Consider the following 42,861-nt stretch of genomic DNA (forward strand, 5'->3'; position numbering starts at 1 on the left):
ATCAGGTACATATGCTTGCGAACCTTATCAAAGATGATACGGTTAGCCACCTCTGTACCAATTGCCTGATCAATACGTCTTTTGTCCAGCATCAGTTTCCTGAAAAAAGGGCTGCCGAAATCAGCTGTTTCCAATGCCATCTTCAGATAGTCACCACTGAACCGCTCATAATCCATCGCCCTGTCAAAGACCTCACTCAACACAGGAGACGGATCTCTCGCATTCTCATACAGCGCCTGGGCATAAGGCAATGCAGTCGTCATATTCTTTTCCTTCTCATAAGCCGCCTTTAAACCAGCCAATGAATTATTAGGATTCATAGCTACCTTCACCTTTTCAATAAACTCCTCTGCAACCGCTTTTCCTACCACCCTGTTGATCTCTTCCCCCTTTGCATTCAGGATCAGGAATGTGGGAAATATTTTGACATCATATTTCTTTCCGATATCAATACCCTCTCCCTTCTCAATATCGAATTTCACAGAAACAAATTTCGGATTGAAAAAGTCACCCGACACTTTTTTAGGAAATTCCTGTTTGGCCATTTCAATACAAGGGCCACACCAGCTGGTATAACAATCAACGAAGATCAGTTTTGGTGATGCGGGATCGGCTGCTTTTGCCATTGCCTGTTTCAGCGTTAGCTCCTGGAATATAATACCCTGTGCAAGGGTGTTTTGTTTACACAAAACACCTATTGCCAGGAATATCGAAACAATGAATACTCTCATTTATTCTAAGCATTAAATTTTGGACTCGATTAACTCTTTTAACTTTGGATCTGAAGGCCGGATAGCATCATAGCTCACCATTTTACCATTCTTATCAAACAGGATGAAGCGTGGTACTTGAGTGATCTCGTAATCCTGGATCATACTTCCCTGGTTGTTGGAATATAAATGTAATCCTGACAGTTTCTTTGTCTCTACCATATTCTTCCATTTATCTTTTTCTGTGTCAATGGAGATACTGAGGAACACAACATCTTTTCCTTCGAAAGATTTCTCAAGTGTTTCCAATGCCGGCTGTTCTGCCAGGCAAGGCTTACACCAGGTAGCCCATACATCTACCAACACAACTTTACCGCGAAAATCTTTCAGACGATGTATTTTACCTGTCATATCAGGATATGCAAAATCAATTGCCTCACCTCCAGGTTCTTTCAGATTCGCTCTCTTCTCAAGCACCGCCATTTTTTTCTTTTGCTCCTTTGTGACCATGTACTGTTTGTTCTTGCTCACAAATTTTGCCATGTTCTGATATTCGTGTCGGTCCAATAGCGTGAGAACATAATTGGCTCTCAACATTGGATCAGTGATTTCAGGAACAATTACATCTTCAAGGAACCCACTCTCAGCATTGTAAACGAAGTGTCTTACGAATCCATGGGTCTGTATGTAGGCATAACCAAAGGGAAGTGTCCAGATCTGCGGATCTGCATATTTCTCTGTATTAAACAGGTTTACAAGGAAAGCGGGATATTTGTCACGTTGTGAATATCCCAGGGCTTCTGTAAATGGTAACATTGCATCCATCCGGAAACTATAAGTCAAAAACATCTTTGCATAACTGTCAAATTTCTGGTTACCGGTATTGATAGTACTTATAAATTTCTCACTCGGCGCAACTATGGAATCCAGTGTAGCTGGAAAGTGTTCATATGCACGCTGCCAACCTTCTTTGGTATAACCATATTTCCTCAGTGGTGTCATCATTTTATACCAGTCAGCAAACACTTTGTTCTCATTATTTACTGTGCCTGAATAAGCTACCTCACCAAATCCACCGTTGAGCGCAAGCGTATCTCCTTTGCGCATATAGATAGGGTAAACTTCATCTTCAAAGCCTATATACCTGATTACGTTCAGATCGCTGTCGCCAACCGGCACCTGGAATGAATGATCTTGTCTGGTCAAAGGGATCATGGAATAAGGTACTATTTCACCCTCCACAGTCTTGAAAAGATAGATCTGGCTTGCACTCACGTTACCACCTTTCTCCCTCTCAAATTTACCTTTGATCACCGCATTCTGCGCCCATGCTGCTGCTGAAATACCCAGCAGCAGGACAGATAAAACTGTTTTCTTCATTTGGAACTTTTAAAATATTTGAAATATGATTGTTTGATGTTTTTATTATCCTGCTATTGTACAGGTACTTTAAGATCAGCCAGTATCTGCCTGATATAACCATATTTGGTCATAATGGTAGTCTGCGTACCATATTGCTGTTTAAACTGGTCCTCTGATTTGCCGAGTGTTGCCTCTATGTACATACACACATCCATATAAGTTGACATCGGCGTGTAATAACTATTTCGCGGATCTGTACCCAGGAACCCAATGGCCTGTGGCGTAGCTGTAACGCTGGGTGGCAGGCCAGTCACATAGGTGGCAAGCTGGAATGTATATACACCATAAGCATCCCGCGAGGTCATAAACTTCCTGGAGGCATTGTAAAATTTATCCAGGATATCTTTGTATTTATCATCCTGTACCGCATTGGTAAGCAAGGCACGCAGAATAGCCCCTTTATAAGCTGCCCGGGTAGCATCATTCATAGTGGGTATCTGGGATACCGCACCTATCACCACCGTATTAAACCCCTTAAAAGCGTAGCTGCCAAATCCATAACTGCCTAGCGTATTCACAAGCAGGATACTGGGTACATGTACACCTTCAGGCAACGACGGCATAATTTCCGCTCTCAGAAATGCCAATGCCGCCGGCACATCGTCTTTCGAACAATAAGTAAATGACTGCACATATGGTGGAGCACTCGAACCCTGCGAACCACCCAGTGAATAATTCATGGACAACACTTCATAAAAAGTGTAATCATGCCCGAACACATCCTTCCGTTGCTGAGAACCGATCGTATCATTGATATAAATCGGTATCCCTGTTTCCTTGTAGAACAGATAATTCGCATGAATCGTAGCATCGTTAGGATCATCTTCTACTACGAGCCAGTTTTTATCGTAGTCAGGAAAGGTCGTTTCTTCTTCCTTTCTGCATGACGTAGCCATAGCAAACAAAGTAAAGGCGATCAGATATATTTTGTAGTTCATTTGCACTGATTAAAATGGTTGAATCTGACGAACAGGACGAACTGGATTTGTAAGGGAGCCTTGATTAAATGTGATGGCATAATCAGGGATCGGTACCTGCCAGGATGCAGCATCCTGCGCAAAGGATTTCAGCACGTAATAACCTGCGGGTGAATACGTATTGGACGACGCATCATAGTTGTACACAGGGTGTTTGATAACAAAACTGGCGGGTAAAGGATACCTGGAATTGACCCCATAACGCCTGAGATCAAACCAGCGATGCCCTTCAAAACACATTTCACGGCGACGTTCTGCACGGATAAAATCAACCAGTGCTTCGTTTGATGCAGGTAGCTGGTCCGCAGTTGCATTCCGGAAACGCTTCGCCCGGAGATGCTGTAGCTCTGTTTTAGCTTCTCCATCTGAACCCAGCATGGCCAATGCTTCTGCACGATTCAATATCACTTCCGGATAGCGGAGGTAAAATATGTCAGACACCTGGGCTACATCATTATACGTAGTCCATGATCTGTATTTTCTCGGCAGAAACGCTTTGTTCCTGGTTGATTTGTCAAAGAAAGCGTTACGTCTCAGGTCAGCCGTATCATAAGTGTCCATCAGGTCATTGGAAGCCTTGAAGGCAGAAACACGGTTATCATTGCCACCCCATGCAGAAAGCGAGTCGTTCATAAAAACAGCCGGTATAACATGAGCTCCCATCGTAAAAATAGACTCACCAGAAGTGCGGTAGCTGAAGTTGGTTCCCGGGACAAACTGATTGAGATCTGTAAGACTATATCCCATCGTCTCAAAGTCCTTCAGGGTCGCAACAACCTTGTCATATTGTTCTGTATACAGGTAGACCCTGCTTAGTAAAACTTTGACAGCCGCAATACCCACCCTGATATTGTTGTTAGGATTGTAACCGTCCAGGTAAGTCGCCGCCTGATTCAGATCTGCAATAATCTGATCGTAGACCTTTTGATTATTATCCCGGGAGAAATACTTATCATCAATTTTTTCACTCACCTTCACTGGCACACCTTCATCTGTGGCAGCGGTGCTCGTGCGATAAGGAGAACCATAAATATTCTGCAGCATGAAGTAATAATACCCTCTGAGAAAGTGCGCTTCACCACGAATATGCCGCAATTGCACATTTTGTGAAGAGCTGTCCGCAATTTTTGACGCCTGGAAAAGGATCGCATTCAAAGACCCGATACGTTTGTAAAGCTTGCGCCAGGCAGTTTCTTCCCACGCAGCATTTAGGATATTAACGGATGGCAACTGGCTCCAGTTATGAAAACCGGAAAACATATAAAGCGGAGTGGCCTGACTTGTTTCTACTACATCTGCCACAAACGTTTCACTGTCATCATCCATTACATGCAGCCACGGTGCGAAGAGACTCGATTCTGATGTCAGATCCGACATGGTAGACTGACTATAGATAGAGTATGTAACATTATTTATGAATGCTTCTCCGATCATCAGTTGCTCAAGATCATTCGTATTAGAGGCATATCTCTGATCTGTAGTATATTCTTCCAGGAATTTACGGCATGATGGCAACAGCAGTAAGCACATAAGCAGCGCAAATACATTTTTCATGGTGCTTAAATTTTAGAATGAAACGTTAATAGTACCAGTGTAAGTAGGTCTTACTGAAAGGTTGATATTAGGAGATGCGCCTGATTGTGCAGGATCCTGTCCTTTTAATAACTTGTTGGTGATTGTGAACATATTGGTGCCTGTAATACTCACATAAGCCGATGCAAATCCCAGCTTACGTACCATTTTATCATCAAAGTTATATTTGAAAGAGGCTGACTGGAGTTTCAGGTAATCAGCACTTATCACCCTCAAATCGGAGTTATCATACATATCGTATACACTACCACCAAAAGAGTAAGCACTTGCCGGATACATATTCCACCATGGCGTATTCAGATTATTGTTTGCCTGCAGACCAGGAATATTGGTATATGCTTCGTCACCCGGGCGCCGCCATCTGCGTACAAACTCCTTGCGGAGGTTCTGCTGTGGATAGGCAACCGTAGAAGCATATCCGGAAGCTATCTTCAGCATCCTGATCTTGTTGCCAAGAGAGTAAGTAATATTACAGGACAGACCAAAATTTCTCCAGCCAAAATAGTTGGAAATACCACCTTGTATAAAAGGCTCTCTACGGCCAGATTCACTCATCACAGACAGGTATACATCCTCTTTTTTCATCTGGGAATATTTCTTATTGTATTCATCTGCGAGTTCAGCCTCTGCGCCATAAAAGATCGGAGAACCATCCTCGTGACTCAGACCTTTAAATTTGTAGGAGTAAAAGGTATTGATCGGCTTACCGGCCAACTGTACAGAACCATCCAGGAAGTTGCTATAGGTAATATTATCTATCAGCACGTTATTCCTGTTATTGATAGCCCTGTTCAACACCTTGTTCAATACCTGTCCCAACTGCGGATCTATACGCCACACAAATCCCCTGCGGGAACTGTTTACATTCACATTATCAATAGCTTTTATTGACAGTGCTACCTCTACGCCCTTGTTTTCCAGCGTACCACTGTTGATGACGTATGTTTGTACACCGTTGATCTCTGATACCGTTTTGTTCAGGAATGCATCCTTGGTCCTTTTATAGAAATAGGCTACTGAACCCGCTAGTTTACCCTTCAGGAGGGAAAAATCAAAACCCGCGTTGAAAGAGGATGTCCGTTCCCATTTCAGGTCCGGATTAGGATAGTTTACAATATTGGCAGAGGTTTCATTATAGTAGGGATTAGTAGCTAAATTCTGACGGATCACCATATTGGCAGACTGTCCCGGCAGCATATTTCCCTGCCAGCCCCATGATCCCTTAAAGGCCAGGTCATTGATCCATCCTACATGAGGCACTACGTCATTTTTCATGTTCCAGCGACCTGACAATGCCCAGATGGGAAGGAAGCGATTATTGGTTCTGGAACCAAAAAGATTGGATTGTTCCCCCCTGATATGGACATTAAACATATACCGGCTATCATAAGAATAACCTGCTGTACCAAACCATGCAAAATCGTTTGTAAGCTGGCGGTTAAAATAACCCAAAGCATCTTTTGTCATCATCCATTGATTGTAATACCCGCTATAGGTAGTAGGTACGATATCAAAATAACCGCCCATTTCAGTGAAGTAACCTCTGCGGGTAATGTTAAACCCATTGTATGCATTGGATTTAACCTCCACACCACCTGTTGCTGTTAAGGCGTGTTTACCGGCATTCCCCAATGTAGTCATGTAGTTTGCCTGTAAACGGCCAGTATAATTCCTATTGTTTGTTGTGGACTTCTGCATTTCACCACCTACAGGTGCCTGGTCCCACCTGGTTGATTGATCACCGCGTAACTTAAATATGTAATAAGTGTTTTTGGTATAATACACCTCCCGATCATTGTTGCTAATACCAACGGCAAAAGTACCTTCGAGATCCAACCCTCTGATTACATGCCACCTTAACAACGCTCTGACATTGGCAGAAATAAGGTTCGTATGATCATTACTATTATCACGCTCATTCAGGATATTGTAATTATAAATAAGCGAACCATTTGTTTGTGGATAATAAAAGAGACTTCCATCCGGATTATACGCAGGTATAGTACGGCTGGTATTATAAGCATAGTTCAGGATACCCAGGTCCGATGGCGTGTAATTCTTTACCTGGTAACTACCATTGAATGCAATCTGTGCCGTGAACTTTTTGTAGTCGGCAGTAATATTCAGCATCGAGGAGTAACGTTTGTTACTTTCTTCTTTGATTACGCCATTCTCGTTCAGGTAACCAATAGACGAGTAATACTTGATATCTTTAGATCCACCGGAGAGGTTTAATGTATGGTTTTGAGTAAATGCATCGTGCGTGATCAATCCCATCCAATCAGTATTCACATTGGCATAGTAATCACTTAAACGTTTGAACTCATCATAATCAATTTTACCCCCATAGTAATCCTGTAAAGCCCTTTCATATCCTGACCATTGAGTCACGTTATTATACTGCATTCCGCGCTCTACCATTTCTTTTGAAACATCCATGCGCTCCCTGGAGGTCATCATGTACATACTCCTGTCAGAATATCTTGGCCGGCGTGAATAGCCGGATGACATGGAATAGGATAGCATTGGCTTTCCAGGTTTCCCTTTCCTGGTGGTGATCACAATCACGCCATTGCCGGCTTTGGCGCCATACAGCGCAGTAGCAGAAGCATCTTTCAGCACGTCGATCTGCTCAATATCTTCAGGATTCAGACCTGAAATCGCATTTCCCAACAGGTTCACGAAATCGAGGTCATTGATCTGTTGCGGATCCACGTTAACTGGGTCTGTCAGTACAATACCATCCAGCACCCAGAGGGGCTCACGATTACCAAGAATAGTAGACGTACCACGGATCCTCAGTTTAGGAGCAGCCCCCACCTGTCCGGAGTTCTGCATGAACATCATACCCGGTACCCTGCCTTCCAGCAATTTGTCAATTGAATTCACCCCCGGAGTAATAATATCATCCATCTTGATTGTGGTAACAGCACTGGTGAGGTGGCGACTGTCTATCTTCAGGTAACCTGTGTTGACCACTACATTCACTTCATTCAAATCAGAAGCGGCCATTGCAAGTGTAACCACCCGGGCTCTCTGTGCCCCTATTTCCATATCTGCATAACCAAGCATATGGATCTGAAGCGTATTATTTGCATACTTTCCAGGAATGATAAATTCACCGCTTTTATTAGTCCTGGTACCGAAATTGGTATTTTTCACTTTGATAGCAACCCCCTCCAGTGGAATGCCGGCTTCGTTGGCAACATGTCCATACACATCAGGTTCGGATTGCGGTGCCTGATCAGTAAGCGTTGCACTCTTTTCAGTAATAATGATCAGGCCATCTTTGATCTCATAGCTCAACGGCTGTTCTGACAAAAACTTTTGCATGGCACTGGAAATCGGCTCCTTTACCAGTTTCAATGTAACTGGCTTTGTCTTTTTCAGAATGCGGTCATTGTACGAAAAATCGAATTTCGTCTGCCTGCTGATCTCTTCCGCCACCTTCACAAATGGGGCATTTTTTACATCCAGCGTTACCGTCTGCGCCTTTACAGACGCAAACAGTTGCAGGATAAGAACAGGAATAAAAACGGACAGAAATTTGGTCGTAATAGATAATGTGCTACAATTGTTCATTCCCGAACGCTCACAGTACAGCACATACCTTTTGTCCCTGACAAAAAGGAAATTGCCCATAATTTGAAACGGTTGGTTTTTGGTTGATTATTATAAGTATAAGGATTCCACCAGCCGATGCGCGGATCCACACGCCAGCCTACAGACGGAAAACCGATAAAAAGATTTTGGTACTACTAATGAATTATGCTAATATTCTTTCCCTTTACTTCAAATTTTATATCCCCTATTCTTTCGAGTGCATGAAGTACAGTTGACAATTTTTTATCCCTCCTGATAGATGCATGAACTTTGATGTCTGCTGGAATGCTGGCGTAATCTACATCCAGGTCATACCATCGTCCTATCTGACGCATGACTTCTGTTAACGGTGTGGCTTTAAATCGGAAGTCTCCATCTTTCCACGCGGTGTATAATGAAACGTCGACGGCTGCTACGTTAAATGTTGTGTTATCCAGTAGTACCGCCTGCTCCCCTGGATGTAATTCCGTCGTATGAGCCGCATCTCTGCTGTCAAGGCGAACGCTGCCGGTTGCCAGGGTGGTCACCGTCCCGTTTTCATCGTTATAACAGTTGACATTGAAACTGGTGCCCAGCACCTTTACATCCTCATCTGGTGTATGCACGATAAATGGCTGGTTAGCGTTGTGCGCTACCTCGAAATACGCTTCGCCTTTCAGTGTTACACTCCGTTCCTTTCCTGTGAACGCAGTCGGATATGAGAGAGAAGACGCTGCATTCAGCCACACCCTCGTGCCATCACTTAATGTAACCCGGTATTGCCCCCCTCTTGGAATATTTAATGTCACATGCTGGATGGATTCTTTTACAGGTAGCATATCACCATCTTTGTAATGAATACTCCCTTTGTCTACCACAATCTCCTCCTTCGCACCATTCAATTGATAGACTGCTCCATTTGATGCGACAAGGGTCGCACGGTTAGTACCAGGCAGAATATCAAGATTTGCAAACTGCGAGGTGGATGGGCGGGAAAATTCTTTGTAAAAATAGAACCCGGATGATAATACCAGCAGTATTCCTGCCGCTGCTGCAACCCGTTTCCACCAGTATATGCGCTTATATTTTGGTGTATGCGTAATACCCAGTTTTTCCTGGATACTGTGCCATGCAGCATCTTTAATGATCTCAGATCTTTTATCCAGTGACGACGATACGCTGGAATCCGTTGAAAAAAAGTTCATGAGTAAGGCATCCTGTTCATCCTGGAGCTCTTTACGCTGGAAAAAATCATACAGACGAGACAACTCCTGTTCGGTAATTGTCTCTTCGATATATTTTTTGAATAGCTCTTCTATATTATTGTTTTCCATCTTCGCAAACAGTCCTGTTTATGCCTAATTACTGATATATACACACGAGAAATAAAAAGTAGCACCCCCAATCCAATTATTTTTCAAAAAAAAATCTGGCCAGGATTGCAAAGAGATAAATGTAATTTGACTTTAATATATTTCTTAGTTGCTTATTAGCCTCTTGTATGTGATGATTGATGGCAGAAGTACTTATATTTAATTGGCTGCTTATTTCGTGGTAGCTGAGGCCATCTATCTTGTGCATGATATATACCTCCCGCTGCCTGGGTGTAAGTTTGTTTAAGGCGGCCTGCAGTAACTCCTTCGCTTCTGATTGGTTCAGGGATTCTTCTATGGGATTATGACCATCATCCGGGTTTATTGAGTTGCGCATCAACTGGTCATATAAATTTCGTCTATATACGTTTTTAGAAAGATTAGCGGCTATTTTATATAACAAAGCACCAAAATTAAGTGCTGGATTGATGGTATGCCGTACCTCCCAGATCTTGATAAACAGATCCTGCAGAATATCTTTTGCTAACTCTTCTGATTTCAGTAATTGAAATAATTTTGCTGCAAGGCGAGGGGCATAGATTTCGTAGAGGGATTTGAAAGCAAACTCATCCCCATCCCGCAACCTGCGTAACAGCTCCTTCTCCTCGGTAGTTTGTATGATGTTCACCTCCTTAAATGATATTTCTAATGAAATTATAAAAATTAAGGGTAAATTTTCCGGTAAAGATTCTAATAAAACATTAAATATTTTGAATATTAATATAGCAGCCGTCCTGGCTTTCATTATTGTGTCTTACCAATAATCTTTTGTCTATGGTTTTGCCCCCATGCATATAGTTCCAAAATTACATTCTCGAGTGTGTTTACATATTCTGTAGCAGTATATTCGACCAAAACGGGAGTGCCATCATAGGCAGTCCGCTTAATCAATTTGTGATCTTCCAGGTCTTTTAATTCTTTCGCCAGGACTTTGGAAGAAATCTTTGGAATACTTCTTTCAATTTCCCTAAAGCGCTTGTTTCCATTGACGAGGGAAATTATAATCAATAATTTCCACTTGCCATTGATTACATCAAGTGCATCACGCACAGAAAGCATGAGAGATAGACAGTCTTCTTTGCTATTTCTTGATAACTCCTTCATTTCAAAAACAGTTTATTGGCTACCTAAAGGTAAGCACTTACTTATAAGTAACCGCTTACCTTTGGTTAGCAAAACCTTGTAATTTTGTTTTGTACCAAAAATAAATATGATGACAGCGTTAGAGACGCCCAATTTGAAAAAGGATAAAAGAATGTATCGGGTAACAACAATTATTGTCACTATAATGACTGCAGGGCCTGCGTTGTTTTATTTCAACAATAAATACCTGATTGACTCAATACATAGATTAGGATTTCCTGATTATTTCAGGATTGAATTGGCCATCGGTAAAATAATAGGTGCACTTATTATGTTTATTCCCGCAGTTCCTAACCTATTTAAGGAATGGGTTTATGCAGCATTCGGCATCACCTTGCTGTCAGGTGCGCTTGCACATGGATTAGTAGATGGACCGGCTAAAGGATTTGCACCACTTGTTCCTTTCGCTATACTTTGTGTTTCATATTACTATTTCAGAAAGGTAAATTATGCAAAATAAAAAGGTGGTACCAATAATGGTGACCCTGTTTGTTCTGCTGACTGCATATTTATATGGACGAAGCATCAATAAAACGGATAAAAAAATGAAAATAGAAATCTGGAGCGATATCATGTGTCCTTTTTGCTATATAGGAAAAAGGAACTTTGAAAATGCATTGGCAAAATTTCCACATAAGGATCAAATTGAAGTTGAATGGAAGAGTTTTCAGTTAGACCCTTCTATTCCGGAAATTCCAAAGAATCAAAATGATGTATACCAATTCGTGGCTGAAAGGAAAGGCTTAAGCTATGACGAATCAAAGCGCATGCACCAAAGCGTGACACAGATGGCCAAAAGTGCAGGTCTGGAATATAATTTCGACAAGGTTATTGTCACAAATTCATTGAAGGGACATAAACTTATCCAATTTGCCAAAACCAAAGGGTTGGGAGAAAAAGCAGAAGAACGATTGTTCCTCGCCTTTTTTACCGAAGGAAAAAATCTGAATGATGAGGCTGTACTTTTTGAACTGGGCAAAGAGGTTGGTCTGACTGATATTGAAATCAGGGAGGCATTAACTAATCCGGTATATACGGGCAGAATTGAGAATGATTCAAAAGAAGCGCAACGATTGGGTGCCAATGGCGTACCGTTCTTTGTTTTCGACAGAAAGTATGCTATAGCTGGGGCACAGCGGCCCGATGTCATGATCCAGACGATCGAAAAAGCTTTTTCTGAATGGCAAAAAAATAATCCTGATTCACTGAAAATAGTGGAAGGAGCTGTATGTAAACCAGACGGTGAATGTAATGGGATAACGGTTGTCTAAGTTAAGCGGGCGAAAATGAACTTAAATCAATGATTATCAATAATTTATTTGTTTTCCTCAAACAAAAAAGCCCTCGGATCGCAAAATCCGGGGCTTTTTTATCTGAGATTAGTTGCTTAGTCTTTGGGTTCCCATAATTGAACTTTGTTCCCTTCTGCATCAAGAATATGTATGAATTTTCCGTAATCATAAGATTCTATGGTATCCACGATGGTTACGCCATTCTTTTTTAACTCCTCAACAAGGGCTTCCAGGTTTTCGACCCTATAATTTATCATAAAGTCTTTTGTTGAAGGTTCAAAGTATTTTGTCGATTCGGGAAAGGGAGTCCATTGGGTTTGTCCTTTCTTTGTGCTGTCTGCACCTTCGTACCATTCGAAAGTTGCCCCATATGGGTTGGTGTTTAAGCCTAAATTTTTCTGATACCATTCGGTCATTTTTTTAGGGTCTTTGCATTTAAAGAAAATGCCACCAATGCCTGTTACTTTTTTCATGTTTGCCGGAGTTTTATTTTGTCTTTCAGAGATTGTATTAAAGGCGACACCTAAGCAAAATGATGTCGCAACTATCAGGGTTGTTAAAATTGCTTTTTTCATGATTGCTGTAAGTTAATATTTCTCCGTGGAATATTTTCTTCGCAGAAGTCCGGTATTGCATCACAGTAGTGCCTGCCTTAGATTTCCTGTTACTTTTCTTGCACAAAACGAGCAATTCTTTGCGCTCGCTATGAACCTTGCACCCCCTGTTTCATTTGTTTTAAAAGTCCTGTTATACGGGAACAGGTTTTGTACTATTTATATATAAGGCATGGCAGACTAGTCAGAAAAAGGAACCTAAATTAATATAGATTTTATGACAGGTACTTATCCATTATATACCAGCAATGACCTTGATCCGCTGCTGGATCGCGTGGGGAATGCGCATTGCGTGATGCTGGGAGAAGCATCGCATGGTACCCATGAATATTATACATGGCGAACAGCCATCTCCAAGCGACTGATCATGGAAAAAGGCTTCCGGTTCCTGGCTGTAGAAGGCGACTGGCCCGACTGTTATCTATTGAATCGCTACATAAAAGGATACGAAAACCAGGAGAAAGAACTTTATGACCTTCTTCACACATTCCGCCGTTGGCCTATGTGGATGTGGGCCAACTGGGAAATCGAGGCATTGCTGGGTTGGCTAAAAACTTATAATTCCCAAAAGGCGGCGAACCAGCGGATCGGCTTTTATGGCCTTGATGTGTATAGTCTTTGGGAATCCCTGGAGGCAATGAACCGTTACCTGAAAGTGCATGATCCGCACGCAGCAGCCATTGCTGCTAAAACGCTGAACTGTTTTCAGCCTTATGGCGAAGATGCCCGTGAATATGCCCGCAGCCAGGTAGATATGGAATCGTCCTGCAGAGAGGAAGTTATTTCATTGCTGACGGCTGTACGCCGGAGTGCTCCAGTATATGACCATGATCCTGAAGCCGCTTTGAACATGGAGCAGAATGCAAACATAGCCGTTAATGCAGAAGCCTATTATACGAATATGGTTTCGTTCAACAATAACACCTGGAATATACGTGACCAGCACATGCAGGAAACCCTTAACCGCCTGATGGAATTTCATGGCGACGAAGCCAAGGCCATTGTGTGGGAACACAATACCCATATAGGAGATGCAAGCTATACCAATATGAAGGATGAGGGACTGTTCAATATTGGTCAGCTGGCAAGAGAGGAATTTGGCAGGCACGATGTAGTGCTGGTAGGTTTTGGATCTTACTCTGGCGAGGTAATTGCGGGAACTTACTGGGATGCTCCCATGCAGGTCATGAATGTACCCGAAGCTAAGGTCGGTAGTATTGAGCAGATCATGCATCAACAATCGACACAAGACCGTATGATAATATTTGAGGACAGTACAGATGAGTTATATAAACGAACAGTTCCACACAGGGCAATTGGCGTAGTGTACCATCCAGATCGTGAAAAATACGGTAATTATGTACCCACGATAGCTGGATCACGCTATGATGCCTTCATCTACCTGGATGAAACATCAGCGCTACATCCAATACACCTTCACCCTGATCTAAAAAAGATACCGGAAACGTATCCTTTCACTTTTTGAATGCTATTTCTTCACTATTAAAAGATAAGCTATGGCTATTGTAAAAGTAATTGAGGTAATCGCTTCGTCAGAAAATAGTTTCGAGGACGCAGTACACAATGCGGTAACAGAAGTTTCAAAGTCTATTCAGAACATTGATTCGGTTTTCGTAAAAGATTTTAAGGTGCATGTGAATGAAGGTAAAATTACTTCTTACGGAGCTATCTGTAAAGTTTCCTTCCGGGTGGATAGTAATTTAAAACACTAAGCACAATATTCAACCTGTTATGTATTTTAACGATCGGCTTCAGGCAGCCATGCAACTGGCTGCCAGGCTGGAAAAATTCAAAGGGGAAAAAGGAATTATACTGGCAGTGCCAAGAGGAGGAGTACCTATTGGTTATTACCTGGCCAGACACCTGAATTTTGAACTGGATCTGTTGATGACCAAGAAAATAGGCCATCCCTTGCATGAAGAATATGCCATAGGTGCTGTAGGGCTGGAAGACGTTTTACTAGAAGAAACGGATGACATACCTAAATCGTACCTGGAAGAAAAGATTCCCCTTATCCGCCAACAGCTGAAAGAACGCTATAAAAAATTCATGAACAGGGAAAGACCTGCCAATGTAAAGGGGAAGACAGTGATCATAATCGATGATGGGATTGCAACGGGCAGAACTATTCTCGCTACGCTGAAAATGCTGCGCAACAAGCACCCCCGTAAGCTGGTGGTAGCAGTACCTGTTGCCTCCCGACAGGCGGCAGCGCGGATTAAAAAGGAGGTAGATGGGTTTATTTGTTTGTATACACCTTTCACCTTTGTGGGTGTTGGCGGGTTTTACAGGGACTTTAGCGAGGTTGACGATGAAGAAGTTATGACCTTATTAAAGGAATTAAATGCAAAGGATATACAGCGAAAATAGGCCAAATTGTATCACAATTTTAAAAATTATTTTATGCCGGAAAAGAAAACTGTCATGCGGGCAAAGCAGGCGAAACGCGAGGGAAAATCGCCCAGTACACAAGCGGGTGAGTTTGTACATGAGGAAATAAAAAAAATCCGTAAGGGAGAACATGGAGCAAGATCAGCAAAGCAAGCTATTGCTATTGGCTTATCAGAAGCCCGGCGTGCAGGTGTAAATTTGAAACCACCGAAAGCAGGTACTGTACCGGAGAAAACCCGCAAAAGCGCAGAACGGGCATATGAAAAGGGGCAGCAACATGAGCCTGTATCAGCAACCCGTTCACGTGCAAGAGTGAAGGCGTTAAAGAAGGAAAGCACCACTGCCGCTTCTCATTCTGCACTCTCTCGTCAGACGCATGAAGCAGCTACAAAGCGAAGTAAGTCTGACCGGTCAGCTGCTGCTAAAAAAGCCGCACGTACAAAAGGACCGGAGGAACGTTCTGCTGCTGCTAAAAAAGCAGCACGCACAAGAGCGAGGAATGCCCACAGCTGATTCTATTGGTTACTGGCTGGAATGATTTTGACTGTAACAGGTTCACTCCTGCTCCGGCAAAGAGGCTTTTTTTCTTAAACGAACTACCACGATAGCCAAATTATAACATTTATAAAGCATTAAAACGATTATATTGACGTCCAAAAGTCAATAACCCTTCATGTTACGATTCAGGTCCACGTTTATCCTTTTGCTACTTTTCACGGTTGCTGCACGGTCAGCACCAGGCCCACAGGAAATAAGGAACCTCTGTGCATTTGCACGGTTATATGGTTATATACGGTATTTTCATCCGGCTGATGAGGCACAGCTGGTAGACTGGGATCACTTTGCCATCTATGGCAGCAGTGTGGTTCGGAAAGCCGGAAATGACGATGCTTTGCTGGCTACTCTCCGGCAACTGTTCCTGCCGCTGGCTCCTTCCATTAAGATATTTAAGCGTACCGATAAAATAGTTTTTGATGTAAAGGATATTACACCTGCTTCGCTGGCAGGGTATCATGACATCTCCTGGCAATACTCTGGTTTGAGTATGCGGCTGGTAAATGAATTCGCACGACAGGGTACCCCCACTGTACGGTTAAACAGAAATACCCCTGATAAAAAAGCAGACTCCCTGTTCAGCGGTACACAGGCACAGTTTATCCCCGCATCTCACGCAGGCAGTGAATTCAGGCTCAGTGCCAGCGTCAGGTTAATGACTGACAATGGTGCCACCGCCGGTATCGGCCTTACCAACATCACTGCTTCGGGTCAGGGTGGCAGCTTTACGACACCGATATATAGTGATAGTAGCTGGAAACAATATATTGTTTCCGGTAAAATTGATCAATCTTCTCAACAACTATTGATAGGGATATCACTGAAGGGTAAAGGCGTGCTGCTGGTGAAAGACCTGCAATTTATAGCGGTAGAAGATGGAAGGGAATATCCCATTCCATTGCCCAACCAGGATTTTACGATTGCAGATGACGGCGGCCGACCAATGGCCTGGATCAACCCTGCTGCGGACAATGGCCATTACCAGTTTGCAGTAGCACCTGAACCAACATCTGCCTCCGGTGCTGCTATGAAGATCGCCTTTACTGCCGATAAAAAAGCAGATGCCCCTCTCTATGCCTACCAGGCAAAGATTGGTGATGTGATCAATAAGGAACTGGTACCAGGCATTCAATGCATCGTTCCCGTGGCACTTTATGGTACGGTGGATGCCACCTATCCTTCAGGGAATAAAGAAGCTCTCGCTGAATTGATCAATGCCATAGCAACTTTACCTGCTGCATTGATAGCCGATTCGCTGCAGGTAAGACTGGGCGATATTGTGATTGCCTGGAACATTTACCGGCATTTCTTTCCCTTCTGGCAGGATGTGCCGACCAAACCTGAACAGTTGCTACTACATGCGTTCACTAAAGCATACGAAGATAAAACGCCTGATGACTTTAAGCATACATTGCAACTAATGACGGCCCCTCTGAAAGATGGACACTTATGGGTAGTCATGAAAACTGATTCGGCTTACAATGCCATGGCACCTGTTACCTTCAGCACCGCCAATGAGCAGGTGGTAGTAAAAGATGTGCTGGACCCGGACCTGCAGGCGATTATCAAACCCGGAGATATAGCTGATTCTATTAACGGCAAAACGGCCTGGCAACAAGTGGAAGAAATTAGCCGGTACCATGCAGGATCCACTCAGCGCAACCTGCACCAGGGATTATGGAAACTGAGTTTTGGTTACCCCGGCAGCAACATGCAGATGACCCTTAGCAGGAACAACAAACGTTACCGGGTGCTGGTGAACAGATCAACTACCGGCTTTGATGAAAAAGTATCTCTGGTACAAAAACTGCCCACCAGTGGCACTGCCATAGCCAGCAATATTTACTATATCAACCTGCTGGAGCCAGCGAATAAGGTAGATTCACTGATCCGTATCACCGCCAATGCCAAAGCTATTCTATTCGATATGCGGGGTTATCCCGGCTATGATTTGTTTGATATTGTATTGTCGCACCTGGTAACAGAAAAAGTTGGTAGCCCGGGTATATTGTATGATCCACAGATCATCTACCCGGATTTTGAAAAGGTGAAGTATACCCCGTCTGTGCTGGATGTGAGCCCTCGCGTACCACACCTGAAGGCGAGATGTTATTTTCTTACAGATGCCAGTATAGGTAGTCACCCCGAATACTTTCTGGCATTTATAAAATACCATCAACTGGCCACGATAGTAGGGCAATCTACTGCGGGTATTGACGGCACCATTAATGGCTTTTATCTGCCCGGGGGATATGAACTGACCTTTACCGGTATCAGGGTAGATGGACTGCCTGGCCATCACCACCTGGATGGTGTGACACCTGATGTAATTGTAAACCCGTCTATGCCTGGTATTAAAGCTGGCAAAGACGAAATCTACGAGGCGGCTTTAAAATTAGCCGTTCATGATAACCGCTGATGGCGGAGGTGCTATTGATTGCTATGCTGAGCATAAAATAAAATCGTAAATTCGTCAACATAAGACCGGCACAATTACCCCCCGTAAGGAAAAGCCCCTACCCGCATCATTTCTTAATATACCCACCCCCCACAATCATGAAACCATTATTACTCAGTTTATTGCTGTGCAGTGCCATATCCGTATCTGCCGCCGACTATCATGTTGAAATCACAGATCATAAAAATACCAACGAAAGCCTTGCAGGTGGCAGTTATACAATTACTGTAACCGGCACTGCTGCCGGCACAGACACGATCACCGTCAACTTTACTACCAGTGGCTCCGCCGTGGTAGGCGTGCATTACCAGGCATTTCCGCTCACCATCAAAATCCCTGTCTCTGCAGGCAATGGCAGTGTCACCTTCCCTGTCGTTCCTGTAGAAAACAGGATAGTAGAACCCTATGCAGATGTTGTACTTGCTATTCAAAGTGCAACAGCTATCACCGCATCTACAGTCGATTTTGAGCCTGCACCAACTACGCTCAGGATCTACGATGATGATCAGTACAGCGTCAACATTTCTTTCACCGCATCGACAAATGGAAAGGAAGGCGGGCCAAATGCCACCATTACCGCAAGTTTATCCAGCGATTATATAGCCGGAGAAACCATTTGGATCACTGCTCCCCACGCCGCCAATACGACAATAGGTTATGGCGATATTGACGACCCCACATTGAGAATTGATTCCGGACAGCATAGCATTGTTGCGGAGATCAATGTACTTGATGATAAAATTAAGGAAGACACCGAAGCATTGTACTTAGAAATAGCGCAGGTTACCAGCAATGACTTTGAATATTCTTACACCGGCCTCCCTTATGGCCCGATTTATATTTATGATAATGACGATACTATTGCTCCTGTCAGAGGGGCAGACGTTTCCATTTATTATGTTGGGAGCCCCAGGGAGCGAAATCCCCAGGTGGATGGTTACATTTACCTGCAATCCCGTCCCACCGGGGAAGCCTTCGTGAAAGAACCGATTACTGTCAAAATCAGGATGGACGGAACTGCGACCGAGGGGGTAGACTATCTGCCATTGGATACTGTAGTGATTCCGCCATCAGACTTAGGCCCCAGCACTGTAATCGTTCCCGTTCATCCTATTGATGATAACATTATAGAAGGAAACGAATATATCCAACCCATTCTCTTAAGTGCCAGCACTCCATCGGGCGATTCCATCACTGTATACAATGATTATGCGCCCACCCTGGTTCCTTTGTATGATGATGATATCGACAACAGGCATATTACGATCTCAGGAAAGACAAACGGAAAAGAAGGAGGAACGCCGGCAGGTTTTACATTGTCCTTCCCGGATAGCCTGGTATCAGCAGAAGATGTACTTGTGAATTATCATGTCATTCCCTTTGGTACCACTGCGATAAAAGGGGTTGATTATACCATCCCGCCTGTGGTAATTCCCGCTGGTGAGCACAGTGCAACAATCCCCATCAACATTGTTGATGATAACAAGGCTGAGTTCACAGAATTTTTATCACTGCAAATAGACGAAGGATTGGGTGATAGCCTGCATTATCCTGTTGGGCCGGATAGTGTGATGATTGTTTCAATTGCTGATAATGATGGCCCTTGTTCAGCAGATAGTAACAGGCTATATATTCCCAACGTGTTCACACCGAATGGCGATGGAAGGAATGACCTGTTTGTGATTCGCGGACTGGAAAATTATCCCAACTCAAGGCTTTCAGTCTTCAACCTGCTTCGGGGCGGTGTATTGGTGTACAGGTCTGAAAACTATGATAATACCTGGGATGGACGTGGTGCCAGTCCTGGGTTATATAGTTATGTACTTGAAGTAAAAGAACAATACAGGACGAAGGTCTATAAAGGTAAACTCGTCATTATAAAATAGGGAGAATAAAAGAGCCTGCAATCTCAGGCTCTTTTATTTATTGTTTTACAAACTTTATCACCTTATATACTCCCTTCGATTTCAGATGCACAAAATACACCCCTGCACTCAATTGCCCAACCGCTATAGACCTTCCTACTCCTGCTACCTGCAATTGCCCTGAACTATTATACACCTTAATACCGGCCACCTCCGTCAACCCACTTATATAAAGCGTGGTCACCGCCGGATTGGGATATACTGAAATGCCTTCTTTCTCAATAACGCCGGCACTTCTGGCTGCTGATGCGGGGCGCACCAATTTCCACTGACCACTCAGTTGATTCACATCCGTCCATTGTTGCACATTTCCACCATTCACCGTGCTAAAATCGGCCACCTCCACCAGCTTATTACTATGCTTTGCGATTACTTTATAATAATCATTATCCACAGGCACCATCAAAAACTGTTGATTGGCACCACTTACATAACCCCATTGCTGTACATTAGCGCCATCGGCCGTGCTCACTGCAGATACATCCACTGATTTTCCTGATTTGACACAAATAATTTTATAGACCTCGTTGCCTAAATGGGTAAATGTAAATTGCTGATTCGTGCCACCCACAAAACTCCATTGCTGTATATTACCTCCATCCTGCGTAACCTGGTTATCATCTACATCCATGTACAACCCGCTGAAACGGTTCTGAAGATAATAGGTGCCTGCGATAATATTCACCTCCTTTAGCTTATTGGTGCTCTGTGCCAGGTTCACGATAGGATCTGCACTCAATACATTTCCACCATCCAGGGGAGAATAAATTTCAAGACTGGATTTGAGCAGATTACCGTCTACCATGGTGTTGATTTCCTCGGGTGTCATACCTGAGCGATAGAAGAGTAACGTGCGGTAATTGGCAGATGGAGCAGTTGAGCCATTCAGGTCAAAGGCAGTGGTCACCAATTTTTCTGCTATCGAACCTTGTAATACCTTATCGACATACAACAAAGTTTTCCCCATTGCATAGTAGTGGGTGAGCGTAACCTTGTGCCATTGATTGTCCGTCAGTACAGTCACTCCCGGAATACCTGGTGAATAGTCCAGTTTTCCGGAAGTGTTGATCACTAATGTATTTAAGCCGGTAGTCGTACTCAGTTCTGCTACCTGCCCTGCTGATGATGTTTGTATATCAAATGAGTAAGTAAAGGAGTGAAGGGTTTCCTCGGGTTTGACCTGCAACTTGTAGCCGCTGGCGGGACTTAGGTTCAGCGATGTACCATTTACCTGGTAGGGTTGGGACTTTCCTGCCTTCAGGGCGTCGAACAGGGAAGGTACAATAGCGTATTCAAATTCAAGATGGCCCGCATCATTGGGATGCAGATCATCATATTTATAACCTGTTGCCCATTTACCAGCTCCATTGTCAAGCGCGCCCAATAAGTTGATGCTGGCTACATTCCAGGAATGAATCAGTAGATTCATCTGTTTGATATAGTTGTATTCTGTAGCAGTGTAATCTTCACGACTGTAACAATTGGTGATAATAGGTTCAATGCCTTGTTGCCTCGCTTTATTAATCAACAATTTCATATTGTCTCTGAACTGGTTAAATATGGCTTGTCCGCCGGTGGTAATGCCTTCATTGCCCAGGGAGAGTGCGTAAATAACATACCTGCTGCAGAGTGGCAGTAAGTCTTTATCCCAGCGGTTGATTACGCTGATAGTATTGTTGCCGGGGATTGATATGTTCGATACGTTCCAGGTCTGGCCTGTTCCGTTGTTGGCCCTGGTAGCCAGTAACTGGGCATATAGCTGGGCATATCCCTGGTTATTGGTCGCCCCGGTTCCTGATGGAACGGAAGAGCCCATTACCGCGATGCGGCTGGCATCCTTTGTGGTGCAATAAGGTTCAAATGTGACAGGGTTCACCTGGTAGATCTTCATAATTCCCAGGTAGCCAAATGTGCCTTCAGACCTGGTCATTGTAAGGTTTATGTGACCATTATCATCAGGCATTATTATATCTGAGGTCAGAATGGTTTTTGTATTGCCGTTGTAACCCGTGCCGCCTAAATTGGTTCCGGATGTTTGCAGCAGGCCGTCGTAGAAGGTAGCACCTGTTAGTGAATAGCCGGTCACCCGTTTTTCAGGATCATTCCGGGTGCCGAAAAAATTAAAAACGTAGCCTTTGGTTTTATCCAGTCCTCTAATTGAAAGGCTGGAAGAGTTGGAAGTGTGAAAGTAGTCCTGTGTGGCAGTGGGAATGGCCAGATCGCCTAATAAACTGGCATCTGGTGATAGCAAACCACCATTCAGGATACCGTTGGAAGAAAAACCGGAGGTGATTTTAATATAGGTGCCGGTCGATAAATTTGCTTTATCTACCAGGTTTACCTGGGGGGCGGTGGTACTGGTATTGGTTACATTGTTCCAGTAATTGCCATTGATGTCGGGACTGATAGTGATATTGCCGTTGGTGACATCATTGGGACCGAAGTCAGTATACACTGTTTTTAATGCGGTGACGGGCAACCTGACTTCCTCTATTTTCAGTGCACCGATGTAGGCGAAAGTGCCGGCTTCCCGTTTTACAGTGATGGCGATCTGGCCTTTGGAATCAGGGGTAATAGTACTCGTGACCAGAATGGTACTGTTATTACCATTGTAACCCGTTCCGCCTAAATTCGTACCGGAGGTTTGCAATGTGGCGCTATAGGTTGTACTGCCTGCAAGGGTGTAATTTGACTTACGTATCTCGGGGTCATTTCGGGTAGCAAAGAAATAGCACACATATCCCTTACTGACGTCCAGTCCTTTGATGATAAAGCTTGCGATATTATCTGTATAAAAATAATCCTGGGTAGCCGTGTTGATAGCGAGGTCATTTAAGAGGGCTGCGCTGGGAGATAACAGGCCACCGTTGTTAATACCGTTGGCACTAAACCCGGAAGTAATGTTGATGAGAGCACCGGATAAGGCGTTTTTGTTTGTGACCAGGTATACCGAAGCGGCTGTTGTACTGGTATTGGTGATATTGTTCCAGTAATTGCCATTTACGTCGGGACTGGTGGTGATGTTGCCATTGGTTATATCATTAGGACCGAAGTCTATATAATATGTTCTTTGTGCGTAGGTATCAATAGTGATACAACAAAGGATTGAGAGGAAATACAGTAGTCTTTTCATAGGTTGTATTTTGAGGGTAAGAAAGAAGCGCCTTTCCTGGTCAGGAAAGGCGCTTCTTTATGTTTACAATATCATAAAATCTGTAGTCGGGCACCAGGGTGGGCAAGTGATAGAATTGTCGCCAATCGGATCATCGATAAAGGCTGCACCTATCTGGCATTTCCTGATGGCATTGTATTTTGCATCCAGCGGTATCAGCACGGTTTTATGATCGCCTTCATCATCTATACCATTACATACGCGCAGGGTTGTACATCCTTCGATAGATAATAATGCAGCAAACAATTCTCTGCCGTATAAGCTGGATTTGATAGAGCCGGGTACCAGTGCCTGGTATGCTTCAATCATTTCACTACCGGCCATCTTGCTGATTACGGTACCATGCCATTTGTCTACACCTGTTACAGGCAGTTCCTGCATGATCTGTAATGGAGCATAGGATAATGCCGTACCGTGACCAACGATAGGAGCATTGTCAGAGATGTTGCGGTTCAGACTGTCTACCGCAACAAATACCAATGTATGCACATCGTCATGGATGGCATTGATGACACGAATACCTTCGCAGCCGTGTACGCTCAGCAGCTGCTGAAATAATGTAGCGTCATATAGGAAGGAACCTACACCACCTGGTTGCTGGTTGTGGTAACGTTCAATCATTTCATCTGCCTGGGTTGTAGAGATGAATGCGCCGATCTTGTTGATCCGGGACAAGAGGAGTTTTCTCTTTTGTGAAATCATAAACAAGGGGTTGAATACGGGTTAAATTGTTAATACGCCCAAGATAGAATAAAAAACTGATACGTATTTACTCAATTTTACTTACTCAGTGGCCGACAATGTTATGATTGATTATCAATTTATACCGGATATATTTTGCAATTTCAGCGATCACTGCTCTCCCGTCATCGATTACCCCGCCCATCTGGAAAAAACCATGTATCATTTTGGGATACAGTTTTTCTGTAACCTGCACATGTGCCTGCCTTAACTTTTCGCCATAGGCAATTGCTTCATCGCGCAGGGGATCGTATTCTGCTGTGATGATAAATGCATCTGGCATGCGGGACAGGTCATTGTTGAAGATGGGAGCTGCTTTAACTTTGTCTGTAGCATAGTATTCCCAGGCTTCAATCGCACCTGCCAGGGTTAAGTTAGGGCCTTCTGCAAATTCTTTCCAGGAGGAACTAGTCAGGGATGAATCGGTGACGGGGTAAATCAATACCTGGCATTTTAATTCAGGGAACCTGCCTGCAACGGCTGTTGCCAATGCACCACCGGCACTGTCTCCAGCTACTGCTATGCGGAGTGGATCTATGCCCATTTCTGCTGCATGCTGAAGAATCCATGCTGTAGTATCGATACAATCATTCAGGCCATGAGGAAAAGGGTATTCAGGAGCGAGCCTGTAATCGACTGATATAACGATAACTCCTGCCTGGTTAGCTAACTGGCGTAAGGGGCGATCATGTGTATCCAGGCTACCGGCATTGAACCAGCCACCGTGAAAATAAATGAGGGCTGGCAGTATTCCGGCTGCAGGTCTGTAGATCCTGGTGTGTCTTTTATTTTCGACTGTAAATAAGGTTTCCTCCTCTCCTGCCAGTGGAATGAACTTTTCATAGAATGCTCTTCCGGCCTGCCATTTGTCTTCAATATGCGATACGTCAATTGACTGAATGTAATTCAATACTTCCTGTACCTGTGGTAATATCTCCATCTTTTTTTATGCAAATTTCCACTGCGGAGGCATATAAATGAAATAATGTAAATTATAGGCAATCATAAATTTATTTATACCTTTAAATTATGGTAAATCTGGAATGGTACAGAACTTTTAAGGCGGTATATCAAACGGGCTCACTTACTGCTGCATCGAAGGCGTTGTTTATTTCACAGCCCAATGTGAGTCAGCATCTTTCTTCCCTCGAGGCGCATGTAGGCCGTACATTGTTTGAGCGGAAGCCAAGAATTGTGCCTACGGAGTATGGCAAGTTGTTTTATACACAGGTGGTAGAGCCATTGGAAAAGCTGGAAAAAGTAGAAGCAAATTTCAATGCGGCCTGTTTAAAAAAGCAGGTACCGATTATCAGGCTGGGCACCGTGCAGGAGTATTTTCAGGCAGTGTTATCTGAAAACATTATGGATATTGATGCTAACCTGATGCTTTCTTTTGGACGTACACATGATCTGTTAGGGAAATTGCATAAAGGTACGCTGGATTTTGTAGTGGCGACAAAACTGACCGATTATAAGAACATTGCTTTTGAACCTATCCGGCAGGAGCGTTTTATCATTGCAGGCAGTGAAAGTATTGACACGACTGAATTTGATCAGTATATCAGTGAAGAAGACTGGGGCAATGCAGAAGCGTGGTTGCTATCGCAAACATGGTTTGCATATAGCGCTGACCTGGCTATTATACGCAGGTTCTGGCAGAAGAATTTTGCAAAGCGTCCGGCTATTAAGCCGTATTGTGTGATTCCGGATATGAATATTATTTTAAAGTCATTGAAGCATTGTCCGGCTTTGACGATCGCAGCTGATTACCTGGTGGATGACGATCTGAAGATCATATGGAGCGGGAATGTACCGGCAGAAAATACTTTGTACCTGGCTTATGATAAGACGAAGGTGACTTCTGACCTGGTGAATTTAATGAAGCAGTTTGTTGGTTCGTAAATCGCTCTTTCAGGGTATTCTTTTTTGAATATACATGCACCCGGCAAGGAATACTATTGTTGCCAATACACACACCACAATATACAGCGGCATGCCTAACAATCCTAAATAATCCTGTTGCTCCTTAGGCAGGAACAGGAACAATACAAATGTGGTATTACTTACCGCGTGTACAATAATGCCGGGTATCACAGATCTTGTTTTATAATACACCCATCCTAAGAATAATCCGGCAAAGAAAGCAGGTAACGACTGCCATGGGTTAAGATGTATCAATGCAAAAAACAGTGCTGAATATAAGATTGCATTTCGGGGAGAGTAGTTTTGTAATAAACCTTTTAACACAATACCACGACACAGCGTTTCTTCCAGCACAGGCGCTGCTATGGAGATCATGATTATAGAGAAGACATCTTTCTTAAACAGTTCTTCAAAAAATTCAGCCATACTATCAGGCATGGGTATCAGCGTGGAGGCACGTTCCAGGCCCACGGTCAGTGCCACAGTGCTGATGACTAATACAGGGATCAGCCAAACCTGTATTTTATTAAAACCTAACTCAAATGATTCAGGCTGTTGTTTCTTACTCTTCCCTGCAGCATACCAGATGGTGGCTATCATAGCCGCTGTATAAGCAATAAGGTTCAGGAGAGATTTTATTAACGGGTCTACCGGTGTTTTACTAAAACCTACATAGAAGCCAGCTACAGATCCTATTGTGACCATGAAAAATAGCAGCATCAAAAACAGCTTCAAAAGGGATTTTACTTCAGGGTATGCTTGATGATCCATGCTACTAATATAGGGAAATTTTGAACCCCATGTTCGCCGTGGGGTTCAAAGTCCATTTAGTTGATCATAGTCAGCACATCAACGGTGATTTCAGCTTTACCTGCAATACTTTCCACCAGTTCTTTGAAGTGAGCAGTGGAATTATGAAAGTCGATAGCTGCCTGCGATTTCCATTCTTCAAGGATGACCAGTATGTCAGGATCTGATACGTGCTCAGTAACGTCGTAGAATATATTTCCTTCTTCTGTTTTCGAAAGCGCAGCACATTTCAACATACTGGCTAATACTGTTTCTCTTGTGGCAGGAGTAACCTTAAACCTGGCAACGATTTTTAACGTTTTCATGCTGCTAATGTTTCTTTGTATAAATTATTCCTTTAAAGTTATTTTATATTTTGCTGTTTAGGAAGTTTGGGGGTAAGTTGTAAATTTAAGTATGAAACTGAGATTGCTCCTACTCGTCTGTGCGCTCTTTATAGCTTTAGGTACGCAGGCACAAAATAAGATCACGGTGGCCGTCGCAGCCAATATGCAATATGCCATTGAGGCTTTGAAGACAGCCTTTAATAAGCAGCATAAGATAGAAATAGAGGTGGTATTAGGCGCTTCGGGAAAGTTGACCCAGCAGATCATTGCGGGGGCTCCTTTTGATATTTTCATCTCTGCGGATACTGCTTTTCCGGCAAAGGTACAGGCTGCTGGGCTGGCAGTGGCGCCGCCAAGGGTTTATGCGCAGGGGATACTGGTGCTGTGGACGACCCTACCTGGTATAGTGCCGGATATGCGGTTGCTAAGCACTGCCAGGGTCCACCATATTGCCATTGCCAATCCGGCAACGGCGCCTTATGGCGCGGCGGCGATGGTGCTACTCAGGAAGTATAATTTGTATAATTCGGTAGCGGACAAACTGGTAACGGGTGAAAGTATTACACAGGCCAGTCAGTTTATTGCTTCAGGAAATGCGGAAGTGGGCTTTACGGCAAAGTCTATTGTAATTTCTGATGCGATGAAGGGGAAGGGTCGATGGATGGAGGTTAGCAGGCAGGACTATCCACCTATTAAACAGGCGGCGGTGTTATTGAAAAATAATGCAGGGGCGAATCAGTTTTATAACTTTCTTTTTTCTGCACAGGCAAAGAAAATATTTGAGCAATTCGGATATATTGTACAATGATGGAGGCAGCACCCATATTTTTAACCTTACAGCTGGCACTGTTTACAACGGTTATTTTATTCTTTATTGCTATTCCAGTAGCCTGGTGGTTGGCGCAAAAGCCTTCGATCTTTAAAACGGTGATGGAGGTGATGGTGAGTATGCCGTTGGTATTGCCACCTTCGGTGATTGGGTTTTATTTGTTGATGGCTTTCAGACCGGAGGCGTTTTTGGCGAAGTATATGCATATACGGCTAGCGTTTTCATTTGAAGGGTTATTGATAGGGTCTTTGTTGTATAGCCTGCCTTTTATGGTGCATCCTATACAGTCGGGGCTGGCTTCATTGCCGGCGAGTTTGCGGGGAGCAGCGTACTCATTGGGGAAGTCAAAGTGGGAGGCGCTGAGGAAGGTGTTGTTGCCGAATATCAAGCCTTCTTTGCTGACGGGGGTGATTTTAACTTTTGCACATACGGTGGGAGAGTTTGGTATTGTGCTGATGGTGGGGGGAAATATTCCGGGGAGAACGCGTACGGCGGCGATTGCTATTTATGATCTGAATGATACTTTTCATTACCGGGAGGCGAATGTGTATGCGATGGTGTTGATAGGGATTTCTTTTGTCGTGTTGTTTTCAATGTATTTTGTTAACAGGCGGATACAGCGGAGTAATTATTTTTAGTTGTTGCAGAAGCGGTTATATATGGTGAAGTTATCGTTGCAAAAGCAATTACATACGGCAGATGGAGAGCTACTTCTTCATCTTGACCTGGCATTGGCGAAAGGTAAGTTTGTGAGTTTGTATGGGGCCTCGGGTGCTGGCAAGACGAGCATTTTACGTATGCTCGCAGGGTTTATGCAGCCTGATAGTGGAAGCATCAGTGTAGAAGGTACGATATGGTTTGATAGTAGCAGGAAAATAAACATACGTCCGCAGCGGAGGAATGTAGGCATGGTATTCCAGGATTATGCATTGTTTCCAAATATGACTGTACGGGAGAATATTGCATTTGCTTTGAAGAAGCATGAGTCCATGAAAATCGTGGATGAGTTACTGGAGGTGACTGGTTTGACAAAGCTGGCTTTGAGAAAGCCACAGGGGCTTTCCGGCGGGCAAAAGCAAAGGGTGGCACTGGCAAGGGCGATTGCACAACGGCCGGCGTTGTTATTGCTGGATGAGCCTTTGTCTGCGATTGACAGGGAGCTGCGGCGGTCGTTGCAGGAGACTTTGCAGGAGGTGCACCGGAGGTATCACCTGACCACGATTATGGTGAGTCATGATGTAGAAGAGATTGTTAAGTTATCTGATAAGGTGATACATATTGCAAACGGCGGTGGAGTTGAGTATGATTCACCTGCAGTGTTTTTTGATTTGCAACGTGGGAATGTGGTGGATGTGCGGCAGGAAGGAAGTCAGACATTTGTGACAGTGCTGGTGGAGAATAATGGGCTGAATGTGGGGGATAAGGTGAAATTTGAGCGGGAATGAAAAGGAATGCAAACGGAGGTGGCAACGAATAAGAATTAATAAATGTTACTGCTTACACTTTTGAGTAAGCAGTTTTTTTTTGCTATTAATTATTGAAAGATTAATTTTTGATGTTTATAATTTCTCCTATCTTAGCGCCATAAAATTAACCCATGTAAGACACACATTCCATCACCACTTCGGAACCTATGTTTTTTTAAACCCTAATCATATATCATGAAAAAGACCCTAACCTGGAAACTGGTGCTTATCAGTTTTTGCAGCATGTTAACCATTCAATTCTCCTATGCCCAAGGCTGGGTAGGTACTCCCGGACAGCGCCTGATCGCTGTCAACGATTCTTTAAAAACTACTGGTTTATTTGTAGGTATTGGTACGGCTACACCTACGTCTCAATTGCACACTACCGGTTCTGTACGATTTGCAGGCTTATCGCAGTTCAATGCTGCGCCTCGTTTTCTTGTTCAGGATAGCAGCGGAAGCGTATTCTGGAAAGATGCTTCTACCATTGGCAGCAGCAATGCATGGCTGCTGACTGGGAATGCAGGTACCAACCCTAATTCTAATTTTGTGGGTACTACTGACACCGCCAGATTGGTATTCAGAACTAACAATGTAGAGAAGGCGACTATTCTCTCAGGTGGCAATACCGGCTTTGGTATAAGTACGCCAGTTAGACTGTTCCACATTCACAATGCCAACACCAGCTCTGAAGATAATAATCTGCTGGTATCAGGCAGATCTCCTTCTATCTGGTTTTCACAGAATCCATCTGTTCCATCCGGACAAGTTGCTACTCCATTCGCAAGATTTGGTCTTGCTTCAAGAGCAGGTGCTTTCGTAGCTACTGCTGCTACTGGTGATTTCGTGCTACAGGCATTGACTACAAATAGCAGCCTGATATTGGGCACAGGTGTCGATTCTTTGGGTATAAATGGTTTGGAAAGAGCCAGAATAAATGGTGCTGGTAATTTTGGTATTAATACCACAGCTCCTACGGCTAAGTTGCATGTAAATGGTACTGTACGTTTTCAAAATCTGAGTTCCGGTACTGGTAGTGTACTTGTTGTAGATGCAAATGGTAATGTGTTTAAAAGCGCTACTCAGACAGCCCGTGTAGCAGATTCAGATAATACCCTGCAACAGCAGGTAGATGAATTAAAACAAGCGCTCGCGGATGTGCAGGCACAACTAGCTGCTTTGAAAAGTGGTAGTCTGCAGGTAACGGGCAGCGCGGCTGAATCTTATTCATTGTCAAGTGCACCTAATCCTACTTCAGGTAGTACGACTATCAGGTATACTTATCCGGGTACTGTTGGTCATGCTTATCTGACAGTGACTGATCTGACAGGAAAACAAGTGAAGAGAGTAGATTTGAAAACGAATGGAGGGAACAGCGTAAACCTGTCACTGGATGGGGCTACAGCGGGTACATATGTGTATAGTCTGGAGTTGGATGGTCGTGTGGTGGAGAGTAAGAAATTGATGCTGGCGAGATAATTTTGAAATAGCTACAAGTTGGAGATTGTTTCTGCAACTGGCTACATAACATCCAAATAGCGGGTTTTAAAAGCCCGCTATTTTTGTTCTTATCAATCTTTAACCTTTGGAGGTATAGCAGCGACAGAAACGTGGACCTGAGGTGGAGGAGGAATATGGAGAGGAATTTTTAAATTAGAATAGTTGGGGGAATGCGTGAGGAACAGGGCTTGCCTGCAGATATAATGTATGTTTTTTTGTTGGGTTCACTTTATATATTTTTTTGGCGGTGTCAGGGTTATTCTCTTTGGGTAAAGGGGATAGTTATTGAAGGCATTGTTACCTGTGCAATGTACCGGGAGGTGTGTATAGCGGGTATTTCTTCTTCGGCTATGCCGATTATTTCTGCAGCCCCATTTTCAGTTTGTAATACCATAATCAGTGTACCATTTCCCGGGATGCAAATTTTTTCATTAGTTGTGACGATCCCTGTGCCGGTTACTTTTCTGGCAATGAAATCAATCCGTACTGCAATGATCTTTCCTTCTCCGGTTATTCTTTTATCATTTTTGAACCGGTAGCCATTGATGGCTTGAATGTCCTGACCTCCTGAGGGAATGAGCCGCTTTGTCAGCCTGTTTACATGGCCGCCATCGCAGGTGATATCCAGGAGGGGAACAAGGGTTTTCCTGATGAGGGCAGCTGTTGAACTGGCCATGCCAAAGCGTTGTGCAGCGCGCCGCGTACGGGAAGATTGGCGGACCTTTTTGGGGATGCACCGCAGGAAATGGCCTTTTTTACGTTTTACCCCGATCATGTTATCGAACCGGCCGCTGAAGGTGATGATGGAAGTTTGTTTTGCCATAGCAATATAATAAGTGAGGGCTAAAGGTAAGGATCCCTATGAAAGTGTTTTTTAGGTGGAATTAGCGGGTTTCTAATGGTTGTTTACATGCTATTATGAGATTTTTAATTGGCGGAGAAAGAGGCAGGAAGCATGATTAATTGTTGTCGAAGGCAGGTTGAATGTTTTCTAATTTAAGTTAGTGAGCGTCATTTGAAGATCCTGGATCGTATTTCCTGTGATGGGGGTTGGATATCTATTTGTATCTTCCTATTATGGAAAAACTAACAACGTTTGCTAACCGGGTAGTAGCACTATTGTCCACGGACGATCTTGTGGTGGGGTTGGCGGCTGGCGGTTCATGGATTGGCGGTCAGCTGGATGAATATTCTGATATTGATTTTGTATTGGTGACAAGGGAGGTAATTGGAGGAAATAAGGAGCGGATGATGGGGTATGCGCAGCGATTTGGGCACTTGCTCAATGCGTTTACAGGGGAGCATGTGGGTGAGCCACGTTTGCTGATTTGTTTGTATGATGAGCCGTTGTTGCATGTGGATATTAAGTTTGTTACGCTGGAGGAGTTTGAGCATAGGGTAGAGAACCCTGTGCTTTTATTAGATAAAGGCAGGCAGTTGCAGGGGGTACTTGATAAGACGACGGCGCATTTTCCGCATCCTGAATACCAGTGGATTGAGGACAGGTTTTGGGTATGGGTACATTATACGTTGCTGAAGACGGGGCGGGGAGAGTATTTTGAGGCGTTGGAATCGTTAGGATATATGCGGAATGTGGTGTTAGGGCCTTTGTTACATATCAGGAACGGGAATGAGCCGAGGCGGTTGAGGAGGGTGGAAATGTGGTGCCGGGCGGAGGAGGTGGCGGGGTTGAAGGCAACGCTGGCGGGGTATGATAGAGAGGGGATTTTTGCGGCGCTCAGGCAGGTTGTGAGTTTGTACAGGCAGTTGAGGGAGGAGGTGTATTCCGGGGAGGTGGAATTGCGCAGGGAGAGTGAGGAAAGGGTGATGGCGTATTTTGATGCGGTTTCTTAATAGATCTGCGGTGATTATTAAGCATTTATAGATATTTTAAGGTACTTCAGTCTATTGGGCTGAAGTTTTTTTTGTGCATTTTTTTACTGCGTAGAAAGACTGCGCAGCCCGGTAGTAACTTTGTTTTATCAACGGGAGAGGAAATGAAAATAGTATCTCCCCAGGGATTTAACCCTGAAGCTTAAGTTATCTTTTTTTGTTTGTTACCTCATTTTTGAAGGTTGTAGCAATGCATCTGTAGCAAAAGGCGCAGATGGTTATGACTGGATAATGTTAGCCCTAAAAGCATCCATTGTATTGTTAATTACCCCAGGGAGGTACCTGAAGTATCTCTCAACGGACTGGTAGTTCAGTTGGTTAGAATTGTGGATTGTCGATCCATCGGTCACGGGTTCGAGTCCCGTCCGGTCCGCTAAAAAGCAAGACCCGCTCTATGAGCGGGTCTTGCTTTTTAAATCTATTTTGATGAATTTCCAGGATGTTTGTTTTCAACTTTATAAGCGTTCGAAATTAAATGTGTTATATAATCCTGCGCTGTACTCTCTCCAATATTTACTTCTTTAAGATATAAAGGAATGCCCCCATCGCCATATAAAACTGCCATAACTGATATTGATCCAGCGTTATGGAGCCCACCGCGGTTATTAATTACTTTCTGTATCATCCATGAAGCAGCAGATCCACAGATTACCACAACGAGGTATTTTTGCCGGGAAGCCCACATGTTCCAGAAATTTTCGAATGCCAGCATAAAACCCGATCCTGGCGTTTGTATCCAGGAAATTCATCATTGCACTACTCAATTTAAAATAAACCGATTTCATTTTCATTACGCAGTTAAAAAGGAAAGAGGGTATGAGGAGTGACGGTATAGTTAATTTTATTAATTTCATCAAAACGAAACTTGTTTCGTATGTAAAAGTTAACTATCGCACAAACAATGACCGGCTGCTGGTAGCATTAACCCTTGTTTGTTGATTAAATTAACCACTTTCTATCTTTCAAATCAAAATTGTCGAATACATATTAATCAAAACAATTCTGCCACCTGACAACGTTAACGATCAAATATTAATTATTTATCATGACAAAACGATATAATATCCTCGGAATTATGCAAATTGGATGGCCGACACTATTGTTGCTGTGTTGTATTTCTGTATCAGCTTATCCTCCTGTTAGCCAACATCACACAGAAGACAAAACGAAATGGGTAGGTACCTGGGGAACGGCACTTTTGGCAACAGATCCTAAGGACATGCCCCCCAAACCAGGAATTGCTAACCATGTCTTAAGACAGATTGTCTGCGTCTCAATCGGTGCTGATAAACTAAGACTGAAGTTCTCCAATAAATTTGGGAATAGTCCGCTCGAGATCAGATCGGTACAGATTGCGGTTGCGAAAGACAGCAGCGCGATTGATATGTCAACCATTGCTTTGTTAACCTTCAATGGGAAACAGGAAGTTATTTTGCAACCAGGTACAGAAATTTATTCCGACCCCAAATCGTTTGGGCTAAAGCCGAGGGCCCGCATCGCTATCACTATTTCTTTTGGAGAAGTCCCTTCCATTCTTACTGGGCATGGAGGCTCCCGAACTACCTCTTATCTGTTTGCCAGCAATGCTACCAAACCCGGCGAGACATACAGGGATATGATCAGGATTGATCATTGGTACATTATTGCAGGAATTGAAGTAGCAGCCAAAAAGAATACGGGATCGGTTGTCGTTTTTGGTGATTCAATCGCTGATGGACGCGGTTCTGGGACCAATAAACAGAATCGCTGGCCCGATATATTATCAGAGAATTTGCTAAAAAATCCAGCTACGAGCAAGGTAGGTGTAATCAATATGGGAATCGGTGGTAATGCCATTCTTAAAGGGGGATTAGGACCTACCGGATTGCTACGTTTCGAACATGATGTACTTGATCAGCAAGGGGTCAGATGGCTTATTCTGGCGGAAGGAATTAACGACCTTGGCGGTGCACGGGACAGTTTGGCCGCTGATGACATAGCACAAAATCTCATTGCCGCTTATCAACAATTCATAGATCTGGCGCACGCCAAAGGAATAAAGGTGTACGGTGCCACCATCATGCCTTTCAAAAAAAGCTTCTATTATGAGAGTTACAAAAATTCCGCTCGCAACAAGGTCAACGAATGGATCCGGAGCTCGAACCATTTCGATGCAGTCATCGACTTTGATCAGTTGATGAGAGATCCCAATGACAAGGACATTTTACAATATGAGGTACAAGCCGGAGCGAATGATTTTCTTCATCCTAACGAACTGGGTTACCGTTTAATGGGCGATGGAATAAACCTGTCTTTGTTCAGGTAATGTCAGTGTAATTCCTCTTTTTCCGCAGAATTAGTGCGTGGTCATGCCTTGGATGGTTTCGGCTGTCAAATACCCGGCGGGGCGAATTTTTATTTCTCCGCAGAAAATTTAAACGAGGTGGTCAAAAATAAAATTTCCTGGATTTAATTCGGTACCTGATAGAGAGAATTTTTGTTTATGAGTCGCAAAGCATTAGAAAATCTTGTGCATGCGGTTGATAAAGCACTTATCAAGCCTTTAATTAACCCCCGTTACTTAATAGCTGATCTCTCTTCTGCCCTTGAACATATTGTTAAAGGCGCATTCGGTAAGATTGTGATCGAAATAAATTGAGGTTTGGATCATCGCTCTTTGTGGAGGCAGTGGAGTATCAGTGCAAAGCCACCGTTAGCTATGCATAAAACCCGATAGCAATCCAGCTTCCCTGATTTTAAGTTGTATTTCACCAATAAAGGTTTGGATTTTAGATAAATCCTCCGTGAACCCGTTCGAAATTTGTCTCGCGTAGCCCGCTAAGAGGGACTGATTATCAAAAAGATGATCAGTCCCTTTTTTGTTTTCAGGGGGGAATACATCATCTCTTTTAAAAGCGCTCATCTACTAATAAAACACCTTCAACATAGATCGCCTGTTCTTCCTATGTTCCTCCTCATCACACGGCACACCATCTGCACATGGATTCACAAGCTCTTTTTCTCCAAGGTTTTCATAGTAAAGATTCTTAGGCGAAACTCCTTTTTTGATCAGGTAATCAATGACTGCATAACAGCGTAACGCTGATAAATCAATATTATACCTGTCAGAACCACGGCTGTCTGTATAGGAACGGACCATCAATTTCCATTCAGGGTAATCTTTAAGCACCACTGCTACCCTATCCAGCATTTCCCTGGAAGTTGTCAACAGAACAGCACTATTGTAATCGTAATAAAAGCAGAGGTGTTCCAGCTTATCGATGACAGCACTGTCTTCTGCCGTACGTGTTTTTTTGTTATCGTGGGGAGGTGGTGGAACGGATGTAACCACAGGGGTAGTTGGCTTATGCTCTACCTTTTCTGTGAAATGCGTTTCCAAAAAATGATAGACGTCATCTCCCCCACTCCCACCATTTCTATTGGAGGCAAAATAGCCTTCATAGAAATTGTCTTTCATAATGAAACCAAGATCATCAGCTCCCGAGTTGAATGGCGTTTTTAGATTGACAGGTGTGCTCCACTGACTACCACTGCCTACAGCGCGGAAGATGTCGAAGCCACCTATGCCGATGTGTCCCTTACTTGAGAAATAAAGAACACCGGATTCGTTAATAGTTGGGAAAGTTTCTTCCCATGGTGTGTTAATAACATTTCCACAGTTCTTTGGCGTACCCCAGGAGCCATCAGATTGTCGCTCGCTGTACCAGAGATCTGTTTTCCCTATGCCTCCAGGTCTGTCAGAAACGAGGTAAAGTATCCGGCCACTGATTACAACATTGCCGGTGTAACTACCGGGCGCGTTCAATGTCGTGATGGGAACCAATGGGGACCATTCATCCCCTTTTTTAAAAGACCAGTATAAAGACATCAGGCGCTGCCCGTTGATGGGGCCTTTCTTCTTTTTGTTAAAAACATCAGCGTTCAGAGTAATGTAGGCCGTGTCTTCCCGGGCATTGAAGCAAACAGGACCTACATGGTAAGGAAGTTTGCCCAGCAGTTTAGGCAGCACTTCTTCCAGGTAAGTGTTGGCATTGCTACCTTTCTGATATTGTTTAAAGATATATGGTTTAAAATAAGGCTGATCAACACGAGGGTCTATATCAGGATTACGCTCTGAGCCTGTAGTCAAAGACATTTTACGATAGCCATTAGAGACCAATAGCAAGCCATCTCTTACTACGCCACTTATCCAATCAGCGCCTGGTGTACTTAGTTCTTTTATATTTTCGAGAGCCATTGTCTGCGGCTCCTTCTTCCAGCGCAATGCACTGTCACAACCTGATAGCAGCCTGTTTTTCCATTGGGTGCTATCTGAACTGGCAGCATTGTAAAGGGCAATATATTTTCTGGCAGTGTCATATCGTTCGATATTCATTTGCGTTTCTCCATATAATATATTAATTATAGAAGGGCAGCCGGGACGCTGCAGCATTTTAAAATACCACTTACCTGCCTCTTCAAACCTTGTCATTTCAATATAACATCGCGCTGTTTTTTCAAGTATGGATAAAGGTGCCTTTCTCTTCTCCGCCAGTTCCCCGTACAATTTTTCGGCTTCGGCATACTCCTGTCTTGCAAATGCTTCATCCCCCAGCTCCGTCAGACTTTTATCTTCCTGTCCGTAAAGGAATAATGGAATAAACAATGGACATATAAATAATATTAGTTTACGCAACATCTTTACTTGTTTTAAAAATACCTTGGACTTGATACGCTATACTTTTTAGATCGGAATAATATACCTATTGAGATTTCGTGAGAGCCGCTTTGTGCATTGGCCAGTTCGTTGATGTTAAAGTCATATGCATAGCCAATTCTGTAAGTATCGTTGATGTAATATTCAACAATTGCACTGGCAGCATTTTTTGCACTGAGACTGGATGGTAGTGATTTACGCCATACCGGCAAAGCTGTGCGGTAAGAGCCACCTATCCAAAAAACACGTTCGATCAGCAGCATGGCATTGATATCTATATTTGTAGGACCTTTGAGATCATCTTTGATCATAATTGAAGGTTTCAGTTTCACCTGATCTGAAAGAGATGCCATAAACCCTGTGGATAGGTACAAGTGCATGGTCTTTCGGATATTCTCATAATTATATCCTTTCCACTTATAATCGGAGGTGAGATAATTGCTGAATAGGTCCAGTGCTGATACACTCAGATAGAATGAAGGGGCATGATAATAAATACCAAAGCGTGCATCCGGCGAAATGGTATTGACGCCTCCACCCGGGAAAACTGCATCTTCTGCATCAAAGTATTGCAGATTATTTCCATCCAGGTGATACTGCACTGCGCCTACACCTAAGCCGAAGGATAGATGCTTTGTACGGTTTTCATTCAATGGAATGCTGAAAGCATAAGATGCATAGAGAGAATATGATTGCTGCGGTCCCAACCTGTCTGCCATTACCTGTACACCCAGTCCCATTCCCGCTTTGTCTTTATCATTGCGCAGCGGACCGTCAATCGATACACCGCCAGTGCGGGGAGCTCCGGGTAAGCCTGTCCATTGTTGTCTGGCAATGGTGTTGAGGTACCAGGTTCCTTTATATCCTGCATAAGCAGGGTTTACACTCAGGCCATTGAAGATATATTGACTGAACTGCACATCCTGCTGTGCAGTTGCATGTAATGCCGCTATCAGGAACAAGCATAGTATGAGTGAGCGCATGATCATTTGATTTTTAAGATTACCCATCCTGTATATTGTTTTATTCCTTCGCCTTCGTCTATTTCGAGTTTGTAGTAGTATACGCCTTCGCTTAATCCTGCTCCGTTCCATTCATTATGATATGCTTTTGACTGGAACACCATATCGCCCCAGCGATTGAATACAAATAAGCTGGCAGGAGGATATTTTTCAAGTCCCTTGATGACAAAGAAATCATTCTTGCCATCTCCATTTGGACTCATCGCATTGGCGAATGAGAGTAATGATTTACCCGGTGTGGTTTCGGTGTATGTACCGGGGTCGCCACTACAACCCGCTACTGCAGGGTCACAACCAGATGTAGGTTTTGTGTTTGTACCATCTGTAACAGAAGCGGTATTGGCAATGACAGGAATGCTGTCGAGGTTGTCGATAGTTTTTACGATCATAGAGACTTCAGTAGTATTGCCTACGGCGATCTTATCGATGTGCCATACAACATTGCCGTTACTTTCAGTGCCGTTTTCACCTGCACTTACGAATGTGGTGTATTGAGGAACGGGATCTGTGATTGTGATATTTTCAACTGCCGTGTTGCCGGTATTCCTGACGAAGATCTGGTAAGTAAGTTCTTCGCCGGGTTTTACTTTTTCGTTTTTACTGGCAGGAGTCGCTACTTTCCAGGTAAGCCAGTTTACAAGTTTGTCTACAGCTATGTTAGTAGCAGGGCCAGGCGGAGGATTGGGGTCGGGATTATTTGGATCATTGGGATCAGAAGAGGTAGTTGGCTGATTACCTTTTCCGTTGCCATTGTCTACACCGGCAGTATTGGTGATAAAGGTAGCGCCGGTAAGGTCAGTGGTTACCTTTACTTTGAATGAGCGGGTGATGTCAGGAGCACCTACTGCTATTTCGGGAATAGTCCAGACCAGTTGATCGTCGTTGGGAGTGATATTCTCATCTGCGCTAACGAAATCAGTGTAGGCAGGGATGGTATCAGTGATCTTTACATTGTCCAGCTTAATACTTCCTGTGTTGCGAATATGAATGGTATAGGTAATCTCGTCTCCTGTGGTTACACCACCGTTTGGTCCGCTGGGCGTGTAGGCTGCACTCTTCCAGATTGCGGAGACCTTACCATTGTCCACAGGTATTTCTGTAGATGGGTTGTTAGGGTCAGGGTTGGATAGCGGTTCATTGGGATTGTTAGGATCGGGAGGTGTGGTAGGATGACCATCAACGTAGGCAGTGTTTGTGATGAAGCCAGCGTTGGTGAGGTCCTTTGCTACTTTTACTTTAAAGCTGCGGGTAATATCGGCAGCACCGACAGGGATGTTAGTGATTGTCCATGTGAGTTTGCCGTTTATAGGTGCAATGCTTTCATCTGCACTTACAAATTCTGTATATGCAGGTACGGTGTCAGTGATGACTATGTTGCTCAATGCTACATTTCCAGTATTCCTGATATGGATAGTGTAGGTGATTTCATCATCTGTCTTTACCATCCCTCCTGCCCCTGTGCCGGTATATGACGCGCTTTTCCAGTTGAGAGATGTGGGTGCATTGTTTACGGGAATATCCGTAGAGGGATCGTTGGGATCAGGGTTAGGATGTGGATTATTATGGTCTGTAGGATCGGGAGGAGTGGTGGGATGATCTCCGGTGCCATCTCCATTGTCTACAGCAGCAGTATTTGTAATGCTTGTGGCACCTGTGAGGTCATTCACTACACGCACTCGGAAAGTTCTGATTACATCAGGAGCACCTACGGGAATAGTTGCAATTGTCCATGTCAGTTTGCCGCTTATGGGTGAGATACCTTCATCTGCATCTACGAATTCAGTATATGCGGGAATCATGTCGGTGACGATCACATTGGTGAGGGTGACGTGTCCTGTATTGCGGACATGGATATTATAAGTAATCACATCGCCCGGTTTTGCGGTATCAGCGAATTCCGTGCTTTTCCAGCTGATAGATTTTTTACCTCCATCATCTACGGGTACGTTGGTGGACGGGTCGTTTGGATCCGGGTTGGAATGTGGTTCATTGGGGTTGTTGGGATCGGGTGGAGTGGTGGGATGATCACCAGTACCGTCTCCGATATCTACATTACCAGTGTTGGTGATGTTGGTGACGCCGGTGAGATCGTTTGCTACAGTGACGGTAAAGTTTTTTGTGATGGTAGTACCAACGGCGATGGTTGGGATGGTCCATGTCAGTTTGCCTGTTGCATCAGGCGTGATGCCGTCATCGGCAGTCTTGAAGATAGTATTAGCAGGGATAATGTCAGAGATCTTCGCATTGCTTATCGCTACGTTTCCTGTGTTGCGCAGGTGAATGGTGTAGGCAATAGTTTGACCTGCGGTGACGGTGGTACCTGTATAGCTGGCAGATTTCCATTGTTTGGATGCCATGATATCATCATCGGCGATGGTAACGGTGCCAACGCTGGTGCCTGTGGTAAGGGTAGGTACGCCAGTACCTACTGAGAAACCTGTGATGGTGAGGATGACTGTTTCGGGCCCTTCTATCAGGTTATCGTCTTTTACGGTTATAGGAATCTGAACGGTGCTGGTGCCTGCGGGGATGTTTTTCGTTAAGGCAACGGTTGTGTAATCTGTACCGTTAGTAGCCGTACCGGTGATGGTATACCTTACGAGTACGAAGCCGGTGGCGTAAGTGTTGGCAGGCCATCCGATGGTGAAACTGCCGTCATTGCCGGTGCCGCCGGGTTCTTTGCCGTCGGTGGTGGATTGAATGCCGATGGGGATGTTTACATCGTCGTCTTCGATGTTTACAATTGCTGAAATATTTGCGGGGTTGGGAGAAAATGTCATGGCTCCGGATGAGGAGTGGCTGACGGTTTGCAGGGTTAACTGAACGGTTTCGGTGGGTTCTATGATGTGATCGTCATTTACGTTCACAGGTAGCAGTACACTGTTGGTATTTGCAGGGAGGATGATTTCTCCTGTCATGTTGGAGTTGTTGTAATCGAAGGTGGAGCCTGCGCCTCCGGTGGCGGAGCTGGCGCCGTCGACTGTATATTTTACGAGGATGTCTTCATTGTAAGTCAATGTACCGGGGAGGCTGATTTGAAACTGGCCCGGGCTGGCGTTGCCATTGCCGAGTTCTTTGCCGTCGGTGGTTTTGGTAATTTTTAGTCGGTTATCGTTGTCGATCAGTTTGGCGGTGAGGGTTCGCTGGGTACCGAGATAAGTGGTGCCGCTGGCGTCGGTGGCGGTGAGCAGGCCAATTTCGATACTTTCATCGCCTTCGATGAGCAGGTCGTCGATGACGTCTATGGTGAGTTGGACGTCGGAATTGCCTGCTTTTAAGATGATAGTGCCGGATAGTGTTGTGTAGTCTACGCCGTTATCTGCCGGGTCAGTGACAGTGGCATTGACGGAGTAGGTGATGGTGATATCGCTGGGGGCTACGGTTCCATTCAGGAGGTGGAAGGAGATAATGCCATTGGGGCCACCTTCTTCAGCTCTTGTTAATTCGTCCATGGCGATCACGTCTGCTCTTTGAGCAGGTCTGCCACTGAAGAAGCAGAGGAATATCAATAGGAGGATGCTACGTTTCATCGTATAGGATTTAGGTGGAATGAAGCACCCTGCATTGCTGCAGGGTGCGGGGGGCTTTTATCTGACCAGTATCAGTTTTTTAGTGTATACTTTTCCATTGGTACGGATTACGCAGTAGTGCAGGCCAGCAGGCAGGCTGGCAGATCTGAATACTACTTTGTAAGTCTGTCCGGCTTTGGCGTTTTCATTGAATAAAATGCTTTCTCTGTTACCGAGCAGGTTTCCATAGATTTCTACGGATACGTTTCCGTTTATTGGTGATTTGAAGGTGACGGAGAGCTGATCGGTAAATGGATTTGGATAGGCATTAAATTCCAGCGATGCTGTTTTTTGTAATGTGAGCGATGCTGTGTTTAAAGTATAGGTGGCGGTATTTTGACAGCCGTTGGATTTGTCGGTTACCAGCAGGGTGAAAATGCCACTGATGTTGACGTTTCCTGATTGATAGAGGACGGTGGCGGTTTTGTCTCCGTCGATGATAGACCAGCTGTTGTCAGCGGAGGCGAGGGACCACTGGTAGTTAGCGTTGGTGACGCTTTGAGCGCTGAGGAGGTCTACTGATAATGGATCAGGAGCGGTGGCTGGTGGCAGGATAACGGCTGCTGGTAAAGTTGTGTTTTGAACGACTGGTGTGTTTGTGGTGGCTACGCATCCGTTGTTTGGATTGGTGACAGACAAGGTATAGGTACCAGGTGCAGTAACGATTGCGGATGCGGTGGCGGCCGTGAAATTGTTTGGACCTGTCCATTTGAAGGTAGATCCGTTTGTGGAGGATGTACCGGTGATGATGACGTCGGATTTAAGACAGGTTAGTGGGCCGTCGTTGGAAGCCTGGATGTTTGCAGGTGGGGTGATGTTTTGAGTGACGGGTGTAGCGGTGGTGGCGGTACAGCCGTT

The 42,861-nt window shown here is 44.1% G+C and carries 36 protein-coding genes and 1 tRNA gene; 17 read left to right on the forward strand and 20 right to left on the reverse strand.

Annotation, left to right across the window (positions count from 1 at the left end; all coding sequences use genetic code 11):
- The 8 genes from ABDW16_RS23490 to ABDW16_RS23525 form a co-directional block, all read right to left on the reverse strand.
- On the reverse strand, positions 1-731 hold a 731-nt coding region (locus ABDW16_RS23490), incomplete at its 3' end, for a thioredoxin family protein (RefSeq protein WP_343673163.1).
- A 12-nt stretch (positions 732-743) separates the two neighbouring features.
- Entirely contained in the window at positions 744-2,090 is a 1,347-nt protein-coding gene (locus ABDW16_RS23495; RefSeq protein WP_343673164.1) for a TlpA disulfide reductase family protein, read from the reverse strand.
- Between the two features lie 53 nt (positions 2,091-2,143).
- Positions 2,144-3,070, reverse strand: coding sequence for a hypothetical protein (locus ABDW16_RS23500; RefSeq protein ID WP_343673165.1), 927 nt, complete (start codon positions 3,068-3,070; stop codon positions 2,144-2,146).
- A 9-nt stretch (positions 3,071-3,079) separates the two neighbouring features.
- On the reverse strand, positions 3,080-4,663 hold the full coding sequence (locus tag ABDW16_RS23505; RefSeq protein WP_343673166.1) for a RagB/SusD family nutrient uptake outer membrane protein: 1,584 nt from the start codon (positions 4,661-4,663) through the stop codon (positions 3,080-3,082).
- A gap of 12 nt (positions 4,664-4,675) precedes the next feature.
- Positions 4,676-8,344, reverse strand: coding sequence for a SusC/RagA family TonB-linked outer membrane protein (locus ABDW16_RS23510; RefSeq protein ID WP_343673167.1), 3,669 nt, complete (start codon positions 8,342-8,344; stop codon positions 4,676-4,678).
- A gap of 116 nt (positions 8,345-8,460) precedes the next feature.
- Entirely contained in the window at positions 8,461-9,618 is a 1,158-nt protein-coding gene (locus ABDW16_RS23515; protein WP_343673168.1) for a FecR domain-containing protein, read from the reverse strand.
- 76 nt (positions 9,619-9,694) lie between these two features.
- Entirely contained in the window at positions 9,695-10,285 is a 591-nt protein-coding gene (locus tag ABDW16_RS23520) for a sigma-70 family RNA polymerase sigma factor (protein ID WP_343673170.1), read from the reverse strand.
- A gap of 116 nt (positions 10,286-10,401) precedes the next feature.
- Positions 10,402-10,761, reverse strand: a complete 360-nt coding sequence (locus tag ABDW16_RS23525) for a helix-turn-helix domain-containing protein (protein WP_343673171.1) — start codon at positions 10,759-10,761, stop codon at positions 10,402-10,404.
- Between the two features lie 106 nt (positions 10,762-10,867).
- On the opposite strand from ABDW16_RS23525, the gene ABDW16_RS23530 reads away from it, so the two are divergent.
- Together ABDW16_RS23530 and ABDW16_RS23535 are read left to right on the forward strand one after the other, a co-directional pair.
- Positions 10,868-11,260 (forward strand): DoxX family protein, encoded by a 393-nt coding sequence (locus ABDW16_RS23530; RefSeq protein WP_343673172.1) that lies wholly within the window; start codon positions 10,868-10,870, stop codon positions 11,258-11,260.
- Positions 11,250-12,071: a DsbA family oxidoreductase gene (locus ABDW16_RS23535; protein WP_343673174.1), complete on the forward strand. Its 822-nt coding sequence runs from the start codon at positions 11,250-11,252 to the stop codon at positions 12,069-12,071. Before ABDW16_RS23530 ends, ABDW16_RS23535 begins: the two co-directional genes overlap by 11 nt.
- 116 nt (positions 12,072-12,187) lie before the next feature.
- Here the strand turns inward: ABDW16_RS23535 and ABDW16_RS23540 are convergent, their stop codons facing one another.
- Positions 12,188-12,667 carry a VOC family protein gene (locus ABDW16_RS23540; protein ID WP_343673175.1) on the reverse strand — a complete coding sequence of 160 codons (480 nt, stop codon included), beginning with the start codon at positions 12,665-12,667 and terminating at the stop codon, positions 12,188-12,190.
- Positions 12,668-12,923: 256 nt separating this feature from the next.
- Here ABDW16_RS23540 and ABDW16_RS23545 point away from each other — a divergent pair, with 256 nt between their 5' ends.
- The 6 genes from ABDW16_RS23545 to ABDW16_RS23570 all read left to right on the forward strand — a co-directional run bounded on the left by ABDW16_RS23545 (position 12,924) and on the right by ABDW16_RS23570 (position 20,017).
- Complete coding sequence (locus tag ABDW16_RS23545) at positions 12,924-14,192, forward strand: erythromycin esterase family protein (protein ID WP_343673176.1); 1,269 nt, start codon at positions 12,924-12,926, stop codon at positions 14,190-14,192.
- A 31-nt stretch (positions 14,193-14,223) separates the two neighbouring features.
- Positions 14,224-14,439 (forward strand): dodecin family protein, encoded by a 216-nt coding sequence (locus tag ABDW16_RS23550; RefSeq protein WP_343673178.1) that lies wholly within the window; start codon positions 14,224-14,226, stop codon positions 14,437-14,439.
- Between the two features lie 19 nt (positions 14,440-14,458).
- Positions 14,459-15,097 carry a phosphoribosyltransferase family protein gene (locus ABDW16_RS23555; protein ID WP_343673179.1) on the forward strand — a complete coding sequence of 213 codons (639 nt, stop codon included), beginning with the start codon at positions 14,459-14,461 and terminating at the stop codon, positions 15,095-15,097.
- A gap of 33 nt (positions 15,098-15,130) precedes the next feature.
- Positions 15,131-15,631, forward strand: a complete 501-nt coding sequence (locus ABDW16_RS23560; protein WP_343673181.1) for a DUF6496 domain-containing protein — start codon at positions 15,131-15,133, stop codon at positions 15,629-15,631.
- A gap of 160 nt (positions 15,632-15,791) precedes the next feature.
- The gene (locus tag ABDW16_RS23565) at positions 15,792-18,092 is read left to right on the forward strand and encodes a hypothetical protein (RefSeq protein WP_343673182.1); all 2,301 of its coding nucleotides are present in this window, start codon (positions 15,792-15,794) and stop codon (positions 18,090-18,092) included.
- A 137-nt stretch (positions 18,093-18,229) separates the two neighbouring features.
- Positions 18,230-20,017, forward strand: coding sequence for a gliding motility-associated C-terminal domain-containing protein (locus ABDW16_RS23570; RefSeq protein WP_343673183.1), 1,788 nt, complete (start codon positions 18,230-18,232; stop codon positions 20,015-20,017).
- A 37-nt stretch (positions 20,018-20,054) separates the two neighbouring features.
- On the opposite strand, the gene ABDW16_RS23575 is transcribed toward ABDW16_RS23570, so the two are convergent.
- The 3 genes from ABDW16_RS23575 to ABDW16_RS23585 form a co-directional block, all read right to left on the reverse strand.
- Positions 20,055-23,189 carry an RICIN domain-containing protein gene (locus ABDW16_RS23575; RefSeq protein ID WP_343673184.1) on the reverse strand — a complete coding sequence of 1,045 codons (3,135 nt, stop codon included), beginning with the start codon at positions 23,187-23,189 and terminating at the stop codon, positions 20,055-20,057.
- A gap of 63 nt (positions 23,190-23,252) precedes the next feature.
- A complete protein-coding gene (locus tag ABDW16_RS23580) occupies positions 23,253-23,930 on the reverse strand; it encodes a hypothetical protein (RefSeq protein ID WP_343673185.1) in 678 nt (225 codons plus the stop codon).
- 85 nt (positions 23,931-24,015) lie between these two features.
- Positions 24,016-24,909 (reverse strand): alpha/beta hydrolase, encoded by an 894-nt coding sequence (locus ABDW16_RS23585; protein WP_343673186.1) that lies wholly within the window; start codon positions 24,907-24,909, stop codon positions 24,016-24,018.
- 89 nt (positions 24,910-24,998) lie between these two features.
- Between ABDW16_RS23585 and ABDW16_RS23590 the strand changes: the two genes are divergently transcribed.
- On the forward strand, positions 24,999-25,871 hold the full coding sequence (locus ABDW16_RS23590) for a LysR family transcriptional regulator (RefSeq protein ID WP_343673187.1): 873 nt from the start codon (positions 24,999-25,001) through the stop codon (positions 25,869-25,871).
- A 9-nt stretch (positions 25,872-25,880) separates the two neighbouring features.
- Here the strand turns inward: ABDW16_RS23590 and ABDW16_RS23595 are convergent, their stop codons facing one another.
- Entirely contained in the window at positions 25,881-26,663 is a 783-nt protein-coding gene (locus ABDW16_RS23595; protein ID WP_343673188.1) for a type II CAAX endopeptidase family protein, read from the reverse strand.
- A gap of 56 nt (positions 26,664-26,719) precedes the next feature.
- Positions 26,720-27,007: a putative quinol monooxygenase gene (locus tag ABDW16_RS23600; protein ID WP_343673189.1), complete on the reverse strand. Its 288-nt coding sequence runs from the start codon at positions 27,005-27,007 to the stop codon at positions 26,720-26,722.
- A 91-nt stretch (positions 27,008-27,098) separates the two neighbouring features.
- On the opposite strand from ABDW16_RS23600, the gene modA reads away from it, so the two are divergent.
- From modA to ABDW16_RS23620, 4 genes are all read left to right on the forward strand, one after another.
- Positions 27,099-27,836 carry a molybdate ABC transporter substrate-binding protein gene (gene modA, locus ABDW16_RS23605; RefSeq protein ID WP_343673190.1) on the forward strand — a complete coding sequence of 246 codons (738 nt, stop codon included), beginning with the start codon at positions 27,099-27,101 and terminating at the stop codon, positions 27,834-27,836.
- Positions 27,833-28,495, forward strand: coding sequence for a molybdate ABC transporter permease subunit (modB, locus tag ABDW16_RS23610; RefSeq protein ID WP_343673191.1), 663 nt, complete (start codon positions 27,833-27,835; stop codon positions 28,493-28,495). The genes modA and modB overlap by 4 nt, the downstream gene beginning before the upstream one ends.
- Before the next feature lie 21 nt (positions 28,496-28,516).
- Positions 28,517-29,302 (forward strand): ABC transporter ATP-binding protein, encoded by a 786-nt coding sequence (locus ABDW16_RS23615; RefSeq protein WP_343673192.1) that lies wholly within the window; start codon positions 28,517-28,519, stop codon positions 29,300-29,302.
- A gap of 216 nt (positions 29,303-29,518) precedes the next feature.
- Positions 29,519-30,802 carry a T9SS type A sorting domain-containing protein gene (locus ABDW16_RS23620; RefSeq protein ID WP_343673193.1) on the forward strand — a complete coding sequence of 428 codons (1,284 nt, stop codon included), beginning with the start codon at positions 29,519-29,521 and terminating at the stop codon, positions 30,800-30,802.
- 277 nt (positions 30,803-31,079) lie between these two features.
- Here ABDW16_RS23620 and ABDW16_RS23625 read toward each other — a convergent pair whose 3' ends face one another.
- The gene (locus ABDW16_RS23625; protein ID WP_343673194.1) at positions 31,080-31,646 is read right to left on the reverse strand and encodes a hypothetical protein; all 567 of its coding nucleotides are present in this window, start codon (positions 31,644-31,646) and stop codon (positions 31,080-31,082) included.
- Between the two features lie 254 nt (positions 31,647-31,900).
- On the opposite strand from ABDW16_RS23625, the gene ABDW16_RS23630 reads away from it, so the two are divergent.
- A complete protein-coding gene (locus tag ABDW16_RS23630; protein ID WP_343673195.1) occupies positions 31,901-32,677 on the forward strand; it encodes a nucleotidyltransferase domain-containing protein in 777 nt (258 codons plus the stop codon).
- A 338-nt stretch (positions 32,678-33,015) separates the two neighbouring features.
- Positions 33,016-33,089: transfer RNA gene (locus ABDW16_RS23635), tRNA-Asp, on the forward strand.
- A 45-nt stretch (positions 33,090-33,134) separates the two neighbouring features.
- Here the strand turns inward: ABDW16_RS23635 and ABDW16_RS23640 are convergent.
- Positions 33,135-33,428, reverse strand: a complete 294-nt coding sequence (locus tag ABDW16_RS23640; RefSeq protein WP_343673197.1) for a hypothetical protein — start codon at positions 33,426-33,428, stop codon at positions 33,135-33,137.
- Positions 33,429-33,761: 333 nt separating this feature from the next.
- On the opposite strand from ABDW16_RS23640, the gene ABDW16_RS23645 reads away from it, so the two are divergent.
- Both ABDW16_RS23645 and ABDW16_RS23650 read left to right on the forward strand, forming a co-directional pair.
- The gene (locus ABDW16_RS23645; RefSeq protein WP_343673198.1) at positions 33,762-35,021 is read left to right on the forward strand and encodes an SGNH/GDSL hydrolase family protein; all 1,260 of its coding nucleotides are present in this window, start codon (positions 33,762-33,764) and stop codon (positions 35,019-35,021) included.
- A gap of 177 nt (positions 35,022-35,198) precedes the next feature.
- A complete protein-coding gene (locus ABDW16_RS23650) occupies positions 35,199-35,354 on the forward strand; it encodes a hypothetical protein (RefSeq protein WP_343673200.1) in 156 nt (51 codons plus the stop codon).
- Positions 35,355-35,621: 267 nt separating this feature from the next.
- Here ABDW16_RS23650 and ABDW16_RS23655 read toward each other — a convergent pair whose 3' ends face one another.
- The 4 genes from ABDW16_RS23655 to ABDW16_RS23670 form a co-directional block, all read right to left on the reverse strand.
- Entirely contained in the window at positions 35,622-37,394 is a 1,773-nt protein-coding gene (locus tag ABDW16_RS23655) for an OmpA family protein (protein ID WP_343673201.1), read from the reverse strand.
- An 11-nt stretch (positions 37,395-37,405) separates the two neighbouring features.
- The gene (locus ABDW16_RS23660) at positions 37,406-38,395 is read right to left on the reverse strand and encodes a type IX secretion system membrane protein PorP/SprF (protein WP_343673202.1); all 990 of its coding nucleotides are present in this window, start codon (positions 38,393-38,395) and stop codon (positions 37,406-37,408) included.
- Positions 38,396-38,397: 2 nt separating this feature from the next.
- Complete coding sequence (locus ABDW16_RS23665) at positions 38,398-41,964, reverse strand: gliding motility-associated C-terminal domain-containing protein (protein WP_343673204.1); 3,567 nt, start codon at positions 41,962-41,964, stop codon at positions 38,398-38,400.
- A gap of 57 nt (positions 41,965-42,021) precedes the next feature.
- Positions 42,022-42,861 (reverse strand): T9SS type A sorting domain-containing protein (locus ABDW16_RS23670; protein WP_343673205.1); only part of this gene is annotated, 840 nt, incomplete at its 5' end.

This window comes from Chitinophaga sp., assembly GCF_039596135.1.
In the GTDB taxonomy this organism is placed as follows: Bacteria; Bacteroidota; Bacteroidia; order Chitinophagales; family Chitinophagaceae; genus Chitinophaga.

Excerpts from the sequence above, each read along its gene's own strand:
- ABDW16_RS23540 (WP_343673175.1), bottom strand. The coding sequence starts at position 12,667 with ATGAAAAAAGCAATTTTAACAACCCTGATAGTTGCGACATCATTTTGC.
- ABDW16_RS23580 (WP_343673185.1), bottom strand. The coding sequence starts at position 23,930 with ATGATTTCACAAAAGAGAAAACTCCTCTTGTCCCGGATCAACAAGATC.
- ABDW16_RS23495 (WP_343673164.1), bottom strand. The coding sequence starts at position 2,090 with ATGAAGAAAACAGTTTTATCTGTCCTGCTGCTGGGTATTTCAGCAGCA.
- ABDW16_RS23565 (WP_343673182.1), top strand. The coding sequence starts at position 15,792 with ATGTTACGATTCAGGTCCACGTTTATCCTTTTGCTACTTTTCACGGTT.
- ABDW16_RS23660 (WP_343673202.1), bottom strand. The coding sequence starts at position 38,395 with ATGCGCTCACTCATACTATGCTTGTTCCTGATAGCGGCATTACATGCA.
- ABDW16_RS23545 (WP_343673176.1), top strand. The coding sequence starts at position 12,924 with ATGACAGGTACTTATCCATTATATACCAGCAATGACCTTGATCCGCTG.
- ABDW16_RS23535 (WP_343673174.1), top strand. The coding sequence starts at position 11,250 with ATGCAAAATAAAAAGGTGGTACCAATAATGGTGACCCTGTTTGTTCTG.
- modB (WP_343673191.1), top strand. The coding sequence starts at position 27,833 with ATGATGGAGGCAGCACCCATATTTTTAACCTTACAGCTGGCACTGTTT.
- ABDW16_RS23655 (WP_343673201.1), bottom strand. The coding sequence starts at position 37,394 with ATGTTGCGTAAACTAATATTATTTATATGTCCATTGTTTATTCCATTA.
- ABDW16_RS23570 (WP_343673183.1), top strand. The coding sequence starts at position 18,230 with ATGAAACCATTATTACTCAGTTTATTGCTGTGCAGTGCCATATCCGTA.
- ABDW16_RS23625 (WP_343673194.1), bottom strand. The coding sequence starts at position 31,646 with ATGGCAAAACAAACTTCCATCATCACCTTCAGCGGCCGGTTCGATAAC.
- ABDW16_RS23595 (WP_343673188.1), bottom strand. The coding sequence starts at position 26,663 with ATGGATCATCAAGCATACCCTGAAGTAAAATCCCTTTTGAAGCTGTTT.
- ABDW16_RS23640 (WP_343673197.1), bottom strand. The coding sequence starts at position 33,428 with ATGCTGGCATTCGAAAATTTCTGGAACATGTGGGCTTCCCGGCAAAAA.
- ABDW16_RS23650 (WP_343673200.1), top strand. The coding sequence starts at position 35,199 with ATGAGTCGCAAAGCATTAGAAAATCTTGTGCATGCGGTTGATAAAGCA.
- ABDW16_RS23510 (WP_343673167.1), bottom strand. The coding sequence starts at position 8,344 with ATGGGCAATTTCCTTTTTGTCAGGGACAAAAGGTATGTGCTGTACTGT.
- ABDW16_RS23620 (WP_343673193.1), top strand. The coding sequence starts at position 29,519 with ATGAAAAAGACCCTAACCTGGAAACTGGTGCTTATCAGTTTTTGCAGC.
- ABDW16_RS23615 (WP_343673192.1), top strand. The coding sequence starts at position 28,517 with ATGGTGAAGTTATCGTTGCAAAAGCAATTACATACGGCAGATGGAGAG.
- ABDW16_RS23555 (WP_343673179.1), top strand. The coding sequence starts at position 14,459 with ATGTATTTTAACGATCGGCTTCAGGCAGCCATGCAACTGGCTGCCAGG.
- ABDW16_RS23630 (WP_343673195.1), top strand. The coding sequence starts at position 31,901 with ATGGAAAAACTAACAACGTTTGCTAACCGGGTAGTAGCACTATTGTCC.
- ABDW16_RS23505 (WP_343673166.1), bottom strand. The coding sequence starts at position 4,663 with ATGAAAAATGTATTTGCGCTGCTTATGTGCTTACTGCTGTTGCCATCA.
- ABDW16_RS23575 (WP_343673184.1), bottom strand. The coding sequence starts at position 23,189 with ATGAAAAGACTACTGTATTTCCTCTCAATCCTTTGTTGTATCACTATT.
- ABDW16_RS23500 (WP_343673165.1), bottom strand. The coding sequence starts at position 3,070 with ATGAACTACAAAATATATCTGATCGCCTTTACTTTGTTTGCTATGGCT.
- ABDW16_RS23645 (WP_343673198.1), top strand. The coding sequence starts at position 33,762 with ATGACAAAACGATATAATATCCTCGGAATTATGCAAATTGGATGGCCG.
- ABDW16_RS23515 (WP_343673168.1), bottom strand. The coding sequence starts at position 9,618 with ATGGAAAACAATAATATAGAAGAGCTATTCAAAAAATATATCGAAGAG.
- ABDW16_RS23590 (WP_343673187.1), top strand. The coding sequence starts at position 24,999 with ATGGTAAATCTGGAATGGTACAGAACTTTTAAGGCGGTATATCAAACG.
- ABDW16_RS23600 (WP_343673189.1), bottom strand. The coding sequence starts at position 27,007 with ATGAAAACGTTAAAAATCGTTGCCAGGTTTAAGGTTACTCCTGCCACA.
- ABDW16_RS23665 (WP_343673204.1), bottom strand. The coding sequence starts at position 41,964 with ATGAAACGTAGCATCCTCCTATTGATATTCCTCTGCTTCTTCAGTGGC.
- ABDW16_RS23560 (WP_343673181.1), top strand. The coding sequence starts at position 15,131 with ATGCCGGAAAAGAAAACTGTCATGCGGGCAAAGCAGGCGAAACGCGAG.
- modA (WP_343673190.1), top strand. The coding sequence starts at position 27,099 with ATGAAACTGAGATTGCTCCTACTCGTCTGTGCGCTCTTTATAGCTTTA.
- ABDW16_RS23550 (WP_343673178.1), top strand. The coding sequence starts at position 14,224 with ATGGCTATTGTAAAAGTAATTGAGGTAATCGCTTCGTCAGAAAATAGT.
- ABDW16_RS23530 (WP_343673172.1), top strand. The coding sequence starts at position 10,868 with ATGATGACAGCGTTAGAGACGCCCAATTTGAAAAAGGATAAAAGAATG.
- ABDW16_RS23585 (WP_343673186.1), bottom strand. The coding sequence starts at position 24,909 with ATGGAGATATTACCACAGGTACAGGAAGTATTGAATTACATTCAGTCA.
- ABDW16_RS23525 (WP_343673171.1), bottom strand. The coding sequence starts at position 10,761 with ATGAAGGAGTTATCAAGAAATAGCAAAGAAGACTGTCTATCTCTCATG.